This is a genomic window from Pseudomonas sp. CG7, from assembly GCF_023701885.1.
Taxonomy (GTDB): Bacteria; Pseudomonadota; Gammaproteobacteria; order Pseudomonadales; family Pseudomonadaceae; genus Aquipseudomonas; species Aquipseudomonas zanjanensis.
In genome coordinates this window covers 1-48,131 of the sequence record NZ_JABAEE010000054.1, presented here as the reverse complement: position 1 = coordinate 48,131, position 48,131 = coordinate 1, and the positions used below count along the sequence as shown (strand labels likewise).

Sequence of the window (48,131 nt, the reverse complement as noted above, 5' to 3'; positions counted from 1 at the left end):
TTTGCCGCCCAATCAGTACGAGCGGCAAACAGCCTGAAAACACCGATTGAGGTGTCCGGAAAAAGTTGACCACCTCAATCTTATGCCTACCCCAAATCTCCTTGTGGGAGCGAGCTTGCTCGCGAAAGCGGTGGCTCAGCCTGCATCCATGTCCAAGGTGTAATCCATTGTGGCGAGGGAGCTTGCTCCCGCTGGGCTGCGCAGCAGACCCAAGATCTTGCGGTCGCTGCGCAACCGAGCGGGAGCAAGCTCCCTCGCCACAATGTCCGCCTCTGGGCTGGGTGGTGTGAAACAGGCATAAAAAAAGCACCCCGAAAGGTGCTTTTTTCTAGCCGGGCGACTTAACGCTTCAACGAAGCCGGCAAGTGCGGCTGGATAGCCGTCAGCACAGCCTTGAAGCATTTGGTGTTGCCGGCAACGATGTGGCCTTTCTCAAGGAAATCATGGCCGCCGGTGAAGTCGCTCACCAAGCCGCCGGCTTCCTGGATCAACAGGGCGCCCGCAGCCATGTCCCACTCGGACAGGCCCGACTCCCAGAACGCATCGAAACGGCCAGCCGCCACATAAGCCAGGTCCAGGCTCGCGGCACCGGCGCGGCGGATGCCGGCGGTCTGGCCGACCAGGGCGCGGAACATGCCCAGGTAGTTGTCCAGATTATCCATCTGGTCATCACGGAACGGGAAGCCGGTACCCAGCAGGGCGCCGTCCAGGCTGGTGCGGCCGCTGACGCGCAGGCGACGACCGTTCAGTTGGGCGCCACGGCCACGGCTGGCGGTGAATTCTTCCTGGCGAACCGGGTCCAGCACGACGGCGTGTTCCAGGCGGCCACGGTATTTGCAGGCGATGCTGACCGCAAAGTGAGGAATGCCGCGCAGGAAGTTGGTGGTGCCGTCCAGCGGATCGATGATCCACAGGTACTCTTCGCCTTCGATGCCAGTACCGGCGTGCATGCCGGTCTCTTCACCGAGGATGGAGTGGTTTGGGTAAGCCTTGCGCAGGGCGTCGACGATTTTCTGCTCGGCGGCGCGATCGACCTCGGACACGTAGTCCTTGGCGTCTTTTTCATCGACCTTGATGGTATCCAGGCGCTCGATGGAGCGGAAGATCAGTTCACTGGCGCTGCGGGCGGCGCGCAGCGCGATATTCAGCATGGGCTGCATGGATGTGTCACCTAAGGTTGTTAAAGAAAGCCGCGCATTCTATCAGAAAGTTTTCTCAGGAGAAGGTTGGGGTTCGCTTTCATAGCTTAACGGTAGGTGCTTAGGTAAGATTTGCTCCCTTTATCGTGTTCGAGAGCGCCTCCCTTGTTGCAGAACATTCGTGTCGTCCTGGTCAATACCAGCCATCCGGGTAACATCGGCGGAGCTGCGCGGGCCATGAAGAACATGGGCCTGTCGCGCCTGGTGCTGGTCGAGCCGCGCTTGTTTCCCCATCACGAAGCCGATGCCCGGGCCTCCGGCGCCGGTGACATCCTCGCCAACGCCCAGGTCGTCGCCACCCTGGAAGATGCCCGGGTGGGGTGCAACCTGGTGCTCGGCACCAGCGCCCGCGACCGCCGCATCCCCTGGCCGCTGCTCGACCCCCGCGAATGCGGCACCAAAGTGGGCGAGGAGGCCGCGCAAGGCTTCGAGATCGCCCTGGTGTTCGGCCGTGAAGACTCCGGCCTGACCAACGACGAGCTGCAGCGATGTCACTTTCACGTGCATATCCCTTCCGACCCCGAGTTCAGTTCCTTGAACCTGGGGGCGGCGGTGCAGGTGTTGAGCTATGAAGTGCGCATGGCTTGGCTGGCGGCCGAAGGCAGGCCCAGCAAAGTCGAAAAAACCGAGGTGACGTCGCCGCGCAGTGAGACACTGGCGACCATGGACGAGTTGGAGCGATTCTTTGAACACCTGGAGCAGACCCTGGTGGACATCGAATTCCTCGACCCGGAAAAGCCGCGGCACTTGATGGCGCGCCTGCGTCGGTTGTACGGACGAAGCTCGGTGAGCCGGGCGGAGATGAATATATTGCGCGGCATCCTCACGGAAACCCAGAAAGCGGCCCGTGGCGAGCTGATTAAGCGGAAGAAATAAAATGTTCGAACGTTTGCGTGAAGATATCCAAAGTGTTTTCCATCGTGACCCGGCGGCGCGGAATGCCTTTGAAGTGCTGACCTGCTACCCGGGCATGCACGCCATCTGGATCCATCGCCTGTCCGGGGCTTTGTGGGGCATGGGCTGGAAGTGGTGGGCGCGGCTGGTCTCGAACTTCGGCCGCTGGCTGACCGGGATCGAGATCCACCCGGGTGCCAAGGTCGGTCGCCGCTTCTTCATCGACCATGGCATGGGCATCGTCATCGGTGAAACCGCCGAGATCGGCGACGACGTGACGCTCTACCAGGGCGTGACCCTCGGCGGCACCAGTTGGAACAAAGGCAAGCGCCACCCGACGCTGGAAGACGGCGTGGTGGTCGGTGCCGGCGCCAAGGTGCTCGGGCCGTTCACGGTCGGGGCGGGGGCGAAAGTCGGTTCCAACGCCGTGGTGACCAAGGCTGTGCCGCCGGGCGCGACCGTGGTGGGCATTCCGGGGCGGAGCATCGTCAAGTCCGACGACGAGCAGGACGCCCGCCGCAAGGCCATGGCCGAGAAGATCGGCTTCGACGCCTACGGTGTCGGCGAAGACATGCCCGACCCAGTCGCCCGCGCCATCAACCAGTTGCTCGATCACCTGCAAGCCGTCGATGGGCGCCTGGAGGGGATGTGCGGCGCCCTGAAGGACTTGGGCAGTAATTACTGTGCCAAGGACCTGCCTGAACTGCGCGAGGAAGACTTTGCTTGTGTGAAGGACAAGGATGAGAGCCAGGCCAGCTGATATCCGGCAGGCTTCATCGCGAGCAAGCTCGCTCCCACAGGGGATCGGCGTCGTACACCCATTGTGCGTTCACCAATGGACCCTTGTGGGAGCGAGCTTGCTCGCGATGAACGATAAAGCGGTATAGCTGGTCGTTAGCCGCCTACCTTTGCTATCATTCGCGCGCTCTTTCGCGGGTAAACCCGAGTAAAGCACTAGGTCTTATACTTGACTTAAATACTCGGGAATTGCATACTCGCCCCCATTCCGAACTCCGTGGTAATTGTCCATGCGACTGACTACAAAAGGCCGATACGCCGTGACCGCAATGCTGGATCTGGCATTGCATGCGCAGCACGGGCCGGTGTCCCTGGCCGATATCTCCGAGCGCCAGGGCATTTCCCTGTCCTACCTTGAACAGCTGTTCGCCAAGCTGCGCCGTAGCAACCTGGTCTCCAGCGTTCGCGGCCCCGGCGGCGGCTACCAGCTGTCGCGCGACATGCAGGGCATCCAGGTCGCCCAGGTGATCGATGCAGTGAACGAATCGGTCGATGCGACCAAATGCCAGGGCCTTGGCGACTGCCATGGCGGCGATACTTGCCTGACCCACCACTTGTGGTGCGACCTCAGCCTGCAGATCCACGAATTTCTAAGCGGTATCAGCTTGGCTGACCTTGTAACTCGCCGTGAGGTGCAAGAAGTAGCCCAGCGTCAGGACCAGCGCCGTTGCAATAGCAAGACGCTGCACCTGGACAAGATTGAAGCGTCCGCCGTCGAATGACCGCCGCAGAGCACGCGGAACGCCAGCCAGCCTGATTTAGGAGAGAGTCCATGAAATTGCCGATTTACCTTGATTACTCAGCGACCACCCCGGTTGATCCGCGTGTTGCGCAAAAAATGAGTGAATGCCTGCTGGTCGACGGAAACTTCGGCAACCCGGCGTCCCGTTCCCACGTGTTCGGCTGGAAGGCTGAAGAGTCGGTGGAAAACGCCCGTCGCCAGGTCGCCGACCTGGTCAACGCCGACCCGCGTGAAATCGTCTGGACCTCCGGTGCCACCGAATCCGACAACCTGGCAATCAAGGGTGTCGCGCATTTCTACCACACCAAGGGCAAGCACCTGATCACCTCCAAGATCGAGCACAAGGCTGTCCTGGACACCATGCGCCAACTGGAGCGTGAAGGCTTCGAAGTCACCTACATCGAGCCTGGTGAAGACGGCATCATCACCCCGGCCATGATCGAAGCCGCCCTGCGCGACGACACCATCCTGGTCTCGATCATGCACGTGAACAACGAAATCGGCACTGTCAACGACATCGCCGCCATCGGCGAACTGACCCGTTCCAAGGGCGTCCTGTTCCACGTCGACGGCGCACAGTCCACCGGCAAGGTCGACATCGACCTGTCCAAGCTGAAAGTCGACCTGATGTCGTTCTCGGCCCACAAGACTTATGGCCCTAAAGGCATCGGCGCCCTGTACGTCAGCCGCAAGCCGCGTGTTCGCCTCGAAGCGACCATGCACGGCGGCGGTCACGAGCGTGGCATGCGTTCCGGCACCCTGGCGACCCACCAGATCGTCGGCATGGGCGAAGCCTTCCGTGTGGCCAAGGAAGACATGGCCGCCGAGACCGTACGCATCAAGGCCCTGAGCGACCGTTTCTTCAAGCAGGTCGAGCACCTCGAAGAACTCTACGTCAACGGCAGCCTGCCCGCCCGCGTACCGCACAACCTGAACCTGAGCTTCAACTACGTTGAAGGCGAGTCGCTGATCATGGCGCTCAAGGATCTGGCCGTGTCGTCCGGTTCGGCGTGCACCTCGGCGTCGCTGGAGCCTTCGTACGTACTGCGCGCCCTGGGCCGCAACGACGAACTGGCCCACAGCTCGATCCGCTTCACCTTCGGCCGTTTCACCACCGAAGAAGAAATCGATTACGCCGCGCAGAAAGTCTGCGAGGCCGTTACCAAGCTGCGCGCTCTGTCGCCGCTGTGGGACATGTACAAAGACGGCGTCGACATCTCGAAAATCGAATGGGCGGCGCACTGAGAAGTCGCCACCAGAGCGGCTCCACTGATGAGGATTGAAGCAAATGGCATATAGCGAAAAGGTCATCGACCACTACGAGAACCCGCGCAACGTCGGCAAGATGGACGCGCAGGATCCTGATGTCGGCACCGGCATGGTCGGCGCTCCGGCTTGCGGCGACGTGATGCGCCTGCAGATCAAGGTCAACGAGCAAGGCATCATCGAAGATGCCAAGTTCAAGACCTATGGCTGCGGTTCCGCCATCGCGTCCAGCTCCCTGGCCACCGAGTGGATGAAGGGCAAGACCCTTGATGAAGCCGAAACCATCAAGAACACCCAGCTGGCCGAAGAACTGGCCCTGCCGCCAGTGAAGATCCACTGCTCGGTACTCGCCGAAGACGCCATCAAGGCCGCCGTTCGCGATTACAAGCAGAAGAAAGGCTTGATCTGATCCGCGTTACGGTAAGGAGTTTTCCATGGCTATCCAGATGACAGAAGCGGCAGCTAACCATATCCAGCGCTCCCTTGCGGGGCGCGGCAAGGGCGAGGGTATCCGCCTGGGTGTTCGCACCACGGGCTGTTCTGGCCTCGCCTATGTACTGGAATTCGTCGACGAAGTGGGCGAAGACGATCAGGTGTTCGAGAGTCATGGTCAGAAAGTGATCATCGACCCGAAAAGCCTGACGTACCTGGACGGCACCGAGCTGGATTTCGTCAAGGAAGGGTTGAACGAAGGCTTCAAGTTCAACAACCCCAACGTGCGCGGTGAATGTGGCTGCGGCGAAAGCTTCAACATCTGAGGCGGCTTGTGGGTACTCCTTGTCATTTTGCGTTGTTCCAGATGCAGCCGGCGTTCCAGCTGGATCTCGAGCAGTTGTCCGCGCGTTACCTTGAGCTGGCCCGTGGCGTCCATCCCGACCGCTTTGCCGATGCTTCCGAGGCGGAGCAGCGGCGGGCGCTCGAGCAGTCGGCGAACCTCAACGAGGCTTACCAGACGCTCAAGCACCCGGCCAAGCGCGCGCGTTACCTGCTCGCCATCAGCGGCCATGAGTTGCCGCTGGAGGTCACGGTCCATGATCCCGAGTTTCTGTTGCAGCAGATGCAATGGCGCGAAGAGCTCGAGGACCTGCAGGACAGCGCCGACCTGGCCGGTGTCGCGGTATTCAAGCGCCGCTTGAAAGACGCCCAGCAAACACTGAACGACAGCTTCGCAGCCTGCTGGAACGATGCCGCGCAGCGCGAACAGGCCGAGCGCCTGATGCGGCGCATGCAGTTCCTCGACAAGCTCACCTACGAAGTGCGCCAGTTAGAAGAGCGCCTCGACGATTAACCCAGTGCCGCTCCGGTCGCACGCCTGATTACAGATAAGTCCTGATTACGATGGCCCTACTGCAGATCGCCGAACCCGGCCAAAGTCCACAACCGCACCAGCGTCGCCTGGCTGTCGGGATCGACTTGGGTACCACCAATTCCCTGGTCGCTGCCTTGCGCAGCGGTCTTTCCGAACCGCTGGCCGACGAGCAGGGACGGGTGATCCTGCCGTCCGCCGTGCGTTATCACGCCGACCGCGTCGAAGTGGGCGAGTCGGCCAAGCTGGCCGCCGCCACTGACCCCTTGAACACCATTGTCTCGGTCAAGCGCTTGATGGGTCGTGGCCTGTCCGACGTCAAGCAATTGGGCGACCAGCTGCCGTACCGCTTCGTCGGTGGCGAGTCCCATATGCCGTTCATCGAAACCGTGCAGGGCCCGAAAAGCCCGGTCGAGGTTTCCGCCGACATCCTCAAGGTCCTGCGCCAGCGCGCCGAAGCGGCGTTGGGTGGTGAGTTGGTGGGTGCGGTCATCACCGTCCCGGCCTATTTCGACGACGCCCAGCGCCAAGCCACCAAGGACGCGGCCAAGCTGGCCGGCCTGAACGTGCTGCGCCTGCTCAACGAGCCGACCGCTGCGGCGGTCGCGTATGGCCTGGACCAGCATGCCGAAGGCCTGGTCGCCATCTACGACCTGGGCGGTGGTACGTTCGATATTTCGATCCTGCGCCTGACCGGCGGTGTCTTCGAAGTCCTGGCCACCGGTGGCGACAGTGCCCTGGGCGGCGATGACTTCGACCATGCCATCGCTGGCTGGATCATCGAGCAGGCGGGCTTGTCCGCCGACCTCGACCCGGGTGCGCAACGCCACCTGCTGCAAACCGCCTGCGCCGCCAAGGAAGCCTTGACCGACGCCGCCACCGTTGAAGTGGCTTATGGCGAGTGGAAAGCCGCGCTGACCCGCGAAGCCTTCGATGCCCTGATCGAACCCATGGTCGCCCGTAGCCTCAAGGCCTGCCGCCGGGCCGTGCGTGATTCCGGCGTGGAGCTGGAAGACGTCAAGGCCGTGGTCATGGTCGGTGGTTCGACCCGCGTGCCTCGGGTTCGCGAAGCCGTTGCCGAGGCCTTTGGCCGCCAGCCGCTGACCGAAATCGACCCGGACCAGGTGGTGGCCATCGGCGCCGCGATCCAGGCCGATACCCTGGCCGGCAACAAGCGTGACGGCGGCGAATTGCTGTTGCTCGACGTGATTCCGTTGTCCCTGGGGCTGGAAACCATGGGCGGGCTGATGGAGAAGGTGATTCCACGCAACACCACCATCCCGGTTGCCCGCGCCCAGGACTTCACCACCTATAAAGACGGCCAGTCGGCCATGATGATTCACGTGCTGCAAGGCGAACGTGAACTGATCAGCGACTGCCGCTCCCTGGCCCGCTTCGAATTGCGCGGCATCCCGGCCATGGTTGCCGGTGCGGCGAAAATCCGCGTGACCTTCCAGGTCGACGCCGACGGCTTGCTCAATGTTTCTGCCCGCGAACTGGGTTCGGGCGTGGAAGCGAGCATCCAGGTCAAGCCGTCCTATGGCCTGACCGACGGCGAAATCGCCAAGATGCTGAAGGATTCCTTCCAGCACGCCAGCGACGACAAGGTCGCCCGTGTACTGCGCGAGCAACAGGTCGACGGCCAGCGCCTGATCGAAGCCGTGCAAGGTGCCCTTGAGGCCGACGGCGACCGGTTGCTCGACGCTGAAGAGCGCATGGTCATCGAGCTGCAGTTGCAGGAATTGTCCGAATTGATCAAAGGCACCGATGGTTATGCCATCGAGCAGCAGACCAAGCGTCTGTCGCAGGTCACCGATGCCTTTGCTGCCCGCCGCCTGGACTCGACGGTGAAAGCCGCCCTGGCGGGGCGCAACCTGAATGAAATCGAGGAATAACTGATGCCGCAGGTGATTTTTCTGCCCCACGAGAAGTTCTGTCCGGAGGGCATGGTCGTGGAGGCCGAGCCCGGGATTTCCATTCTCGAACTGGCCCATGAGCACCATATTGAGATAGAGAGTGCCTGTGGCGGCGTCTGTGCTTGCACGACGTGCCATTGCATCATTCGTGAGGGCTTCGATTCGCTGGAAGAGGCAGACGAGTTGGAAGAAGACTTCCTCGATCGGGCCTGGGGGCTGGAGGCACAATCGCGCCTGAGCTGCCAAGCCATCGTCGGCACCGAAGACCTGACCGTCGAAATCCCGAAATATTCGCTTAACCATGCGGCCGAAGCGCCGCACTGATGGTGACACTGTCATGAGCTATGGTTGGAATGATGTACAACGCATCGCAGAAGAGTTGGCCGAAGCCAAGCCGGACGTGAATCCGTTGACCGTTAATTTTGTCGATCTGCAGCACTGGATCATGGAGCTTCCCGATTTCGACAGTACCTCTGGCCGTTGCGGCGAGAAGGTCTTGGAAGCGGTCCAGGCGCTCTGGATCGAAGAAATCGACTGATCGACCTGGCAGGTTAGGCAATACCCCTGAACCCGCGTATAATTCGCGGGTTTAATTTTTCGCAAATTACCGTTTCTGGAGTTACACCATGGCTGTTCAACGTACTTTCTCCATCATCAAGCCTGACGCCGTTGCTAAAAACGTGATCGGCAAGATCGTTACCCGCTTCGAAGACGCTGGCCTGCGCGTTGTAGCTTCGAAAATGAAGCAACTGTCCAAGGCCGAAGCCGAAGGCTTCTACGCTGAGCACAGCGAGCGCGGTTTCTTCGGTGAGCTGGTTGCCTTCATGACTTCCGGTCCGGTTGTCGTTCAGGTGCTGGAAGGCGAAAACGCTATCGCTCGCAACCGTGAGCTGATGGGCGCTACCAACCCTAAAGAAGCTGCTGCCGGCACCATCCGTGCTGACTTCGCTGAATCCATCGACGCCAACGCCGTCCACGGTTCGGACTCCGAAGCCGCCGCTGCTCGCGAAATCGCTTACTTTTTCGCTGCTACTGAAGTAACCGCTCGCTAAGCATTGGCTTAAGAGTGAAGGTGAATCCATGACTACATCGACTGTTAAAACCAATCTGCTGGGGCTGACCCAGCCGGAAATGGAGAAATTCTTCGACTCGATCGGGGAGAAGCGTTTCCGTGCCGGTCAGGTGATGAAATGGATTCACCACTTTGGCGTCGACGACTTCGACGCCATGACGAATGTCGGCAAGGCCCTGCGCGAAAAGCTCAAGGCTGTTGCCGAGATTCGCGGCCCCGAAGTGGTCAGCGAGGACATCTCCAGCGACGGCACCCGTAAGTGGGTGGTGCGCGTGGCGTCCGGCAGCTGCGTCGAGACCGTCTACATTCCCCAGGGCAAACGCGGCACCTTGTGCGTTTCGTCCCAGGCGGGCTGTGCCCTGGATTGCAGTTTCTGCTCCACCGGCAAGCAAGGCTTCAATAGCAACCTCACCGCCGCCGAAGTGATCGGCCAGGTGTGGATTGCCAACAAATCCTTTGGCAGCGTCCCGGCGACCGTCGATCGTGCCATCACCAACGTGGTGATGATGGGCATGGGTGAGCCGCTGCTGAACTTCGGCAACGTCGTTTCCGCCATGCACCTGATGATGGATGACCTGGGCTACGGCATTTCCAAGCGCCGCGTGACCCTGTCCACCTCCGGCGTGGTGCCGATGATCGATGAGCTGGCCAAGCACATCGACGTCTCCCTGGCGTTGTCGCTGCACGCACCCAATGACGCATTGCGTAACCAATTGGTGCCGATCAACAAGAAATATCCGCTTAAGATGCTGCTCGAGTCGTGCCAGCGCTACATGTCGTCCCTGGGCGAAAAGCGCGTGCTGACCATCGAGTACACGCTGCTCAAGGATGTGAACGACAAGGTCGAACACGCGGTCGAGATGATCGAGCTGCTCAAGAACATCCCGTGCAAGATCAACCTGATCCCGTTCAACCCGTTCCCGCATTCCGGGTACGAGCGTCCGAGCAACAACGCGATTCGTCGCTTCCAGGATCAGCTTCACCACGCTGGCTTCAATGTCACCGTGCGCACCACCCGCGGCGAAGACATCGACGCCGCTTGTGGCCAATTGGTAGGACAGGTGCTGGATCGCACCCGTCGCAGCGAACGCTACATTGCCGTGCGTGAGTTGAACGCCGCGGACGATGCGGTGCAAAACGCTGCGAACAGTCACTAAGAGAGGATCTCTATGTCCCTGCGCTTCGCGCTCGTTTTGCTGTTGGCCGGCCTTTGTTCCGGTTGTGTCCTGTCGGGTGACTACAACCCGATGAAGACCAGCAAAGGGCGCGACGAGGCACGTGTGGCCTATGTGCAACTGGGCATCGGCTACCTGCAACAGGGCATGACCGAACGGGCCAAGGTACCGCTCAAGAAAGCCCTGGAGCTGGACGATTCCGACCCGGATGCCAACGCGGCCCTGGCCCTGGTATTCCAGGCCGAAATGGAGCCGGAACTGGCCGACCAGCATTTTCGCAAGGCGCTGTCTGGCCGGCCGCAAGACGCACGGATCCTGAACAACTACGGCAGCTTTCTTTTCGAGCAGAAACGCTACAAGGAAGCCTACGAGCGCTTCGAGCAGGCTGCCGCCGATACCCTTTACCCTGAGCGTTCGCGGGTGTTCGAGAACCTCGGCATGACCGCCGCGCAGCTCGGCCAGCGTGACCTGGCCCGCCAGCAGTTGGAAAAGGCGCTACGGCTCAATCGCCAGCAACCGCGGGCGCTGCTGGAAATGGCTGAGTTGTCCTACGAAGACAGGCATTATGTGCCCGCGCGTGACTACTACGAGCGTTTTAGCCTGCTGAGTGAGCAAAATGCACGTAGTCTATTGCTCGGCGTTCGGCTGGCACATGTGTTTGAAGATCGCGACAAAGCTGCAAGCTACGGCTTGCAACTCAAAAGACTCTATCCCGGTACGCCGGAATATCAGCAATACCTGTCGGAGCAATGATGAAAGCGGCGCATCCCGAAGTTGTAGCAGCGACTCGCGTAAATCCCGGTGAGACCCTGCGTCAAGCCCGCGAAAGCAATGGTTGGTCGCTGGCCGAAGTGGCCCTCAAGCTCAATCTCACCGTGGCTTCCCTGGGCAATCTGGAAGCGGGCGCGTTCGACAAGCTGCCTGGGCACACCTTCGCCCGCGGCTATATCCGCGCCTATGCCAAGCTGCTCGGCATGGACCAGACCGTACTGGTCCAGCAATTCGATCAATACACCGGTTCCGATGCCCAGGGCAGCAACGTGCACAGCCTGGGGCGCATCGAGGAGCCGGTTCGCGTTTCCCATACCATTTTGCGCATTGTCAGCCTGTTGCTGCTGATTGCGGTGATTGGTGGCGGTTTTGTCTGGTGGCAGGACCAGGCTTCCTTGCGCAACAAGGAGCCGGTCGCCATGAACCCCGAGCACGTCGAAGTTGAGGGCGCTGACGGCACCACCCAGATCCATCCATTGGACGAGCCGGAAGACCAGGCGGTTGTCGAAGGCCAGGCCGAAGGCGAAACCGCCCTGGCGTTGCCTCAAGGCCAGGATAACGGCGAAGCCGATGCTACCGCTGGCGCCGAGCCGACCGGGCCATCCGCTCCGGCAGCAGCTCCTGCGCCGGCCGCACCGACCGCGCCGGCCCACGCTGGCAGCGTGCCGGCTGTTCCCGCCGCCCCGGCGGCGCCCGCGCCGGTTCCCGCCACGCCAGCGCCACCCGTTGCGGCTCCGAGCGTACCGGCTGCTCCTGCAACCCCAGCGGCCCCGGCGCCTGCACCCGGTGACGGCCAGGTACAAATCCAGTTCACTGCCGACTGCTGGACGCAAATCACCGACGGCAACGGCAAGGTGCTGTTCAGTGGCCTGAAGCGCAAGGGCGACAGCACGGCCGTCAACGGCAGGCCGCCGTTTGCCGTACGCCTGGGTTATGCCCGTGGCGCGCAGGTCAGCTACAACGGCCAGCCAGTCGACATCGCTCCGTTCACCAGTGGCGAGACCGCTCGCCTGAAGTTGGGTCAATAAGTCATGCACGGCGAATCTCCAATCAAGCGTCGCGAATCCCGGAAAATCTGGGTCGGTAACGTGCCCGTGGGCGGCGATGCGCCAATCGCTGTGCAGAGCATGACCAACAGCGACACCAACGACGTGGCCGCCACGGTCGCCCAGATCAACCGCCTGGAAGCCGCCGGTGTCGACATCGTGCGGGTATCGGTGCCGGACATGGACGCCGCCGAGGCGTTCGGCAAGATCAAGCAACTGGTCAAGGTCCCCTTGGTCGCCGACATCCACTTCGACTACCGCATTGCCTTGCGCGTGGCCGAGTTGGGCGTCGATTGCCTGCGCATCAACCCGGGCAACATCGGTCGCGAAGACCGTGTGCGTGCCGTGGTGGATGCCGCGCGCGACCGGGGCATCCCGATCCGTATCGGCGTGAACGCCGGTTCCCTGGAAAAAGACCTGCAAAAGAAATACGGCGAACCGACCCCGGCGGCGCTGGTGGAATCGGCGCTGCGCCATGTGGAGCACCTCGAACGCCTGAATTTCCAGGACTTCAAGGTCAGCGTGAAGGCTTCCGACGTGTTCATGGCCGTCGAAGCCTACCGTCTGCTGGCCAAGGAAATTGTCCAGCCGCTGCACCTGGGCATCACCGAAGCCGGTGGGTTGCGCTCGGGCACGGTGAAATCCGCCGTCGGCCTCGGTATGCTGCTCGCCGAAGGGATTGGCGATACCATCCGCATCTCGTTGGCGGCTGACCCGGTCGAGGAAGTGAAAGTCGGCTACGACATTCTCAAGTCCCTGCACCTGCGTTCCCGTGGCATCAACTTTATCGCCTGCCCGAGTTGCTCGCGGCAGAACTTCGATGTGGTCAAGACCATGAACGAACTGGAAGGGCGCCTTGAGGACCTGCTGGTGCCGCTGGATGTCGCGGTGATTGGTTGCGTGGTCAACGGGCCGGGTGAAGCCAAGGAGGCCCATATCGGCCTGACGGGCGGTACGCCGAACCTGATTTACATCGACGGCAAGCCGTCGCAGAAACTGACGAATGACAATCTGGTGGATGAGCTGGAACGGCTGATTCGCCAGAAAGCGGCCGAAAAGGTCGAAGCCGACGCAGCGGTCATCGCGCGCGGTTAAGTCGAAAGATTAAGGAATACACGTGAGCAAGTCTCTGCAAGCCATTCGTGGCATGAACGACATCCTGCCCGAGCAGACGCCCCTGTGGCGCTATTTCGAGGGCACCGTGGCGCGCCTGCTGGATAACTACGGTTACCGGCAGATCCGCATGCCGATCGTCGAGTTCACCGAGCTGTTCAAGCGCTCCATCGGTGAAGTGACCGATATCGTCGAAAAAGAGATGTACACCTTCGACGACCGCAACGGCGATTCCCTGACCTTGCGCCCCGAAGGCACGGCGGCCTGCGTGCGGGCGGTGCTCGAACACGGCATCACCGGCGGCGGCCAGGTGCAGAAACTCTGGTACATCGGCCCGATGTTCCGTCACGAGCGCCCGCAGAAAGGCCGTTATCGCCAGTTCCACCAGATCGGCCTCGAAGTGTTCAACCTCGACGGCCCGGACATCGACGCCGAGCTGATCGTCATGACCTGGCGCCTGTGGGGCGAGCTGGGGCTGCGTGACGCGGTCAAGCTCGAGCTCAACAGCCTGGGCACCAGCGAGTCCCGTGGCCGCTACCGTGAAGCGTTGGTGGAGTTTCTGTCCGCCCACCTCGACAAGCTGGACGAAGACAGCCAGCGCCGCTTGAAGACCAATCCACTACGCGTGCTCGACACCAAGAACGCCGAGACCCAAGCGATCCTGGTGGACGCGCCGAAAATGGCCGACTACCTCGACGACGAATCCCGTGCGCACTTCGAGGGGCTGAAGGCACGCCTCGACGCCGTGGGCATTCCCTACGTGATCAACCCCAAGTTGGTCCGTGGCCTGGATTACTACAGCAAGACCGTGTTCGAGTGGGTCACCGACAAGCTCGGCGCCCAAGGCACCGTCTGTGCCGGTGGCCGCTACGACGGGCTGGTGGAGCAGATGGGCGGCAAGCCGACCCCGGGCGTGGGCTTTGCCATGGGCATCGAGCGCCTGGTGCTGATGCTTGAGGCGCTGGATAAAGTGCCCGAAGAGCTGTCCCGTCAGGTCGACGTCTACCTGTGCGCCTTTGGCGAGGCCGCCGAACTGGCCGCCCTGGCCCTGAGCGAGCGGATCCGTGACCAGTTGCCCAACCTGCGCCTGCAGATCAACGCCGGCGCCGGCAGCTTCAAGAGCCAATTCAAGAAGGCCGACAAGAGCGGTGCGCTGTACGCACTGATCCTCGGTGACGACGAACTGGCCCAACAAGTGGTAGGTTTCAAACCCCTGCGTGGCCAGGGCGAACAACAAAGCATTGCCTGGGATGCGCTTGCTGCACACCTGGCCACCTGCGTCGTGCAGGGTTGAAGCTGTCAAACAGCCGATTTAGCGATTGAGGAGTATTGGGGTGTCGAGTACCGAAGATGAACAGCTGGCGGATTTGAAGGACTGGTGGACGCGCAACGGCAAGCCGCTGGTCACTGGCGGCCTGTTGGCGCTGGTCATCGTGTTCGGCTGGCAGGCCTACCAGAAATACCAGAGCAACCAGTCGCAAGGCGCCTCGGTGCTCTACCAGCAATTGCTGGAAACCACCCTGACCCCGGACGGCAAGCCTGACGCGGCCCGCGTGGCGGACCTGGCCGGCAAGCTGGACAAGGAATTCGGCGGCACTGCCTACGCCCAATACGGTCGCCTGTGCGTGGCCAAGGTGGCGGTGGACAGCGGCAAGCTGGACGACGCGGCCACCGAGCTGAAAGCCATCGTCGACAAGCCGGTCAACCCGACCCTGGGCGAAGTGGCGCGTCAGCGCCTGGCGCAGGTGCTGGCGGCGCAGAACAAGGCCGAAGACGCCTTGAAGCTGCTCGACGGCGATGCCGACAAGGCGTTCCTGGCGACTCGCGAAGAACTCAAGGGCGACCTGCTGGTACAGCTGGGTCGTGCCGATGAGGCCCATGCGGCCTACCAAAAAGCCAAGGCTGCGCTGTCGGATGAAGCCGCGGTCGGTGGCCTGCAAATCAAGCTGGACGACCTGGCCAAAGGGGATGCGTGACGTGATTCGTTGGAAACATGCAGCATTGCTGGCCCTGGCCATTCTGGCCGCGGGTTGCAGCAGCAACAGCAAGAAAGAACTGCCACCGGCCGAACTGACCGACTTCAAAGAAGAAGTCGTGCTGCAGAAGCAATGGAGCCGCTCCATCGGCGATGGCCAGGGTGAAACCTACAACATGCTGGTGCCGGCCATCGACGGCGACACTATCTATGCAGGCGACGTCACCGGCGTGGTGATGGCGATGGACCGCACCAACGGTGACGTCAAATGGGAAAAGGACCTTGAACTGCCTGTTTCCGGCGCCGTTGGCGTGGGTTACGGCCTGGTCATGATCGGCACGCTCAAGGGTGAGATCGTCGCCCTGGACGCGAGCAGCGGTGAAGAGAAATGGCGCGCCCGCGTGACCAGCGAAGTGCTCGCACCGCCCGCCACCAACGGTGACGTGGTGGTGGTGCAGACCCAGGATGACCGTCTGATCGGCCTGGATGCCGCCACCGGCAACCAGCGCTGGTTGTACGACAGCACCCCGGCGGTACTGACCCTGCGTGGCACCAGTGCGCCGATCGTTACCAACCGCCTGGCGGTGGCTGGCTTGTCGACGGGTAAAGTGGTTGCCCTGGATATTTCCAACGGCGTGCCGGTGTGGGAACAGCGCGTAGCGATCCCGCAAGGTCGTTCGGAACTGGAGCGTGTGGTCGACATCGACGGCGGCTTGCTGCTGTCCGGCGGTACGCTGTACGTCGCCAGCTACCAGGGTCGCGTCGCGGCACTGGACCTGGAAAGCGGTCGTCCGCTGTGGCAGCGCGATGCGTCCAGCTACGCCGGTGTCGCCCAGGGCTTTGGCAGCGTCTACGTGAGCCTGTCCTCGGGTACCGTCGAAGGCGTTGACGAGCGTTCCACCACCGCATTGTGGAGCAACGACTCCCTGGCCCGTCGTCAACTGTCGGCCCCGGAAGTGTTCTCCAGCTACGTCGCAGTGGGTGACCTGGAAGGTTACCTGCACCTGCTCAGCCAGGTGGACGGTCGTTTCGTCGGCCGTGAGCGCATCGACAGCGACGGCCTGCGTGCCCGTCCGCTGGTGGTGGGCAACATGATCTATGTGTATGGCAACAGCGGCAAACTGGAAGCCCTGACCATCAAGTAAGACTATGCTTGGGTTAATTCCCAAGCGGCTTCATTCATGTGGGAGCGGGCTTGCTCGCGAAAGCGGTGGATCAGTTGACATCCATCTCATTGGGCCACCGCATTCGCGAGCAAGCCCGCTCCTACAGGTTGGCCCCGAGCACCAGCCGCTGCCTCGCAGCGGCTTTTGTATTTTCTGAAATAACGAAGTGGAGAGCCGCATGGTTCCCGTAATCGCCCTGGTGGGCCGACCGAACGTCGGCAAGTCCACCTTGTTCAACCGCCTGACCAGGACTCGCGACGCCATTGTCGGCGACTTGTCCGGTCTGACCCGTGATCGCCAATACGGTGAGGCCAAGTGGCAAGGGCGTACCTATATTCTGGTCGACACCGGCGGCATCTCCGGTGATGAACACGGCATGGACGAAAAAATGGCCGAGCAGTCGCTGCTCGCCATCGAAGAAGCCGATGTGGTGCTGTTCCTGGTAGACGCCAAGGCCGGCTTTACCGCCGCCGACCAGATGATCGCCGAGCATTTGCGCAAGCGTAACAAGCGTTCCTACGTGGTCGCCAACAAGGTCGACAACATCGACCCGGACATGGCTCGCGCCGAGTTCGCACCGTTGGGCATGGGCCAGGCGATCCCGATCGCCGGCGCCCACGGTCGCGGCATCACCCAGATGCTGGAAATTGCCCTGGAGAGTTTCCCCAAGGACGACGCCGAAGAGCCGGAAGACGGCGAAGAAGAGGTCGTTGCCGAAGGCGAGGAAGCCAGGCGCATTCCGGGCCCGAGCGAAACAGACGGGATCAAGATCGCCATCATCGGCCGCCCGAACGTGGGCAAGTCGACCCTGGTCAACCGCATGCTCGGCGAAGACCGGGTCATCGTCTACGACCAGCCCGGCACCACCCGTGACAGCATCTACATTCCCTTCGAGCGTAATGAAGAGAAGTACACGCTGATCGACACCGCCGGTGTGCGCAAGCGCGGCAAGATCCACGAAGAAGTTGAAAAGTTCTCCGTGGTCAAGACGCTGCAGGCGATCAAAGACGCCAACGTGGTGATCTTCGTGATGGACGCCCGCGAGGGTGTGGTCGACCACGACTTGAACCTGCTGGGCTTTGCCCTGGAAGCCGGTCGTGCATTGGTCATCGCGATCAACAAGTGGGACGGCATGACGCCGAGCGAGCGCGACTTTGTGAAAGTCGAACTCCAGCGTCGGCTGTTCTTCGTCGACTTCGCCGACATCCACTTCATCTCGGCCTTGCACGGCACGGGCGTGGGCAACCTCTACGCTTCGGTGCAGAACTCGTTCAAGTCGGCGGTCACTCGCTGGCCGACGAACCGCCTGACCCAGATCCTCGAAGATGCGGTCGGCGAGCACGCGCCACCGATGGTCAACAACCGTCGGATCAAGCTGCGCTACGCCCACTTGGGCGGTGCCAACCCGCCGATTATCGTGATCCACGGTAACCAGATCGAGAAGGTGCCCAAGTCGTACGTTCGCTACCTGGAGAACACCTACCGTCGCGTCCTGAAGCTGGTCGGCACGCCGATCCGCATCGAGTTCAAGGGCGGCGAGAACCCGTACGAAGGCAACAAGAACACGCTCACCGACCGCCAGGTCAACAAGAAGCGCCGCTTGATGTCGCACCACAAGAAGGCCGACAAGAAGCGCCGCGACAAGCGCTGACTCAGGACCGCTTTTGTGGCGAGGGAGCTTGCTCCCGCTGGGCTGCGCAGCAGCCCCAAAGATGTACCTGCCACCGCAGTGCATCAGATGAAACACAGGGGCTGCTTCGCAGCCCAGCGGGAGCAAGCTCCCTCGCCACAGAGTTTTCCTGCGATTCGGTGACAAGAAAAGGGTGCCCTTGGCGGCACCCTTTTTCATGCCCGGCGATTGGGCTATCCTCGAGCTCTCCCGCGCCGCGCCAGAGCCGGGTGCAGAGCAGGGACCCTCCATGATCACCAGCAAGTTGCCGAACGTCGGCATCACGATTTTCACACAGATGTCCCAGCTCGCCGCGCAAACGGGCGCGTTGAACCTGTCCCAGGGGTTTCCCGATTTCGATGGTCCGCAGGCCTTGCGCGATGCGGTCGGTCGGCACATCGCCCAAGGCCACAACCAATATTCACCCATGACCGGCCTGCCGGCGCTGCGCCAGCAGATCGCAGCGAAGATCGCCCGCAGCTACGGCGCCAATGTCGATGCCGACCAGGAAGTCACCGTGACCCCTGGAGCGACCCAGGCGATTTTCTGCGCCATCGCAGCGGTGGTCCACAGCGGTGACGAAGTGATCGTCTTCGACCCCAGCTACGACAGTTACGAGCCTTCCGTGCAATTGGCCGGGGGGCGTTGCGTGCATGTGCCATTGGGCCTGGATGACTTCGCCATCGACTTCGAGAAACTCGGCGAAGCCTTGAGCCCGCGCACGCGCATGATCATCCTCAATTCGCCGCACAACCCTAGCGGCGCCCTGATCAGCCGCGCCGAACTGGATCAATTGGCGGCGCTGATTCGCGACCGCGACATCTATCTGGTCAGCGACGAGGTTTATGAGCACTTGGTGTTCGACGGCGTCGCCCATGCCAGTGTCCTGGCCCATGAAGAGCTGTACCGCCGCGCCTTCGTCGTCAGTTCGTTCGGCAAGACCTACCACGTCACCGGCTGGAAAACCGGCTACGTGGTGGCGCCAGCGGCGCTGACCGCAGAGCTGCGCAAGGTGCACCAGTACGTCAGCTTCTGCGGCGTGACGCCGTTGCAGTACGCCCTGGCTGACTTCATGGCCGAGCATCCGGAACACGTCGACGAACTGCCGGACTTCTACCAGGCCAAGCGTGACCTGTTTTGCGATTTGCTGGCCCCGTCGCGGTTCAGTTTCAAGCGCGTGACCGGCACGTATTTTCAACTGGTGGATTACTCCCAGATTCGCCCGGACCTGAATGACGTCGACATGGCGCTGTGGATGACCCGCGAACACGGCGTGGCGACCATTCCGATCTCGGTCTTCTACCAGGACCCACCGCAAGGCCAGCGCCTGGTGCGCCTGTGCTTTGCCAACCGCGAGGAGACGCTGCGCGAAGCGGCGGAAAAACTATGCGTGATATGAGCGCGTTGCCGGACCTCGACATTGCCCTGGTCCAGACCACCTTGGCCTGGCATGACCGCGAGGCCAACCTGGAACATTTCGAAGCGCTGCTCGAACAGGCGCGCGGGGCTGACCTGATCATCCTCCCGGAAATGTTCACCACCGGTTTCTCCATGGAGTCCGAGACCCTGGCGGAGCCTGAACACGGGCCCACCAGCCGTTGGCTCAAGGAGCAGGCGGCGAAACTGGACGCGGTGATCACCGGTAGCGTGATCATCCAGGCCGGCGACGGCAGCCATCGCAATCGCTTGCTGTGGGCGCGGCCGGACGGTGAAGTGCTGCATTACGACAAGCGCCATCTGTTCCGCATGGCCGGCGAGCATAACCACTACACACCGGGTGACCAGCAGGTGCTGTTCGAACTCCAGGGCTGGCGGATCCGGCCGTTGATCTGCTACGACCTGCGCTTCCCGGCGTGGAGCCGTGATGCCGAGGACACCGACCTGCTGTTGTACACCGCCAACTGGCCCGGGGCGCGGCGACAGCACTGGAATCGGCTGTTGCCGGCCCGGGCGATCGAAAACCTGTGCTACGTGGCGGCGGTCAACCGTGTGGGCACCGATGGCAAGGGCTTCGCCTACACCGGGGACAGCCAGGTACTGGATTTCCAGGGGGAGAGCTTGCTCAGCGCTGGCGAAGCCGATGGCGTGTTCAGGGTGTGTTTGAAGGCGGCGGATCTGGCCGCGTATCGCACGCGGTTTCCGGCGAGCCTGGATGCCGATCGCTTCGAATTCATTTATTGAAACGATTCAGCCTCAAGGAAAGGTGTTGCGTGCCGATAACGGGTCAGCCAAGGAGGAGTCCCTATGACCAGTATCAGCGCAACCACCGTTAACCCTTATCCATTGTCGGCCCCAAAGGTCTCCATCCGCGGGGCTGAAGAAGAGAAAGCAGTCAGCCCAGTGGCATCGACTGACAGCAGCGAAGACAAAGACAAGAAACTGGCAGTCGACACCAGCGGCGCGAATATCGCTGGTGCGGGTGGCAGCAGCGGCACCGGCGATGTCATCGAGCAACTGAAGAAGCAGATCGAACAGACCCAGAAGTTGCTGGCCGAGCAGCAAGCCCAGCTAGCCCGCGTGCAAAAAAGCCGGGCCGATGAAGAGCAGAAAGCCCAGGAAACCATGGCGATCCAGACCCAGATCATGGCGACCCAGGCGACTTTGCAAACCTTGCAGGCCGCGCTGTTGCAGGCGATGACTATTTCGATCGATACCCATGCCTGACATTTTGGTTGTCTGACAGGCCGCCATCGCGAGCAAGCTCGCTCCCACAAGGGAATTGCGGCGGACACAGATACCAATGTGGGAGCGAGCTTGCTCGCGATGAGGCCCTGACAGGCCGCACAAAACCATCAGCCAAACAAAAAAGGCCCTGAGGTTCACACCCCAGGGCCTTTTTGCATTTCAGCCTTGGATCAAGCCGCCTTGGCCTCTGGCTGGCTCAGCGAACGGTTCAGCGCACTGAACAGCGCCTTGAAGCTCGCGGTGGTGATGTTCTCATCGATGCCCACACCATGCACCGCGCGCTCGCCGTTGACTCGCAGTTCGATGTACGCCGCCGCCTTGGCGTTGGTGCCGGCGCCGATGGCGTGTTCGTTGTAGTCCATGATCTCCACCGGAATCGGCAGGCCAGCCACCAGTGCTTCCAGGGCGCCGTTGCCTCGGCCGCGCCAGTGCAGGTTGGTCTCGCCCTGGCCCTTGCTCGCCACTTCCACTTCCACGGCGCTGTTGCCGTTTTCTTCCTGCAGGCGATGGCTGACCAGCGCGTACGGGGTGTTGGCTTGCAGGTATTCACGCTGCAGCAGGGCGTGGATCTGCTGGGCGGTCATTTCCAGGCCCAGGCGATCGGTTTCGCGCTGCACCACCTGGCTGAACTCGATCTGCATGCGACGGGGCAGGCTGATGCCGTATTCCTGCTCCAGCAGGTAGGCGATGCCGCCCTTGCCCGACTGGCTGTTCACACGAATCACTGCCTCGTAGCTGCGGCCGATGTCGGCCGGGTCGATTGGCAGGTACGGCACTTCCCACAGGGTGTCCGATTTCTGCTGGGCAAAACCTTTGCGGATCGCATCCTGGTGCGAGCCCGAGAACGCGGTGTGAACCAGGTCGCCGACGTACGGATGACGCGGGTGCACCGGGATCTGGTTGCATTCCTCGACCACTTTGCGCACGCCGTCGATGTCGGAGAAGTCCAGCCCGGGGTTGATGCCCTGGGTGTAGAGGTTCAGCGCCACGGTTACCAGGTCGACGTTGCCGGTGCGTTCGCCGTTGCCGAACAGGCAGCCTTCGACACGGTCGGCGCCGGCCATCAGGCCCAGCTCGGTAGCGGCCACGCCGGTGCCACGGTCGTTGTGGGTGTGCAGGCTGATGAGCACGCTGTCACGACGGGTGATGTTGCGGTGGAACCACTCGATCTGGTCGGCGTAGATGTTCGGGGTGGCGACTTCCACGGTGGCCGGCAGGTTGAGGATCACCTTGCGCTCCGGAGTCGGGTTCCACACTTCGATCACGGCGTCGCAGACTTCCTTGGCGAATTCCAGCTCGGTGGCGCTGAAAGTCTCTGGCGAATACTCGAACTGCCACTGGGTTTCCGGCTGCTGGGCGGCGTATTTGACGAACAGCTTGGCTGCGTTCACCGCGATTTCCTTCACGCCTTCCTTGTCCTGGTTGAACACGATGCGGCGGAACGACGGGCAGGTGGCGTTGTACAGGTGGACGATGGCTTTTTTCGCGCCACGCAGGGATTCGAACGTGCGGGCGATCAGGTCTTCACGGGCCTGGGTCAGCACCTGGATGGTGGTGTCGTCCGGGATGTGGCCTTCCTCGATGAGGGTGCGCACGAAATCGAAGTCGGTCTGCGACGCGGCCGGGAACGACGCTTCGATTTCCTTCACGCCCACCGCGACCAGGGTTTTCCAGAAGCGCAGCTTCTTGACCGCGTCCATCGGCTCGATCAGCGACTGGTTGCCGTCGCGCAGGTCGGAGCTGCACCAGATCGGCGCGGCGGTGATGGTCTTCGACGGCCAGGTGCGATCCGGCAGGTTGATGGTCGGGAAGGCGCGGTATTTCGAAGACGGGTCTTTGAGCATGCTCATGGGCGGAATCCTTATTGTCGTGGCCGGAAAAAGGCGGCCTGCCGGTGGTTCGAATGGGGGTGGCTCTACAGCCGGGACGAGGTGCCGCGATTCAGCCCGGCAGTCGTGCGCTGACGAGGCACAGGCTGCGGTGCTGGCGAAGCTGGATGAGGGTGTGAGAGGTTTTCATGTCCTCAACCCTAACCGCGTGGACGGGGGGTTGCAAGCAGTCGGAAAAAATTGGGAGAAGTTCTGTTTTGGAACTGATTTGCGGGATTTAATCGCGCATGTTCTGGATTAGGTTCCTGGAAATTGCGTCGATGTTTTTAGCTTGGCAATCCGCAGGAGACGGTGATGCGACTGCCGTCATCGCGAGCAAGCTCGCTCCCACAGGGGATCTGTGTTGATTGCAAATGTTATGTTCACTGGAATCCCCATGTGGGAGCGAGCTTGCTCGCGATGAGGCCAGTAGCCTCACCACAAACACTCAGGGCTGGAACGCCCCGATAAAAATCGCCGGATCCACCCGCGCATCATTCAAGCTGATGTTCCAGTGCATGTGCGGCCCGGTCGCCCGGCCGGTGGCGCCGACCTTGCCCACCACAGTGCCCCGGGCCAGTTGCTGGCCAACCTTCACGTCGATCTTCGACATGTGGCAGAACATGCTGATGAAGCCCTGGCCATGGTCGACGAATACGGTGTTGCCATTGAAGAAGTAATTGCCGGTGAGGATCACCTTGCCGGCGGCCGGGGTCTTGATCGGCGTGCCGGCGGGCACGGCGAAGTCCAGGCCGGCGGGGGGGTTGCGTTCTTCGCCGTTGAAGAAACGGCGCACGCCGAACTTGCTCGACAGCGGGCCGTTGACCGGTTTGTCCAGCAACAGGTTGCTGGGGATGTTCGGGCTGAAGCTCCGGTAAGCCTTCAGTTGCACCGCCAGCTCGGCGTCGATGCGCTTGAGATCCGCCGGGTTCGGATTGACCTGGCGCTTGTTCTTCAGGGTGATGTGCTGCTCGGGGTACTTCTTGTAGCCGACCACGAACGGTTGGGTCGTGCCGGCGCTGCTGATCTGCTGGGTGCCGGGCTGGACCGTCAGCGGTATGCCGGCACTCGCCAGCCAGTTCTGTTGTTCCTTCACCACCAGCACCGGTTTGCCCTGGTAAGTGGATTTTGGTGCCTGGGCCGCGCTGCCCAGGTCCACCACGGCCACAACGCCGGGCACCGGCTTGTTCAGCAAGCGGGTGATGTAACTGTCAGCGTGGGCGTTGACGGTCAGGCACAGCAGGAACAAGGGGGCGAGATATCGCGGCATGAATCAATCCAGTAAAGAAAGGGTGCCCGGCGTCAGGTGATTGTCTTCGACCCGCACCAGCAGTTCGCCTTCGCCGAGCTTGGCGGTCAGGCGTTGGCCGGTCTGGGTTTGCCCGGCGCTGCGGATCGCATGGCCGCGTTCGTCGAGCAGGATGCTGTAGCCGCGACCGAGGGTCGCCAGGGGGCTGACGATGTGCAGCGTCTGCATCTGGTTGTGCAATTGCACGCGTCGCGTCTTGAGCCCTTCGCGCATGGCCCGGGGCAGGCGTTCGGCGAGGCTGTCCAGACGCTGGCGCAACATCGCCAGTTGGCGGCCCGGATGCTGCCCGGCCAGGCGGGTTTCCAGGCGGATCAGCCGTTCGCGGCGAGTATTGAGGCTGCGCTCGAAGGCCCGGCGCATGCGCATGTCCAGGTCGTCGAGGCGCTGGGCCTGCTGGCGCAGGCGTTCACCGGGATGGCGCAAGCACCGGGTAAGACCCTCGAGGCGCAGTTGATCGCGCATCAGCCGGTCGCGCATGCGCATCACCAGTCGGCGATGCAGGCTTTCGACCCGGCGCACCAGGTCGCCGGCATCCGGCGCCAGCAGTTCGGCGGCGGCGGACGGGGTCGGGGCGCGGACGTCAGCGACGAAGTCACTGATGGAGACATCGGTTTCATGGCCCACGGCGCTGACGATCGGCGTGACGCAGGCGTCCACCGCCCGGGCCACGGCTTCTTCGTTGAAGCACCACAAGTCTTCCAGCGAACCGCCGCCCCGGGCCAGGATCAGCGCATCGAAACCGCGGGCATCGGCCAGTTTCAGGGCGCGGACGATTTGCGCGGTAGCTTCGCGGCCTTGCACGGCGGTGGGAATCAAGGTCAGGGATATCTGCGGCGCGCGGCGGCGGAACACGCTGATGATGTCGCGGATCACCGCGCCGGTGGGCGAGCTGATGATGCCGATGCGTTGCGGATGGGCTGGCAGCGGCACCTTGCGCTCGGCACTGAACAGGCCTTCGGCGCTGAGCTTTTCCTTCAGGGCATCGAAGGCCAGACGCAGGGCGCCATCGCCGGCCGGCTCCACGGTGTCGAGGATCAATTGATAGTCGCCACGGCCCTCGAACAGCGAAACCTTGCCGCGCACTTTCACCGCCAAGCCGTCTTTCAGAGCCTGGCGCACCCGTGCGGCGTTCTGTCGGAACAGCGCGCAACGCACCTGGGCGCCGCTGTCCTTGAGGGTGAAGTACACGTGGCCGGAGGCGGGGCGGGCAAGGTTGGAGATCTCGCCCTCGACCCAGATGTTGCTGAACACGTCTTCGAGCAACACCCGCGCGCGGCCGTTGAGCTGGCTGACAGTCAGGACTTCGCGGTCCAGGCCCAGTCGGGCAAAGGGATCTTTAATCATGGGCGGCATGATAAGGGGATTCGTTGGTGAATCTCCATGTGTGAAAACAAATCCTCCTGTGCGCTTTCTGTCAGACCGAGTCGTCCCCTTCGCGAGCAAGCCCGCTCCCACAGGTACAGCATCAACCTTCAGATCGCTGATTTCTCCCTGTGGGAGCGGGCTTGCTCGCGAAGGCGATAGGTCAGTCACCACAAATACTGGATCTGCCCCGACACATCTGGCTAAAGTCCCCGCTCTCCTCATCAAGGAAGTGCCGGATGAATCTTCTCCCATGGTTGGGCCAGTGGGCATTTGCCCCGATGGAATGGCTGGTGATCGCCTCGGCCATTGTCCTGGCCTACATCGTGTTCGGCATCGCCGGGTTTGGCACGGCGCTGGTGGCGGCGCCGATCCTGCTGTTGTTCATGCCCCTGTCGAAAATCGTCCCGCTGCGGGTCTTGCTCGATTTTGTCGCGGCTTTCGGCAATTTGTTGCCCTCGCGTCGGGACGTGTCCCGGCCGGAACTGCTGCGGTTGCTGCCGTGCATGGCGCTGGGTTGCACTCTCGGGGTGATTTTCCTGCTCAACCTCAAGTCCGACTTGTTGCTGTTGTTGATGGGGCTGTTCATCTGCGCTTATGCCATCTACAGCCTGTTGATAAAGACCCGGCCGACGCAGCTGTCTTCGTCGTGGGCGTTTCCAATGGGCACCGTGGGCGGGATGTTCGGGGCGTTGTTTGGCAGTGGCGGCTTTTTGTATGCCATCTACCTGAACAGTCGCCTTCCCAAGGACCCGGCCCGTGCCACGCAAAGTGCTTTGATCAGTTGCAGCACCGTGGTGCGCTTGAGCTTGTTTATCATCGCCGGGGTGTATGCCGAGCTACCCTTGTTGGTACTGGCGCTGTGTTTGTTGCCGGCCATGGCGCTGGGGTTGTGGGTGGGCCGTCGCTTGACCATGAGGTTGTCGCGCGAAGCGTTCGTGCGACTGGTCACCTGGCTGGTGCTCGCCAGCGGTATCGCCTTGATCGGGCGCTACCTGAGTGCTTGACCTGGCCCAGCCAGGGATTAAGCTGCCGGCCCTTTATAAGAACCGCCAGGGAAACCTCCAGGCCTCGCCATGAATTCGCAAAGCATCATCGTCCCGAAAATTTCCACCCTGCCGGTCCACGAGCCTCGGGCCCGGGCAATCGTGCGCTGGCTGGTGCGCAAGAACATCGTCGAAGAACAACTGACCACCTGCGGGCGCACCGGCAGTCGCATGGCCCACGCCATCGCCCCCGGTGCCCGCGACGTGGTGCTGCATCCCGACGCACTGCCGTTCGGCGAGCCGGTCAATGGCCTGGAGATCATCACCAAGCGCTGCATCTATACGCCGGCCAAGGGCTTTCTTGAAGAAGCCGGTTGCGCCGAGTGTCGCCGGGAGATTGGCGAAGCGCTGTTCGAAAGCCTGGAAGACTGGATGCCAGGGCGCACCGACAACTTCACCTGTCCCGAGTGCGGTCATGAAGATGACATCAATGGCTTTCTGTTCCTGCAGCCGTGCGGCTTTTCCAACCTGGGGTTCATCTTCAATAACTGGCTGGAGGCGGGGTTCAAGCAGGAATTCCTCGATGAATTCGCCGATTGGCTGGATCAGCCGGTGAGTTGGGTGAGGGTGGAGTTGTAATGTGAGGAAGCATGCAATCCCTGTGGCGAGGGAGCTTGCTCCCGCTGGGCTGCGAAGCGGCCCCAAGATGTCTGCGGCCGCTGCGCGACCGAGCGGGAGCAAGCTCCCTCGCCACGGGTTCGGTGTATGACCGGAGCGCAGTGATCAGCCCCGTCAATCACCCCGCCAATAATAGACAGAGTTTTACATTGAGCCAGACGGGGTGCATGAGTATAATGGCGCGCTTCCATTTTCCCGCTCGGGAGCCCCCGCGATGCTGCGTATCAGCCAAGAAGCTCTGACCTTCGACGACATTCTCCTAGTGCCCGGTTATTCCGAGGTACTGCCTAACGAAGTCAGTCTCAAAACCCGTCTCACCCGTGGCATCGAACTGAATATCCCCCTGGTTTCCGCTGCCATGGACACCGTGACCGAAGCCCGTCTGGCCATTGCCATGGCCCAGGAAGGCGGTATCGGTATCATCCACAAGAACATGACCATCGAACAGCAGGCCGCCGAAGTGCGCAAGGTCAAGCGGTTCGAGGCTGGCGTGGTCAAGGATCCGATCACCATCGAGGCTGACGCCACGGTCCGGGATCTGTTCGAACTGACCCGCATGCACAATATCTCTGGCGTTCCGGTGCTGCACGATGGCGACCTGGTCGGCATCGTCACCTCCCGCGACGTGCGTTTCGAGAACCGCCTGGATGCTTCCGTCCGCCAAGTGATGACGCCTAAAGAGCGCCTGGTCACGGTCAAGGAAGGCACCAGCAAGGACGACGTCCGCGAGTTGCTGCACAAGCACCGCATCGAGCGCGTGCTGATCGTCGATGACAAATTCGCCCTCAAGGGCATGATGACCGTCAACGACATCGAAAAAGCCAAGGCCTACCCGCTGGCGAGCAAGGACGACCAAGGTCGCCTGCGCGTCGGCGCCGCCGTCGGCACCGGCAAGGACACCGGTGACCGCGTCGCCGCCTTGGTCAATGCCGGCGTTGACGTGGTGGTGGTCGACACCGCCCATGGTCACTCCAAAGGCGTGATCGACCGCGTTCGCTGGGTCAAGCAGAACTTCCCTGACGTGCAGGTGATCGGTGGCAACATCGCCACCGGCGCAGCCGCCAAGGCCCTGGCCGACGCCGGCGCCGACGCCGTCAAGGTCGGTATCGGCCCTGGCTCGATCTGCACCACCCGCATCGTCGCAGGTGTCGGCGTGCCGCAGATCAGCGCCATCGCCAACGTCGCCGCTGCCCTTGAAGGCACTGGCGTGCCGTTGATCGCCGACGGCGGTATCCGTTTCTCCGGTGACCTGTCCAAGGCCATCGTTGCCGGTGCCTACTGCGTGATGATGGGTTCGATGTTCGCCGGTACCGAAGAAGCGCCGGGCGAGATCGAGCTGTTCCAGGGCCGTAGCTACAAGGCTTATCGCGGCATGGGTTCGCTGGGCGCCATGTCCCAGGCCCAGGGCTCTTCCGACCGTTACTTCCAGGACTCCTCGGCGGGTGCCGAGAAGCTGGTGCCGGAAGGTATCGAAGGTCGCGTGCCATACAAGGGCACCCTGAGCGCCATCATCCATCAACTGATGGGCGGCCTGCGTTCTTCCATGGGCTACACCGGCAGCGCTGACATCGAAGAGATGCGCACCAAGCCGGAATTCGTGCGCATCACCGGCGCCGGCATGGCCGAGTCCCATGTCCACGACGTGCAGATCACCAAGGAAGCGCCGAACTACCGTGTAGGTTAAGGCTTCCAGCAAAACGTTAATCACCGGGGCTGTTCATTCAGCCCCGAGTTGTTTCTGATTCACTACATGAGAATGAGTCATGGCCCTCGACATTCACGCTCCCCGCATCCTGATCCTCGACTTCGGTTCCCAGTACACCCAACTGATCGCCCGCCGCGTGCGTGAGATCGGCGTGTATTGCGAACTGCATCCGTTCGACATGGATGACGAAGCGATTCGCGAATTCGCTCCGAAAGGCGTCATCCTCGCCGGCGGCCCCGAGTCCGTGCACGAAGCCGACAGCCCACGCTGCCCGCAAGCCGTGTTCGACCTGGGCGTGCCGGTCTTCGGTATCTGCTACGGCATGCAGACCATGGCTGAACAGCTGGGCGGCAAGGTCGAAGGTTCGGACCTGCGTGAGTTCGGTTACGCCCGCGTCGACGTGGTCGGCAAGAGCCGCCTGTTGGACGGTATCGAGGACCATGTCGACGCCGACGGCCTGTTCGGCCTGGACGTGTGGATGAGCCACGGTGACAAGGTCACCAAGATGCCGGAAGACTTCCACATCCTGGCCAGCACCCCGAGCTGCCCGATTGCCGGCATGTTCAACGATGACCGCCGCTACTACGGCGTGCAGTTCCACCCTGAAGTGACCCACACCAAGCAGGGCGGCCGGATCCTGTCGCGCTTTATCCTCGACATCTGCGGGTGCGAAGCCCTGTGGACCCCGTCGAAGATCGCTGAAGACGCCATCGCCCAAGTCCGCGCCCAGGTCGGCACCGACAACGTGCTGCTGGGCCTGTCCGGCGGCGTTGACTCCTCGGTGGTTGCCGCGCTGCTGCACAAGGCCATCGGCGACCAGCTGACCTGCGTCTTCGTCGACAACGGCCTGCTGCGCCTGCACGAAGGCGAGCAAGTGATGGCCATGTTCGCCGAGAACATGGGCGTCAAGGTGATCCGCGCCAACGCCGAAGAGCAGTTCCTGAACAACCTGGCCGACGAGTCCGACCCGGAGAAGAAACGCAAGATCATCGGCCGCACCTTCATCGACGTGTTCGATGCCGAATCCTGCAAGCTGGACAACATCAAGTACCTGGCCCAGGGCACCATCTACCCCGACGTGATCGAGTCGGCCGGCGCCAAGAGCGGCAAGGCCCACGTGATCAAGTCCCACCACAACGTCGGTGGCCTGCCGGAAGAGATGAACCTCAAGCTGGTCGAGCCGCTGCGCGAACTGTTCAAGGACGAAGTGCGTCGCCTCGGCCTGGAACTGGGCCTGCCGTACGACATGGTCTACCGCCACCCATTCCCGGGCCCGGGCCTGGGCGTGCGGATCCTCGGTGAAGTGAAGAAGGAATACGCCGACCTGCTGCGTCGCGCCGACCACATCTTCATCGAAGAACTGCGCAAGGCCGACTGGTACCACAAGGTCAGCCAGGCGTTCGTGGTGTTCCAGCCGGTGAAATCGGTGGGCGTGGTCGGCGATGGCCGTCGCTACGCCTGGGTCGTCGCCCTGCGCGCCGTGGAAACCATCGACTTCATGACCGCGCGCTGGGCACACCTGCCGTACGAGCTGCTGGAGACTGTTTCCGGGCGGATCATCAATGAAATCGAAGGCATTTCTCGCGTGACGTATGACGTGTCGAGCAAGCCGCCGGCGACGATTGAGTGGGAGTGATGGGGCGTCCGGCGCTGACCGGTAACCTCTAGCAAGGAACACCCTGAAGCCCGCTTGATTGCGGGCTTTTGGCGCTTTGGGGTTCGGCACCTCCTTGTAGTCGGTCCGCGCCAGCACGCGGTCGGCTTCCAGATACTTCAGTTGCTGGATCAGCACTTTGTCACTGACGTGATGAGACTTGAAAGGCTCGCGTCATTGCCAGCCAAACACGCAACCGTGGCGAGGGAGCTTGCTCCCGCTGGGGTGCGAAGCGCCCCCAATTCAAGCGGGTAGGATCAACCTGACACACCGCGATGAGGGGTTGGGGCTGCTGTGCATCCCAGCGGGAGCAAGCCCCCGCGCCACAGGGATAGAGGCGGTTCCAAGCGGTCTGCGCCCATCCATGCCAAATTTCCTATTGTTGTCCCTGGCTTGCCCACGCTTGTCCTTCGCTCCCTGTTAGGGAATGTCGCCTGGCGGTTCAGTCACCTTTCGCTACGATTCCCCGCCTCATCGGGCACCGAGAAGTGCTTATCATCGGCCGGCGAAGCCCCGCGGGAATTTCGCCGGCATGCCTCGCGAAACGCTGTCGCATAACGATGCTGAGGAACAGAACAATGGAATATACCTTTACCTTGAAATACCAGCTTGCTGAAGATAACCGTGACCCGTATGGACTGGTCGAGCGATTGGGTGAAGCTGGCTGCGACGATGCGCTGGTAGGCATTGGTCGGTCTGGGCGGCTGGCGCTTGAATTCACTCGCGATGCTCCAGATGCAGCCAAGGCAGTGCTTAGCGCTCTGGGCGACGTCCGCCGCGCGGTGCCGTCGGCCAAACTGATTCATTCATGATGCAGTGGGCAACCCACGTCGGGAACTACTGAAGCACGCCCTGGCCGCCACTCAGGCGGCCACCGCCGATTTCACCGCCGCGCCACATCCGAAAAATAAAACTTATCCAGCGTATGCCGCGATTCGGTGTACTCGAACTGCCGGCCGTCCTGGAGAAAGGTCTGGTTACTCACCACGATGACATGGCTTTGGCCTTCGAGGTCCAAGTGCTGCTGGTCGTCCTTGCCGCAGCGGACCGCTTCGATGGTGCGCTGGGCGTAGGCGATTTGCAGTTGCAGGGTCTGTTCGATGAAGGCGTAGATCGACTGCACGGCGATGTCGCGGGTCAGGCCCGGGATCACGTCGCTGACGAAATGGTTGATGTCCAGGATCACGCGCTTGCCATCGATTCGCCGGACCCGCTTGATGCGGGTGACCTGGCTGCCGGCGGGGGCCTTGATGTGCTCGAGCAGCGCGCCTTCCAACGGTAACTGGCTGAACTCGACCACTTCGGTACTGACGTCATTGCCCAGGCGCGGGTAGGTCTCCTGGAAACTGACGATGCCGCCGAGCTGGAATTCGATGGGCTGGGTGGACAGCACGAAGGTGCCCTTGCCATGGATCTTCTGGGCGAAGCCGCGCTCCTGGAGTTGCTCGATGGCCTTGCGCACCGTGCCACGACTGGCCTGATAGCTGTCCATCAATTCGGTTTCGGAGGGCAGGCGGGCGCCTCGCTCCAGGCGTTCGGTGGTAATGCTGGTCAGCAGATCGTTGTAGATCTGGTTGTATTTGCTCATGGGGGGGCTCTGTACCGCGCTGTTCACCGGGGCGGAACCTTACGGGCCAAGTGGGGGATTTGTCCATTCAGCTGTCACCGTTTGACCACAGGAGCGTAGGACGTTTCCGGGACAGTCGGGGGCTCATCATAAACAAAAACATAACTCGTCTGTACGAGTTGTTGATTTAACTCGTACAGACGAGTACTTTCTCTTCCACGTGCTGTCGACTCTCAATAACAAGAATGACGCGGAAGAAAAAAGCATGAGCCACGATTACTCCAGAATCGCCAGCGAGCTGCTGCACAGCTTGGGTGGCGTCGACAATATCGAGCAGGCCGCCCACTGCGTGACGCGCCTGCGCCTGTCCCTCAAGGACGCGGCCCGGGTGGACAGTGCCACGCTGAACCAGATCGACCTGGTCAAGGGCTCGTTTTTCACCGGAGGCCTGTTCCAGGTGGTCATTGGCCCCGGCGAGGTGGAAAAGGTCTACGCCGCCCTGCGCGAGCTGACCGGCCTGGCCGCCGCGACCATCGCCGACGTCAAGCGCCAGGGCGCGCAGAAGGGCAACGGCATGCAGCGCCTGGTGCGGGTGCTCTCCGATGTGTTCATGCCCATTCTGCCCGCCCTGGTGATCGCCGGCCTGCTGATGGGCGTCAACAACCTGCTGGGCGCCAAGGGCATGTTCATTGCCGGGCAGACGTTGCTCGATGCCTATTCGAACCTGGACGGCGTCTGGAGCCTGATCAACCTCATGGCCAACACCTCCTTCGTCTTTCTCCCGGCCTTGGTGGGCTGGTCGGCGGCCAAGCGTTTCGGCGGCAGCGAGATCCTTGGCATCGTGCTGGGCCTGATGCTCGTCCACCCGGACCTGCTCAACGCCTGGAACTACGGCAAGGCCGTGGCGGGACTGGACGGCCAGAGCCTGCCGTATTTCGATATCTTCGGCTGGATCCGGATCGAGAAAGTCGGCTACCAAGGGCAGATCCTGCCGATCCTGCTGGCGGCCTATGTCATGAGCGTGATCGAACGATGGTTGCGGGCCAGGGTGCCCAACGCGATCCAACTGCTCGTGATCCCCATCACCACCATCGTGATTACCGGGGTGCTGGCCCTCGCCATCATCGGTCCGGTCACCCGCCACCTGGGCATCCTGATCACCGAAGGCATGGTGGCGCTGTTCGACCTGGCACCGGTGATTGGCGGGGCGATCTTCGGCCTGCTTTATGCGCCGCTGGTGGTGACCGGCATGCACCACATGTTCCTGGCGGTGGACTTGCAATTGATCTCAACCCAGGGCGGCACCTTCATCTGGCCGATGATCGTCATGTCCAACCTGGCCCAGGGCAGCGCGGCGCTGGCGGTGTTCTACATGACCCGCAATGCGCGGGACAAGAGCATGGCGTCCACCTCGGCGATTTCCGCTTATTTCGGCATCACCGAACCGGCGATGTTCGGGGTCAACCTGCGCTACAAATTCCCCTTCTATTGCGCCCTGGCCGGCTCGGCCCTGGGCTGTATTTTCCTGTCGTTGAACAAGATCAAGGCCTCGGCGATTGGCGTGGGAGGCCTGCCGGGGTTCATTTCCATCGTGCCGGACTACATACCGATGTTCGTGGTCGGCATGGTCATCGCCATGAGCGTGCCCTTTGCCCTGACCTGCGCGTTGAGCATGAAGATCGTCCGGCCGGGCTATCGGGTGGCCTAAGCCCTGTGGGAGCCGGGCTCGCCCGCGATGAGGCCTGTGGGGCCGGTACAAAACAGACTGAAGGGAACGCACATGCAAGACTGGCAACGTTCGGTGATCTACCAGATCTACCCCAAGAGTTTCTACAGCCATGGCGGCCAGGCCACCGGTGATTTGCTGGGGGTAGTGGACAAGCTCGACTACTTGCACTGGCTGGGTGTGGACTACCTGTGGCTGACGCCGTTCCTGCGTTCGCCGCAACGGGACAATGGCTACGACATCAGCGACTACTACGCCATCGACCCCAGCTACGGCACCATGGCCGATTGCGAATTGTTGATCGCCGAGGCGCGCAAGCGCGGTATCAAGCTGATGCTCGACATCGTGGTCAATCACACCTCCATCGAGCACCCCTGGTTCCAGGCCGCCCGCAGCAGCCTCGACAACCCGTACCGCGATTTTTATATCTGGCGGGACCAGCCGAACACCTGGGAGTCCAAGTTCGGTGGCTCGGCCTGGGAGTACGAGGCCCAGACTGGCCAGTATTACCTGCACCTGTTCGACCATACCCAGGCCGACTTGAACTGGGACAACCCCCAGGTCCGCGCCGAAGTGTTCAAGATGATGCGTTTCTGGCGGGACAAGGGCGTGGGGGGCTTCCGTCTCGATGTGATCAACCTGATTTCCAAGCCGGCCGACTTTCCTGACGACCACACCGACGGCCGGCGTTTCTATACCGACGGTCCCAATGTGCATCGCTACTTGCAGGAAATGCACCGGGAAGTCTTCGAGGGTTTCGACCTGATCAACGTTGGCGAGATCGCGTCCACCAGCCTCGAGCACTGTGTTCGTTATTCATGCCCGGCTTCCCGCGAACTGTCGATGACCTTCAATTTCCATCACCTGAAGGTGGACTACCCGAACCTGCAAAAGTGGGTGCGGGCCGACTTCGACTTTCTCGAACTCAAACGCATCCTGTCCGACTGGCAGGTCGGCATGCAGGCCAGTGGCGGCTGGAATGCGCTGTTCTGGTGTAACCATGACCAGCCGCGAGTGGTGTCGCGGTTTGGCGACGACGGTGAGTACCGCGTGCCTTCGGCGAAGATGCTCGCCACGGCGTTGCACTTTCTCCAGGGCACGCCGTTCGTGTACCAGGGCGAGGAGCTGGGCATGACCAATCCGGGCTTCGATCACATCGAGCAATACCGCGATGTGGAAACCCTGAACATCTATCGCCTCAAGCGCAACGCCGGAGTCCCCGAGGCCGAGGCCATGGCGCCAATCATGCAGAAGTCCCGTGACAACGGGCGCACGCCAATGCAATGGAGCGCCGGGCCGAACGCGGGGTTCAGCCGGGCCGACCCCTGGATTGGCGTGCCTGCCAACGCCGCGTTCATCAACGTCGAGCAACAACAAAAAGACGCGACCTCGGTGCTGCATTACTACCGCGAGCTGATCGCCCTGCGTCGCAGCGAAGCCTTGATCCAGGACGGCGTCTATCGCCTGCTGTTGCCTGAGCATCCGCACGTGTGGGCCTACCTGCGCGAAGGGCAGGGTGAGCGCCTGCTGGTGGTCAGCCATTTTTATGGGGGCGACTGCGAGGTGGAGCTGCCCGAAGGGGTCCTCACCCAAGAGACGAAACAACGCTGGGTGATTGGCAACTACGAAGCGGGTGAACACCGATACCGACGGCTGCGCCTGCGGCCCTACGAGTCGTTCGTGCTGCACCTGAGCGACTGAATAAAAAACTTCCCCTGACCCAGGCAATGCCTGAAAGCGAACACGTTGCGCCAGACGCATCGTGGGCCCTTTGTCGCCGGCCAAACGGCAAACAAGGGGGGAAGTCATGGAGCAAACAACAATAAGAAACAATGGAGAGGCGTATGAAAACAATAATAAACCGTGGCCTGGCCGCGTCCTGTATCTGCCTGGCGCTGCCGTTACCGGTTCAGGCGCTGGAGTTTTCCGGTTATTTGCGCAGTGGCGTCGGCAGCGCGACCAATGGCCGTTCCCAATCCTGTTTCCAGTTGCCTGGAGCGCAGACCAAATATCGGTTGGGCAACGAGTGCGAGCAGTACGGGGAATTGGAGCTGCGCCAGGATCTGTTCACCCTCGACGATGGCTCGGTGTTGAGCGTGGACGGCATGGCGTCGCTGTACAACCGCTACGACCGCACGCCGACCTTCCAGGGTGAAAACGGCGCGGCGCGCATGCCGCAGATGTATGCCCAATGGTCGAACATGCCCAGCCTGAACGGCGGGTCGTTGTGGGCCGGCCGGCGGTATTACAAACGCAACGACATCCATATTTCGGATTTCTACTACTGGAACCAGAGCGCCACTGGTGGCGGGATCGAGGACGTGCTGATCGGCGGGTTGAAATACAGCTACGCCTTCTCGCGCAAGGACAACCTCTACCAGAAAGACCCGGTCAACCGGCATGACTTCAACGTCGCCGGTTTCAGGACCAACCCTGGCGGCGAGTTGGAATTTGGCTTGAGCTTCATCGACCGGGCGAACCGTCGTGACGCCCACCGCGGTTGGGCCTTGACCGCCCAGCATGTGCAACAGGACTTCCTGGGTGGCAAGAATAAACTGGCCTTGCAATACGGCGAGGGCCCCGGCACCGGGCTGGGTTATACCGGCGACACCGGGCTGGACGACAGCAACAAGAGCTATCGTCTGGTGGAGTTTTTCGATTGGCAGGTCACGCCGCGTTTCGGCGGGCAGGTGCAGGCGGTGTACCAGAAGGACATCCGCCCCGACGGCACCGACCAGGACTGGCTGTCATTGGGAGTTCGCCCGGCGTACGCCATCACCGATCAGTTCAAGCTGGTGGCCGAACTGGGCCACGACCAGGTGCAGGCCAACGATGGAACACGCAAGCTGAGCAAGTTCACCTTTGCCCCCACCTGGTCGCCCAAGGGCCCGGAATTCTGGGCGCGTCCGGAAATACGGCTCTATTACACCTACGCCAGTTGGAACGCGGCGGCCCAGCGTGCAGCCAATGAGTTGGCGGCCGGCTCGGCGCTGTCCGACACCGGTGCGTTTGGTGGGGCGCGGCATGGTTCCAACGTGGGCCTGCAGGTCGAATACTGGTGGAAATGACCCGTGCAGGCGCGGGTCGCTGATCGGCGTACCCGCGATGCGAAAAAGAACAGACAGCAGCAGGTGAAGTCATGAACACAACGCAATCCTTGCAATTGCTCGCACCGCTGTCCGGGGTCTTGATGCCTTTGGACAGCGTGCCGGATCCGGTTTTCTCCAGCCGTGTGGTGGGGGATGGCATTTGTATCGATCCGACCTCGCAAACCCTTTGCGCGCCGCTGTCCGGTGTCGTCGGCACGCTCCAGGACAGCGCCCATGCGGTGAGTATCACCGCTGACAACGGTGTCCAGGTGCTGATGCATATCGGCCTGGACACGGTCAACCTGGCGGGCAAGGGGTTCACCTCGCGGGTGACCATGGGGCAACGGGTCGAGGCCGGTCAGCCGCTGATCGATTTCGATGCCGACTACATCGCCTTGCACGCGCGCAGTCTGTTGACGCTGATGCTGGTAGTCAGTGGCGAACCCTTCAGCCTGCTCGTGGACGAGGCCACTGGCATCGAGAGCGGCGCGCCGCTGTTGCAGGTGCGCTCAGATGAGCAGGGAGCGGCCGACGAGGCGCAGCCGGGCACGGTGCTGTTTTCCCGGCGGCTGGTCGTGCCCAATGAAAGTGGCCTGCACGCCCGTCCTGCCGCGGTGTTCGCCCAGGCGGCCAAGGGCTTCGACGCCCATATCCAACTGCATAAGCAGCAAGCCAGCGCCAACGCCAAATCCCTGGTGGCGATCATGGCGTTGCAGACGGCCAAGGGCGACAGTGTGCAGATCAGCGCCGCCGGTGCCCAGGCTGGGCAGGCCATCGAAGCGCTGGAACAATTGCTGCTGTCAGGGTGCGGCGAAACAGTGCAAGCGCCGCTAACACTGGAGCCGATCACCGCCGTCGAAGCGTCGATGCCCGGCCGGCTGCGGGGTGTCTGCGCATCGCCCGGCTCGGCGTTTGGTGAAGTGGTCCAGATCGCTTCCCAGGTCTTGGACATCGAGGCGGCGGGCGTCGGCATCGAGGCCGAGCAGGCGGCCCTGGATCAAGCACTGGAGCAGGCGACGCAAGCCTTGAAAGCATTACAGGGCGAGGCGGCAGGCAGCGTCCAGGCGCAGATTTTTCGTGCCCATCAAGAATTGCTCGAAGACCCCACCTTGCTGGAGCAGGCCCAAGCCTTGATCGCCGCGGGCAAGAGCGCGGCGTTCGCCTGGAAAACCGCCACCGAGGCGAGCGCCGCGCTGTTCCAGCAATTGGGCGGCGCTCTGCTGGCCGAGCGCGCAACGGACCTGGCCGATGTCGGGCAGCGGGTGCTCAAGTTGATCCTGGGCGTGCAGGACAACGCCTGGAACCTGCCCGAACAGGCGATTCTGGTGGCCGAGCAACTGACGCCCTCCCAGACCGCCCGCCTCGACACCTCACGCATCGCCGGTTTTGTCACCGTGGGCGGCGGCGCCACCAGCCATGTCGCGATCCTGGCCCGGGCGCTGGGCCTGCCCTCGTTGTGTGGCGTGGCGCAAGGCGCGTGGGCCCTGGAGAACGGCACTCGGGTGTTGCTGGACGCTGATAGCGGTGAACTGCACGTTAACCCGGATCAGGCCTTGATCGAGCAACGCCAGGTCGCGGGTGAGCGGCAGCGCCAGCGACATCAGCGAGACCTGGAACAGTCGGCCCTGGCGGCTCGTACCCTGGACGGCCATCGAGTCGAGGTCAGTGCCAATGTCGGGTCGCTGCGAGACGTGGAGCAGGCCATGGCCCTCGGCGGCGAAGGTGTGGGACTGTTGCGCTCCGAACTGCTCTACCTGGATCGCGCCCACCCACCTGGCCACGACGAGCAAGCGACCCTATACAGCGCCGTCGCCCGGGTTCTCGGACCTGAGCGCAACCTGGTGGTTCGCACCCTCGACGTGGGTGGGGACAAGCCGCTGGCTTACGTGCCGATGGCGCATGAGGCCAATCCATTCCTGGGCATGCGCGGCATTCGCTTGTGCCTGGAGCGACCCCAGTTATTGCGCGAACAATTCCGGGCAATGCTCGCCTGTTCGGGGCTGGCACGGCTGCACATCATGCTGCCTATGGTCACGCACCTGGCGGAGCTGCGCCTGGCGCGGCAAATGCTGGATGAGGAGGTCCGTCAGTTGGGACTCACGCAGGCGCCGAAGCTGGGCATCATGATCGAAGTGCCGGCGGCGGCGCTGATGGCTGACCTGTTTGCCCCTGAAGTGGATTTCTTTTCCATCGGCACCAACGACCTGACCCAATACACCCTGGCCATGGACCGTGACCATCCACGTTTGGCCAGCCAGGCCGACAGCCTGCATCCCTCGGTGTTGCGCCTGATCGCCCGTACGGTCGAGGCCGCTCGCGCCCATGGCAAATGGGTCGGAGTGTGTGGCGCGCTGGCCTCGGAACCCCTGGCGGTGCCGCTGTTGTTGGGGTTGGGCGTGGACGAGTTGTCAGTCAGTGTGCCGCTGATTCCGGCGATCAAGGCCTGCGTGCGAGAATGGAACCTGAGCGAGTGCCGAACGCTGGCCCAAGAGGCCTTGGGCCAGGACAGCGCGGAGCAGGTGCGTGACCTCCTGCGTACTCACTCATCCACGGCCAACCCGGCCACCCTGGCCATGGAGCATTGAACATGTTCGACAAACTGCAACATGCCTTCTGGAAAGCACTGACCCCGGACCTGGTACCCGAAGAGCCCAATCGACCGGCAGCGATTGAAGGGCTGGCGCCGGCCATCATTGCCGGGTTGGGTGGCGCGGCAAACCTCAAGTCCCATCAGCCCGTGGCGTTGACGCGGCTGCGGGTGGAATTGCGGGATGTGGCACGGATAGACCGGGTCGGGTTGAGCGAGGCCGGTGTGACGGGCGTGATGACGCTCGACAACGGCGTGGTGCATCTGATTACCGGCTTGCCGGGCTAGTTGTCGGGGGCTGCTGCGCCCAAAGCGTCGGACCGGCCCAGCGGGAGCAAGCTCCCTCGCCACAAAAGCGGTTCGGCGTGGAAACCCTCGGTGTTTGCAATGATGGGATCTGGAAGGCATACCTCATCGCCCCATCAACGCCCAAAACCGTGGCGAGGGAGCTTGCTCCCGCTGGGGTGCGAAGCGCCCCCAATCCAAACAGGCTAAATCAATCTGGCACACCGCAATGATGATTTTGGGCTGCTGCGCAGCCCAGTGAAAGCCACAAAAGCGCTTCGGCACGAGGGAGATCGGTGGGAATTCCTCACGCGTTCTATACTCCTGGCAGCCATTGCGGTGGCAAGCACATCGCAATAAGGAGCCGCCATGAATGACACTCAAAAACTCGCCGCCTTGCGCATCGTTTTGATCGTGGTCGGTCTGATCGCCGTCTTCGCGATCTGGCCATTGATGCTCCTATGGCCGTCCGGCTGGGCGTGGCATAGCGGCCATTCCGATTATCCGCTGATGATCGTCGGTATTTACGCAACGCTCGGCGTGTTCCTGCTGACGGCGTCCCGCGAGCCGATGAAGCACCTGAGCCTGATCGGGTTCACCGTGTGGTCGAGCGTCGTGCACGGCGCAATCATGGCTGTTCAGTCGTTTGGCGTCGGGATGGATGGGGCGTCTCACTACGGTCATTTGCTCGGCGATGTGCCGGCCTTGTTCATCGTCGCGGCGGCGTTGGCTTTTTTTACGCCGCGTGGTGTAAAAACACACTGCACGCTCGATCTCCTGTCGGGGAAATGCTGTGGAATAACGTCCACACGTTTTTTTTTCATCTTGGTTTCCTTACCGTTTCTCATCTGCGGGTGTATCGTATTCGCCTTTTGCGGGCCCAACGGTTCGCGCGGATTCAATAGGTGGTTGCGTTCATGTCCTTTACCCGTCGCCAAATACTCGGTGGCCTGGCCGGTCTTGTTGTCGTTGGTGTGGGTGCAGGCGGCGCGTCGCGGTATTGGCTGGGGAAGATGGCTGATGCCGAGGCCGGTCACGACTATGAATTGATAGCCGCGCCCTTGGATGTGGAGCTGGTGGCCGGGCACAAGACCCAGGCCTGGGCGTTTGGCCCCTCGGCACCGGGTACCGAGTTGCGGGTGCGCCAGGGCGAATGGTTGCGGGTTCGTTTCATCAACCATCTGCCGGGCGCCACCACCATTCATTGGCACGGCATCCGTTTGCCGCTGGAGATGGACGGCGTGCCCTATGTCTCGCAACTGCCGGTGCTGCCGGGCGAGTACTTCGATTACAAATTCCGTGTGCCGGACGCCGGCAGCTATTGGTATCACCCCCACGTCAACAGCAGCGAAGAACTCGGGCGTGGGCTGGTGGGGCCGTTGCTCATCGAAGAGCGCGAGCCCACCGGTTTCAAATACGAGCAGACCCTGAGCCTCAAGAGCTGGCATGTGGATGAGCAGGGCGAGTTTGTCGCGTTCAGCATTCCTCGCGAGGCGGCCCGTGGCGGCACGGCCGGGCGGCTGTCGACCATCAACGGCGTGCCACAGGCGGTGATCGATCTGCCGGCCGGGCAGATCACCCGGGTGCGTTTGCTCAACCTCGACAACACCCTGACGTACCGCATCAACATCCCCGGTGCTGAAGCGCAGATCTATGCGCTGGATGGCAACCCCATCGAACCGCGCCCGTTGGGCAAGGAATACTGGCTGGGGCCAGGCATGCGCATTTGCCTGGCGATCAAGGCACCGCCGGCTGGCGAGGCGTTATCGCTGCGCAACGGCCCGGTGCGCCTGGGTACGTTGCGCTCGGTGCCGAACAATGACGCGCCGACCCCATGGCCGCCAGCATTGCCGCCCAACCCGGTGGCCGAGCCGGACCTGGCCAATGCCGAGAAACTCAACTTCAATTTCGAATGGGTCGGCTCGGTGTCGGTGAATGTCGACAACGGCAAACCGCCAAGCCTGTGGCAAATCAACGGCAAGGCTTGGGACATCACCGACAAGACCTGCGCCGACCGGCCGATCGCCACGCTGAAGAAAGGCCAGAGCTACATTTTCGAATTGAAGAACATGACCCAGTACCAGCACCCGATCCATTTGCACGGCATGAGCTTCAAGGTGATTGCGTCGAACCGGCACAAGGTCGTGCCGTATTTCACTGACACCTACTTGCTGGGCAAGAACGAGCGGGCGCAGGTGGCGCTGGTGGCGGATAATCCAGGCGTGTGGATGTTCCACTGCCATGTGATCGACCACATGGAAACCGGCCTGATGGCCGCCATCGAGGTGGCGTGATGCGCCAGATTCGCCCCGCCAAGATCATCGACCGCAGCCGTGACCAGGACTTCATGCGCGAAGCCCTGGCCCTTGCCGCACAAGGCGCCGCCCTGGGCGAAGTGCCGGTGGGCGCAGTGCTGGTGCAGGACGGTGAAATCATTGGGCGCGGCTTCAATTGCCCGATCAGTGGTCACGACCCCAGCGCCCACGCCGAAATGGTCGCGATCCGCGCCGCCGCCCAGGCCGTGAGCAACTATCGCCTGCCCGGCAGCACGCTGTACGTGACGCTGGAACCGTGCAGCATGTGCGCCGGCTTGATCGTCCATTCACGCATCGCCCGGGTTGTCTATGGCGCCCTGGAGCCCAAGGCCGGCATCGTGCAGAGCCAGGGGCAGTTCTTCAGCCAGGGCTTCCTGAACCATCGGGTGCTGTTCGAGGGCGGGGTGTTGGCTGAGGAGTGCAGTACGGTGCTTAGCGAGTTCTTCAAGGCCCGAAGAGCCAAACCTTCAGACTGAACACTGACCCCCTGTGGGAGCGAGCTTGCTCGCGATAGCGGTCTGTCAGGCGACATCTCTGTTGAATGTCAGGTCGCCATCGCGAGCAAGCTCGCTCCCACAAGGGTTTTGTGGTGCTTGGACTGGTTATTTACGCGCCACAATCACCGCCCGCATCGGCGCTGGCAGCCCTTCGATGGTCTTGCTGTGGTCGGCGGGGTCGAGGAAGTCGCTCAGGGACTGATATTTCATCCATTCGGTGCTGCGCTGTTCTTCCACGGTCGTCAGGCTCACGTCCACGCAACGCACATCGCTGAACCCGGCGCGGCGCAGCCAGCGTTCCAAGGCCGGGACCGACGGCAGGAACCACACGTTGCGCATCTGCGCGTAGCGGTCTTCGGGCACCAGCACCTGGTGTTCGTCGCCTTCGATCACCAAGGTTTCCAGCACCAGTTCACCGCCCTTGACCAGGCAATCCTTCAAGGCCAGCAAGTGTTCGATCGGCGAGCGACGGTGGTAGAACACGCCCATGGAAAACACGGTGTCGAAGCCTTCCAGTTCCGCTGGCAGGGCCTCGAAGGGGAACGGCAGATGCCAGGCGTTGGGCTGCGACAGGTAGCGCTGCACCGCCTGGAACTGGCAGAAGAACAGCCAGTTGGGATCAACGCCGATCACCGTGTCAGCCCCGGCACCGAGCATGCGCCACATGTAGTAGCCGTTGCCGCAGCCCACATCGAGGATGCGCTTGCCCTTGAGGTCCAAGTGCGGGGCCACCCGTGACCACTTCCAGTCCGAGCGCCATTCAGTGTCCACGTGCACGCCGAACAGGTCGAACGGCCCTTTGCGCCAGGGTGACAGGCCCATCAGCGCGGTACGCATTTGCCCACGGGTTGCGTCGGAGCAATCAGCGTCGAGCGTCAGGCCGTTCAGCAGGTCGACGGTGGTGGGTTGCAAGACCGGCAGCGCATCGAGGGCGCTTTGCCAGCGCTCCAGGTCGCCGTGGCCCTTTTCCATCTTGCTGTCGAGTTGCGTCTGCAGCGTCGCGGCCCAATCGGCCAGGGGCGTGCCGGCCAGATGGCGGGCGAGGGGGGACAGATCGATCATGGCAGGGCAATCAACGAGGCGAAGTTAAGACACTGGAACCACGGCACGACTTTCGAGAACCCGGCCGCCAAGAGGCGCTCGCGGTGTTCTTCGAGGCTGTCGGGCTTCATGACGTTTTCGATGGCGCTGCGTTTCTGGGCAATTTCCAGTTCGCTGTAGCCGTTGGCGCGCTTGAACGCCACGTGCAGGTCGGTGAGCAGGGCGTGTTCCTCGGCGTCGTTGAAGCGTAGCTTTTCCGAGAGGATCAGGGCTCCGCCCGACAGCAAGGACTGGCGAATGCGGCTCAACAGTGCGGTGCGTTGGTCCGGCGCGAGGAATTGCAGGGTGAAATTCAGCGCCACCACCGAGGCCGGCTGGAACGCCAGGGCGAGGATGTCGCCTTCGATCACTTCCACCGGCAGCAGCTCTTGGAACATCGAGTCCTGGCCGTTGAGGTATTCACGGCAGCGTTCGACCATCGCCGCCGAGTTATCCACCGCGATCACCCGGCAACCGTCGGTGCGCACATGACGGCGCAGGGCCTGGGTCACGGCGCCCAGGGACGAGCCAAGGTCGTAGAGCACGCTATTGGGCTGGGCGAATTGCGCGGCGAGCACGCCGAGGTTTTCGACGATGGTCGGGTAACCCGGCACGGAACGCTTGATCATGTCCGGGAACACCCGCACCACGTCCTCGTTGAAGGCGAAGTCCGGCACTTGGGCCAGGGGTTGGGCGAATAGACGGTCGGGGTCTTTGCTCACGGCGGTTCCAGCGGCATGGGTGGTGAAAAGGCCGGCATTTTAACCAAAAACCCTGTGGGAGCGAGCTTGCTCGCGATAGCGGACAGTCAGTTGATAAAGGTGCTGACTGCCCCACCGCTATCGCGAGCAAGCTCGCTCCCACATTTTTGATCTCTGTTTAACGATGTTTTGCGGAAACGCCGACGCGGTAATGCCCCATTGCCCCAGCCAGTAACTGATGATGATCAGGTAAGGCGCGGCATGGAAGGGCTGCACGAACCGGTTGATGCCGATCAGGCTGTCGGAAAGCACAAAGGCCAGCGCCCCGGCGGCGGCCAGCCAGGCCGAACGCTTGGGTACATCGGTGCCCAATCTTGCCAACGCTCGCCAGAGCATGGCGCTGATGGCCAAACCATAAACCACCACCGGCACCAGCAACGGCCCGAGACCGCTCGACACCAGGATCCCCAACAGCACCGCGCCGATGCCCAAGGCCAGGGCCAACGGCCGCAGTGCCGGGCGGCGACAGTCGCTGAGGTAGGCTTTCAGGTAGGCCAGGTGTGCCAGCAGAAACGCGCCGAGGCCGAACACGAACAGATCCCCCGGCCAGGCCAGCAGCACATCGCCCACCAGGGAAAAAATCAGCCCGAGGCTGATCCAGCGTCGATAGTCGCCGGGCGGCGCATCGTGCAGCCAGCCGAGCAGGGCCAGCACCGGCATGGGCTTGACCAGCAGGCACAGCAACGTGGCATGCATGGCCAAGCCGTACAGGTAGGTGGCCGCACCCATCAGTGCGAGGATCAGCCAGCCCACGGTCAGTTCACCGCAATGGCGCAGTCAAAGGTTTCCACCGGCGGCACTTCCGGTGCCCAGGGCTGTTGATAAGTCAGGCGCAAGCGCCCGGTGCCGGCGTTGAACGCCTGGAAGCGCCAGGTCGAGACACCGGCAGCGCCAACGATGCCGGCGTCTTCCGGGTTGCGATAGACCTCCGGCCCGAGGCCTTTCAACACACCGCCGGCCGAATCCTGGATCGCCCAGCGGTAACCGGTGCTGGGGTTGCTGGGCAGGCTCAGGATCAGGTTTTGTCCGTTGTTGAGCCGGACCGGGCACTGGCTCAGTTTTTCCACGGTCACGTTGTGGCTGGTTTGCGTGGCGCAGGCGCTCAGCAGCGCGAGGCTGAGGGGGACGAGCAGGCGAGTGAGGGACATATGGGCTCCGGCATTCACGACGAACGGCGAGCATAACCGAAGATGCTACTGGGTGTGTCAGCTGGAGAAGTGTTGTTTGTGAGGGCCTCATCGCGAGCAGGCTCGCTCCCACAGGGGATTTGTGGTGTTCACAGCATTTGTGATCCACACCGAACCCTGTGGGAGCGAGCCTGCTCGCGATGAGGCCAGTCCAGCCGCTACAGGAACATCAGAACAACACCTTCGCCACATCCGCAAACCGCTTGGCAAAGTGCACCGTCACGCCTTCCTTGAGGTAGTCCGGCAGTTCTTCGAAATTGCCCCGGTTGGCTTCCGGCAGGATCAGTTCGTTGATCTTCTGCCGGCGCGCCGCGATGACCTTCTCGCGCACGCCACCAATGGGCAGGACATGCCCGGTGAGGGTCAGTTCGCCGGTCATGGCCACGCCTTTTTTCGGCGGCTGGTTGCGAGCCAGGGACAGCAAGGCGCTGGCCATGGTGACGCCGGCGCTCGGGCCGTCCTTGGGCGTGGCGCCTTCCGGCACGTGCAGGTGAACGAAGGCCTCGTCGAAGAACTTCGGATCGCCGCCAAATTGCTTCAGGTGCGAACTGACGTAGCTGTGGGCGATTTCCGCCGACTCCTTCATCACCTCGCCCAGTTGCCCGGTCAGCTTGAAGCCGCGATTGAGGGTGTGGATGCGCGTCGCTTCGATCGGCAAGGTCGCGCCGCCCATGCTGGTCCAGGCCAGGCCGGTGATCACCCCGACGCCGGACAGTACCTGTTCGTTGCGGAACACCGGTTTGCCCAGGGATGCCTCAAGATCCTTCGGCCCGAGCTTGATCACCGCTTTTGGCTCTTCGATCAGCTTCATCACCGCCTTGCGCACCAGTTTGCCCAGCTGTTTCTCCAGCTGGCGCACCCCGGCCTCGCGGGCGTAACCGTCGATCAGGGCCTTGAGGGCGCTGTCGTTGATGCTCAGGCTGCCCTTGGACACGCCGGCCTTGGCCAGTTGCTTGGGCCACAGGTGGCGCTTGGCGATGGCGACTTTTTCTTCGGTGATGTAGCCCGACAGGCGGATCACTTCCATCCGGTCCAGCAGCGGCCCGGGGATCGAGTCCAGGGTGTTGGCGGTGCACACGAAGAGCACTTTCGACAGGTCCAGGCGCAGGTCCAGGTAGTGGTCGAGGAATTCGACGTTCTGTTCCGGGTCGAGGGTCTCCAGCAAGGCCGAGGCCGGATCGCCCTGGTAGCTCTGGCCCATCTTGTCGATTTCGTCGAGCATGATCACCGGGTTCATCACTTCGACATCCTTGAGCGCCTGCACCAGTTTGCCCGGCTGGGCACCGATGTAAGTGCGCCGATGGCCCTTGATCTCGGCTTCATCGCGCATGCCGCCGACACTGAAGCGGTAGAATGGCCGGCCCAGGGACTCGGCGATGGATTTGCCGACACTGGTCTTGCCCACGCCCGGCGGGCCCACCAGCAGCACGATGGAACCACTGATTTCGCCTTTATAGGCACCGACGGCGAGGAATTCGAGGATGCGGTCCTTGATGTCGTCCAGGCCGGCGTGGTGCTGGTCGAGCACCTTGCGCGCATGCTTGAGGTCGAGTTTGTCCTGGCCATACACGCCCCACGGCACCGACGTCGCCCAATCCAGGTAATTGCGGGTGACGGCGTATTCCGGCGAGCCGGTTTCCAGGATCGAGAGTTTGTTCATCTCCTCTTCGATACGCTTTTGCGCCTGGGCCGACAACACCTTGCCTTCCAGCCGCTGCTCGAACTGCTCGAGGTCGGCGCTGCGGTCGTCCTTGGTCAGCCCCAGTTCCTGCTGGATGACCTTGAGCTGCTCCTTTAGGAAGAACTGGCGCTGATGTTCGCCGATCTTGTTATTGACCTCGGCGGAAATCTCTTTCTGCAACCGCGCCACTTCGACTTCCTTGCGCAGCATCGGCAGCACTTTCTCCATGCGCTTGAGCATGGGCACGCAATCGAGCACTTCCTGCAGTTCATTGCCGGTGGCGGAGGTGAGCGCGGCGGCAAAGTCGGTGAGTGGCGAAGGGTCGTTGGGGCTGAAGCGGTTGAGGTAGTTCTTCAGCTCTTCGCTGTACAGCGGATTGAGCGGCAGCAGTTCCTTGATCGCATTGATCAGCGCCATGCCGTAGGCCTTGACCTCGTCGGTCGGCTCGCTCGGCTGGTGCGGGTATTCGACCTCCACCAGGTACGGTGGGCGATGGTGCTTGAGCCAGGTGCGGATGCGCACGCGGGTCAGGCCCTGGGCGACAAACTGCAATTTGCCGGCTTCCCGGCTGGCGTGGTGCACCTTCACCAGCGTGCCGTACAGCGGCAGCTTCGAGGTGTCGAAATGACGCGGGTCTTCCTGGGGTGTGTCCATGAAGAACAGCGCCAGGGAATGATGTTCGGACTTGGCCACCAATTCCAGGGTTTCGGCCCACGGTTCTTCGTTGACGATGACCGGCAGCACCTGGGCCGGGAAGAAGGGACGATTGTGGATGGGGATGATATAGACCTTGTCCGGCAGGTTCTGGCCGGGCAGGGCCAGGCCGGTACCGGAGGAGGTGTGTTCGACGTGTTCGGAGTCAGCGTATTCGTGAGTGGCTTCAGTAGAGTGCTGGTCGCTCATGGGGCTGGCTCTAATACACCTCTCCGACCCCCCCCCCCCGGCAGAAGTCGAGTTGGCGGGCTTGTGCGTGGATAATAAGCGAGGGGGGGGGGGGGGGG

At 62.2% G+C, this 48,131-nt stretch carries 43 protein-coding genes and 3 pseudogenes; 35 read left to right on the top strand and 11 right to left on the bottom strand.

Features of this window, described 5'->3' with window-relative positions; genetic code table 11:
* Positions 1–341 precede the first annotated feature (341 nt).
* Positions 342–1,160, bottom strand: coding sequence for a type III secretion system regulator SuhB (gene suhB, locus HGO40_RS20700; RefSeq protein ID WP_003185165.1), 819 nt, complete (start codon positions 1,158–1,160; stop codon positions 342–344).
* A gap of 144 nt (positions 1,161–1,304) precedes the next feature.
* On the opposite strand from suhB, the gene trmJ reads away from it, so the two are divergent.
* From trmJ to HGO40_RS20590, 22 genes are all read left to right on the top strand, one after another.
* The gene (trmJ, locus tag HGO40_RS20695; RefSeq protein ID WP_250964538.1) at positions 1,305–2,075 is read left to right on the top strand and encodes a tRNA (cytosine(32)/uridine(32)-2'-O)-methyltransferase TrmJ; all 771 of its coding nucleotides are present in this window, start codon (positions 1,305–1,307) and stop codon (positions 2,073–2,075) included.
* 1 nt (position 2,076) lies between these two features.
* Positions 2,077–2,853 carry a serine O-acetyltransferase gene (gene cysE / locus HGO40_RS20690; RefSeq protein WP_250964537.1) on the top strand — a complete coding sequence of 259 codons (777 nt, stop codon included), beginning with the start codon at positions 2,077–2,079 and terminating at the stop codon, positions 2,851–2,853.
* Positions 2,854–3,121: 268 nt separating this feature from the next.
* Positions 3,122–3,613, top strand: coding sequence for a Fe-S cluster assembly transcriptional regulator IscR (gene iscR / locus HGO40_RS20685; protein WP_018611583.1), 492 nt, complete (start codon positions 3,122–3,124; stop codon positions 3,611–3,613).
* A 50-nt stretch (positions 3,614–3,663) separates the two neighbouring features.
* Entirely contained in the window at positions 3,664–4,878 is a 1,215-nt protein-coding gene (locus HGO40_RS20680; protein ID WP_250964536.1) for an IscS subfamily cysteine desulfurase, read from the top strand.
* A 43-nt stretch (positions 4,879–4,921) separates the two neighbouring features.
* A complete protein-coding gene (iscU, locus tag HGO40_RS20675) occupies positions 4,922–5,308 on the top strand; it encodes a Fe-S cluster assembly scaffold IscU (RefSeq protein WP_003185157.1) in 387 nt (128 codons plus the stop codon).
* A gap of 25 nt (positions 5,309–5,333) precedes the next feature.
* Positions 5,334–5,657, top strand: coding sequence for an iron-sulfur cluster assembly protein IscA (iscA, locus tag HGO40_RS20670; RefSeq protein ID WP_003185155.1), 324 nt, complete (start codon positions 5,334–5,336; stop codon positions 5,655–5,657).
* Between the two features lie 8 nt (positions 5,658–5,665).
* Positions 5,666–6,187, top strand: a complete 522-nt coding sequence (hscB, locus tag HGO40_RS20665) for a co-chaperone HscB (RefSeq protein ID WP_250964535.1) — start codon at positions 5,666–5,668, stop codon at positions 6,185–6,187.
* 50 nt (positions 6,188–6,237) lie between these two features.
* Positions 6,238–8,100 (top strand): Fe-S protein assembly chaperone HscA, encoded by a 1,863-nt coding sequence (gene hscA / locus HGO40_RS20660; RefSeq protein ID WP_250964534.1) that lies wholly within the window; start codon positions 6,238–6,240, stop codon positions 8,098–8,100.
* Between the two features lie 3 nt (positions 8,101–8,103).
* Positions 8,104–8,445: an ISC system 2Fe-2S type ferredoxin gene (gene fdx, locus HGO40_RS20655; protein ID WP_039592120.1), complete on the top strand. Its 342-nt coding sequence runs from the start codon at positions 8,104–8,106 to the stop codon at positions 8,443–8,445.
* Between the two features lie 13 nt (positions 8,446–8,458).
* Positions 8,459–8,659 (top strand): Fe-S cluster assembly protein IscX, encoded by a 201-nt coding sequence (iscX, locus tag HGO40_RS20650; RefSeq protein WP_250964533.1) that lies wholly within the window; start codon positions 8,459–8,461, stop codon positions 8,657–8,659.
* A gap of 88 nt (positions 8,660–8,747) precedes the next feature.
* The gene (gene ndk / locus HGO40_RS20645; protein ID WP_003185145.1) at positions 8,748–9,173 is read left to right on the top strand and encodes a nucleoside-diphosphate kinase; all 426 of its coding nucleotides are present in this window, start codon (positions 8,748–8,750) and stop codon (positions 9,171–9,173) included.
* 28 nt (positions 9,174–9,201) lie between these two features.
* Positions 9,202–10,350, top strand: coding sequence for a dual-specificity RNA methyltransferase RlmN (gene rlmN / locus HGO40_RS20640; protein ID WP_250964532.1), 1,149 nt, complete (start codon positions 9,202–9,204; stop codon positions 10,348–10,350).
* Between the two features lie 12 nt (positions 10,351–10,362).
* Positions 10,363–11,121, top strand: a complete 759-nt coding sequence (pilW, locus tag HGO40_RS20635; RefSeq protein WP_053118628.1) for a type IV pilus biogenesis/stability protein PilW — start codon at positions 10,363–10,365, stop codon at positions 11,119–11,121.
* Positions 11,121–12,167 (top strand): RodZ domain-containing protein, encoded by a 1,047-nt coding sequence (locus HGO40_RS20630; protein WP_250964531.1) that lies wholly within the window; start codon positions 11,121–11,123, stop codon positions 12,165–12,167. Before pilW ends, HGO40_RS20630 begins: the two co-directional genes overlap by 1 nt.
* 3 nt (positions 12,168–12,170) lie before the next feature.
* Positions 12,171–13,280, top strand: a complete 1,110-nt coding sequence (gene ispG / locus HGO40_RS20625) for a flavodoxin-dependent (E)-4-hydroxy-3-methylbut-2-enyl-diphosphate synthase (protein WP_003185136.1) — start codon at positions 12,171–12,173, stop codon at positions 13,278–13,280.
* A 22-nt stretch (positions 13,281–13,302) separates the two neighbouring features.
* Positions 13,303–14,592 carry a histidine--tRNA ligase gene (gene hisS / locus HGO40_RS20620; RefSeq protein WP_250964530.1) on the top strand — a complete coding sequence of 430 codons (1,290 nt, stop codon included), beginning with the start codon at positions 13,303–13,305 and terminating at the stop codon, positions 14,590–14,592.
* A 40-nt stretch (positions 14,593–14,632) separates the two neighbouring features.
* Positions 14,633–15,274, top strand: coding sequence for a YfgM family protein (locus tag HGO40_RS20615; protein ID WP_250964529.1), 642 nt, complete (start codon positions 14,633–14,635; stop codon positions 15,272–15,274).
* A complete protein-coding gene (gene bamB / locus HGO40_RS20610; RefSeq protein WP_053118636.1) occupies positions 15,267–16,418 on the top strand; it encodes an outer membrane protein assembly factor BamB in 1,152 nt (383 codons plus the stop codon). The genes HGO40_RS20615 and bamB overlap by 8 nt, the downstream gene beginning before the upstream one ends.
* Positions 16,419–16,617: 199 nt before the next feature.
* Positions 16,618–18,090, top strand: a complete 1,473-nt coding sequence (gene der / locus HGO40_RS20605; protein ID WP_250964528.1) for a ribosome biogenesis GTPase Der — start codon at positions 16,618–16,620, stop codon at positions 18,088–18,090.
* Between the two features lie 268 nt (positions 18,091–18,358).
* Positions 18,359–19,507 carry a pyridoxal phosphate-dependent aminotransferase gene (locus HGO40_RS20600; protein ID WP_250964527.1) on the top strand — a complete coding sequence of 383 codons (1,149 nt, stop codon included), beginning with the start codon at positions 18,359–18,361 and terminating at the stop codon, positions 19,505–19,507.
* A complete protein-coding gene (locus HGO40_RS20595) occupies positions 19,495–20,289 on the top strand; it encodes an amidohydrolase (protein WP_250964526.1) in 795 nt (264 codons plus the stop codon). The genes HGO40_RS20600 and HGO40_RS20595 overlap by 13 nt, the downstream gene beginning before the upstream one ends.
* Positions 20,290–20,352: 63 nt before the next feature.
* Positions 20,353–20,772 (top strand): hypothetical protein, encoded by a 420-nt coding sequence (locus HGO40_RS20590; RefSeq protein WP_207966513.1) that lies wholly within the window; start codon positions 20,353–20,355, stop codon positions 20,770–20,772.
* 191 nt (positions 20,773–20,963) lie between these two features.
* On the opposite strand, the gene leuA is transcribed toward HGO40_RS20590, so the two are convergent.
* From leuA to xseA, 3 genes are all read right to left on the bottom strand, one after another.
* Positions 20,964–22,643, bottom strand: a complete 1,680-nt coding sequence (gene leuA, locus HGO40_RS20585; RefSeq protein WP_250964525.1) for a 2-isopropylmalate synthase — start codon at positions 22,641–22,643, stop codon at positions 20,964–20,966.
* Positions 22,644–23,109: 466 nt separating this feature from the next.
* Positions 23,110–23,931, bottom strand: a complete 822-nt coding sequence (locus HGO40_RS20580; RefSeq protein WP_250964524.1) for a peptidoglycan DD-metalloendopeptidase family protein — start codon at positions 23,929–23,931, stop codon at positions 23,110–23,112.
* Positions 23,932–23,934: 3 nt separating this feature from the next.
* Positions 23,935–25,314, bottom strand: a complete 1,380-nt coding sequence (xseA, locus tag HGO40_RS20575; protein ID WP_250964539.1) for an exodeoxyribonuclease VII large subunit — start codon at positions 25,312–25,314, stop codon at positions 23,935–23,937.
* Positions 25,315–25,571: 257 nt separating this feature from the next.
* Here xseA and HGO40_RS20570 point away from each other — a divergent pair, with 257 nt between their 5' ends.
* From HGO40_RS20570 to guaA, 4 genes are all read left to right on the top strand, one after another.
* On the top strand, positions 25,572–26,339 hold the full coding sequence (locus HGO40_RS20570; protein ID WP_250964523.1) for a sulfite exporter TauE/SafE family protein: 768 nt from the start codon (positions 25,572–25,574) through the stop codon (positions 26,337–26,339).
* A 69-nt stretch (positions 26,340–26,408) separates the two neighbouring features.
* The gene (locus HGO40_RS20565) at positions 26,409–26,957 is read left to right on the top strand and encodes a sugar ABC transporter ATPase (RefSeq protein ID WP_250964522.1); all 549 of its coding nucleotides are present in this window, start codon (positions 26,409–26,411) and stop codon (positions 26,955–26,957) included.
* Between the two features lie 253 nt (positions 26,958–27,210).
* Entirely contained in the window at positions 27,211–28,680 is a 1,470-nt protein-coding gene (guaB, locus tag HGO40_RS20560) for an IMP dehydrogenase (RefSeq protein WP_186705413.1), read from the top strand.
* 79 nt (positions 28,681–28,759) lie between these two features.
* Complete coding sequence (gene guaA, locus HGO40_RS20555; protein ID WP_250964521.1) at positions 28,760–30,337, top strand: glutamine-hydrolyzing GMP synthase; 1,578 nt, start codon at positions 28,760–28,762, stop codon at positions 30,335–30,337.
* 84 nt (positions 30,338–30,421) lie between these two features.
* On the opposite strand, the pseudogene HGO40_RS20550 reads toward guaA, so the two are convergent.
* A pseudogene (locus HGO40_RS20550) lies at positions 30,422–30,505 on the bottom strand (winged helix-turn-helix transcriptional regulator); the annotation flags it as partial.
* 428 nt (positions 30,506–30,933) lie between these two features.
* On the opposite strand from HGO40_RS20550, the pseudogene HGO40_RS20545 reads away from it, so the two are divergent.
* A pseudogene (locus tag HGO40_RS20545) lies at positions 30,934–31,158 on the top strand (DNA-binding protein); the annotation flags it as partial.
* Positions 31,159–31,238: 80 nt separating this feature from the next.
* Here the strand turns inward: HGO40_RS20545 and treR are convergent.
* A complete protein-coding gene (gene treR / locus HGO40_RS20540; protein WP_186705424.1) occupies positions 31,239–31,943 on the bottom strand; it encodes a trehalose operon repressor in 705 nt (234 codons plus the stop codon).
* A gap of 244 nt (positions 31,944–32,187) precedes the next feature.
* Between treR and treP the strand changes: the two genes are divergently transcribed.
* From treP to tadA, 8 genes and pseudogenes are all read left to right on the top strand, one after another.
* The gene (gene treP, locus HGO40_RS20535) at positions 32,188–33,630 is read left to right on the top strand and encodes a PTS system trehalose-specific EIIBC component (protein WP_250964519.1); all 1,443 of its coding nucleotides are present in this window, start codon (positions 32,188–32,190) and stop codon (positions 33,628–33,630) included.
* Between the two features lie 72 nt (positions 33,631–33,702).
* Positions 33,703–35,349, top strand: a complete 1,647-nt coding sequence (gene treC, locus HGO40_RS20530; protein WP_250964518.1) for an alpha,alpha-phosphotrehalase — start codon at positions 33,703–33,705, stop codon at positions 35,347–35,349.
* A 143-nt stretch (positions 35,350–35,492) separates the two neighbouring features.
* The gene (locus tag HGO40_RS20525; protein ID WP_250964517.1) at positions 35,493–36,716 is read left to right on the top strand and encodes a maltoporin; all 1,224 of its coding nucleotides are present in this window, start codon (positions 35,493–35,495) and stop codon (positions 36,714–36,716) included.
* Between the two features lie 71 nt (positions 36,717–36,787).
* Positions 36,788–39,322 (top strand): phosphoenolpyruvate--protein phosphotransferase, encoded by a 2,535-nt coding sequence (gene ptsP / locus HGO40_RS20520; RefSeq protein WP_250964516.1) that lies wholly within the window; start codon positions 36,788–36,790, stop codon positions 39,320–39,322.
* Between the two features lie 2 nt (positions 39,323–39,324).
* Entirely contained in the window at positions 39,325–39,612 is a 288-nt protein-coding gene (locus HGO40_RS20515) for a PTS sugar transporter subunit IIB (protein ID WP_250964515.1), read from the top strand.
* A gap of 366 nt (positions 39,613–39,978) precedes the next feature.
* Positions 39,979–40,356: pseudogene (locus HGO40_RS20510) on the top strand (DUF6632 domain-containing protein); the annotation flags it as partial.
* A 170-nt stretch (positions 40,357–40,526) separates the two neighbouring features.
* Positions 40,527–41,903 (top strand): multicopper oxidase family protein, encoded by a 1,377-nt coding sequence (locus HGO40_RS20505; RefSeq protein WP_250964514.1) that lies wholly within the window; start codon positions 40,527–40,529, stop codon positions 41,901–41,903.
* Positions 41,903–42,400: a tRNA adenosine(34) deaminase TadA gene (gene tadA / locus HGO40_RS20500; protein ID WP_250964513.1), complete on the top strand. Its 498-nt coding sequence runs from the start codon at positions 41,903–41,905 to the stop codon at positions 42,398–42,400. The genes HGO40_RS20505 and tadA overlap by 1 nt, the downstream gene beginning before the upstream one ends.
* 126 nt (positions 42,401–42,526) lie before the next feature.
* On the opposite strand, the gene cmoB is transcribed toward tadA, so the two are convergent.
* From cmoB to lon, 5 genes are all read right to left on the bottom strand, one after another.
* Positions 42,527–43,483, bottom strand: coding sequence for a tRNA 5-methoxyuridine(34)/uridine 5-oxyacetic acid(34) synthase CmoB (cmoB, locus tag HGO40_RS20495; protein WP_250964512.1), 957 nt, complete (start codon positions 43,481–43,483; stop codon positions 42,527–42,529).
* Complete coding sequence (gene cmoA / locus HGO40_RS20490; RefSeq protein WP_250964511.1) at positions 43,480–44,223, bottom strand: carboxy-S-adenosyl-L-methionine synthase CmoA; 744 nt, start codon at positions 44,221–44,223, stop codon at positions 43,480–43,482. The genes cmoB and cmoA overlap by 4 nt, the downstream gene beginning before the upstream one ends.
* Before the next feature lie 117 nt (positions 44,224–44,340).
* Positions 44,341–45,015 (bottom strand): lysoplasmalogenase, encoded by a 675-nt coding sequence (locus HGO40_RS20485; RefSeq protein ID WP_250964510.1) that lies wholly within the window; start codon positions 45,013–45,015, stop codon positions 44,341–44,343.
* Positions 45,016–45,017: 2 nt separating this feature from the next.
* Complete coding sequence (locus HGO40_RS20480; protein WP_186705434.1) at positions 45,018–45,410, bottom strand: protease inhibitor I42 family protein; 393 nt, start codon at positions 45,408–45,410, stop codon at positions 45,018–45,020.
* Between the two features lie 208 nt (positions 45,411–45,618).
* Positions 45,619–48,033 (bottom strand): endopeptidase La, encoded by a 2,415-nt coding sequence (gene lon, locus HGO40_RS20475; protein ID WP_250964509.1) that lies wholly within the window; start codon positions 48,031–48,033, stop codon positions 45,619–45,621.
* Positions 48,034–48,131: the final 98 nt, after the last annotated feature.

Excerpts from the sequence above, each read along its gene's own strand:
- suhB (WP_003185165.1), bottom strand. The coding sequence starts at position 1,160 with ATGCAGCCCATGCTGAATATCGCGCTGCGCGCCGCCCGCAGCGCCAGT.
- cysE (WP_250964537.1), top strand. The coding sequence starts at position 2,077 with ATGTTCGAACGTTTGCGTGAAGATATCCAAAGTGTTTTCCATCGTGAC.
- iscR (WP_018611583.1), top strand. The coding sequence starts at position 3,122 with ATGCGACTGACTACAAAAGGCCGATACGCCGTGACCGCAATGCTGGAT.
- HGO40_RS20680 (WP_250964536.1), top strand. The coding sequence starts at position 3,664 with ATGAAATTGCCGATTTACCTTGATTACTCAGCGACCACCCCGGTTGAT.
- iscU (WP_003185157.1), top strand. The coding sequence starts at position 4,922 with ATGGCATATAGCGAAAAGGTCATCGACCACTACGAGAACCCGCGCAAC.
- iscA (WP_003185155.1), top strand. The coding sequence starts at position 5,334 with ATGGCTATCCAGATGACAGAAGCGGCAGCTAACCATATCCAGCGCTCC.
- hscA (WP_250964534.1), top strand. The coding sequence starts at position 6,238 with ATGGCCCTACTGCAGATCGCCGAACCCGGCCAAAGTCCACAACCGCAC.
- fdx (WP_039592120.1), top strand. The coding sequence starts at position 8,104 with ATGCCGCAGGTGATTTTTCTGCCCCACGAGAAGTTCTGTCCGGAGGGC.
- iscX (WP_250964533.1), top strand. The coding sequence starts at position 8,459 with ATGAGCTATGGTTGGAATGATGTACAACGCATCGCAGAAGAGTTGGCC.
- ndk (WP_003185145.1), top strand. The coding sequence starts at position 8,748 with ATGGCTGTTCAACGTACTTTCTCCATCATCAAGCCTGACGCCGTTGCT.
- rlmN (WP_250964532.1), top strand. The coding sequence starts at position 9,202 with ATGACTACATCGACTGTTAAAACCAATCTGCTGGGGCTGACCCAGCCG.
- pilW (WP_053118628.1), top strand. The coding sequence starts at position 10,363 with ATGTCCCTGCGCTTCGCGCTCGTTTTGCTGTTGGCCGGCCTTTGTTCC.
- HGO40_RS20630 (WP_250964531.1), top strand. The coding sequence starts at position 11,121 with ATGAAAGCGGCGCATCCCGAAGTTGTAGCAGCGACTCGCGTAAATCCC.
- ispG (WP_003185136.1), top strand. The coding sequence starts at position 12,171 with ATGCACGGCGAATCTCCAATCAAGCGTCGCGAATCCCGGAAAATCTGG.
- bamB (WP_053118636.1), top strand. The coding sequence starts at position 15,267 with ATGCGTGACGTGATTCGTTGGAAACATGCAGCATTGCTGGCCCTGGCC.
- der (WP_250964528.1), top strand. The coding sequence starts at position 16,618 with ATGGTTCCCGTAATCGCCCTGGTGGGCCGACCGAACGTCGGCAAGTCC.
- HGO40_RS20600 (WP_250964527.1), top strand. The coding sequence starts at position 18,359 with ATGATCACCAGCAAGTTGCCGAACGTCGGCATCACGATTTTCACACAG.
- HGO40_RS20595 (WP_250964526.1), top strand. The coding sequence starts at position 19,495 with ATGCGTGATATGAGCGCGTTGCCGGACCTCGACATTGCCCTGGTCCAG.
- HGO40_RS20590 (WP_207966513.1), top strand. The coding sequence starts at position 20,353 with ATGACCAGTATCAGCGCAACCACCGTTAACCCTTATCCATTGTCGGCC.
- leuA (WP_250964525.1), bottom strand. The coding sequence starts at position 22,643 with ATGAGCATGCTCAAAGACCCGTCTTCGAAATACCGCGCCTTCCCGACC.
- HGO40_RS20580 (WP_250964524.1), bottom strand. The coding sequence starts at position 23,931 with ATGCCGCGATATCTCGCCCCCTTGTTCCTGCTGTGCCTGACCGTCAAC.
- xseA (WP_250964539.1), bottom strand. The coding sequence starts at position 25,314 with ATGATTAAAGATCCCTTTGCCCGACTGGGCCTGGACCGCGAAGTCCTG.
- HGO40_RS20570 (WP_250964523.1), top strand. The coding sequence starts at position 25,572 with ATGAATCTTCTCCCATGGTTGGGCCAGTGGGCATTTGCCCCGATGGAA.
- HGO40_RS20565 (WP_250964522.1), top strand. The coding sequence starts at position 26,409 with ATGAATTCGCAAAGCATCATCGTCCCGAAAATTTCCACCCTGCCGGTC.
- guaB (WP_186705413.1), top strand. The coding sequence starts at position 27,211 with ATGCTGCGTATCAGCCAAGAAGCTCTGACCTTCGACGACATTCTCCTA.
- guaA (WP_250964521.1), top strand. The coding sequence starts at position 28,760 with ATGGCCCTCGACATTCACGCTCCCCGCATCCTGATCCTCGACTTCGGT.
- treR (WP_186705424.1), bottom strand. The coding sequence starts at position 31,943 with ATGAGCAAATACAACCAGATCTACAACGATCTGCTGACCAGCATTACC.
- treP (WP_250964519.1), top strand. The coding sequence starts at position 32,188 with ATGAGCCACGATTACTCCAGAATCGCCAGCGAGCTGCTGCACAGCTTG.
- treC (WP_250964518.1), top strand. The coding sequence starts at position 33,703 with ATGCAAGACTGGCAACGTTCGGTGATCTACCAGATCTACCCCAAGAGT.
- HGO40_RS20525 (WP_250964517.1), top strand. The coding sequence starts at position 35,493 with ATGAAAACAATAATAAACCGTGGCCTGGCCGCGTCCTGTATCTGCCTG.
- ptsP (WP_250964516.1), top strand. The coding sequence starts at position 36,788 with ATGAACACAACGCAATCCTTGCAATTGCTCGCACCGCTGTCCGGGGTC.
- HGO40_RS20515 (WP_250964515.1), top strand. The coding sequence starts at position 39,325 with ATGTTCGACAAACTGCAACATGCCTTCTGGAAAGCACTGACCCCGGAC.
- HGO40_RS20505 (WP_250964514.1), top strand. The coding sequence starts at position 40,527 with ATGTCCTTTACCCGTCGCCAAATACTCGGTGGCCTGGCCGGTCTTGTT.
- tadA (WP_250964513.1), top strand. The coding sequence starts at position 41,903 with ATGCGCCAGATTCGCCCCGCCAAGATCATCGACCGCAGCCGTGACCAG.
- cmoB (WP_250964512.1), bottom strand. The coding sequence starts at position 43,483 with ATGATCGATCTGTCCCCCCTCGCCCGCCATCTGGCCGGCACGCCCCTG.
- HGO40_RS20480 (WP_186705434.1), bottom strand. The coding sequence starts at position 45,410 with ATGTCCCTCACTCGCCTGCTCGTCCCCCTCAGCCTCGCGCTGCTGAGC.
- lon (WP_250964509.1), bottom strand. The coding sequence starts at position 48,033 with ATGAGCGACCAGCACTCTACTGAAGCCACTCACGAATACGCTGACTCC.